Source organism: Erwinia sp. SLM-02 (assembly GCF_037450285.1).
GTDB lineage: Bacteria > Pseudomonadota > Gammaproteobacteria > Enterobacterales > Enterobacteriaceae > Erwinia.
Genome location: NZ_JAQISN010000002.1, coordinates 230,687 through 288,357 on the forward strand (window position 1 = coordinate 230,687; position 57,671 = coordinate 288,357).

Consider the following 57,671-nt stretch of genomic DNA (forward strand, 5'->3'; position numbering starts at 1 on the left):
CTGCTCGGCACCGATGAGATCGGCCGCGACGTATTTTCCCGTCTGCTGTACGGCGGCAGAGTGTCGCTGTTTGTGGCGCTGGCGGCGGTGATTTTTCAGGGTGCGATCGGTATTACGCTGGGCAGCCTGGCCGGTTATAAAGGCGGTGTGGTGGATACGCTGATTATGCGTCTGACCGACATCATTATGTGCTTCCCGTTTTATGCCATCGCCATCACCCTGGCGGCGATCGTGGGTGCCAGCTCGTGGAACGTGATTTTTATTATCGGCATTCTGCACTGGACCGGGATTGCCCGCCTGGTGCGCGCGGAGTTCCTCTCGCTGCGGGAAAGCGGCTACGTTTTTGCGGCGAAATCGATCGGCGTCAGCGGCGTCACCATTGTGTTCCGCCACCTGCTGCGCAACGCGTATGCGCCGTTGATTATCAACCTCACCCTTGCCGTCGCTAATGCGATCCTGGCTGAGGCCGCGCTGAGCTTTATCGGCCTCGGCGTCAAGCAGCCGCAGCCCTCGTGGGGCAATATGCTGGCGGCGGCGCAGAGCCTCCGGGTTATCGACTACGAATGGTGGCTGTGGGTGCCGCCCGGCCTGACCATCGTGCTGATGGTGCTGGCGATTAACTTCATCGGCGAAGGGCTATCCCGCGTGCTGAATCCACGGCCTGCCGTGCCGGTAAAAGACATCTTGAAACAGACCGATTCCCCTAACAGGAGTAAGTAATGGCGACTGCAAACAATCATCAACTGAGCCAGGACGAACTGGCGCTGACCGGGAAACTTGAACGCTGGTTTGAACAGCATCGCGAAGAGTTCGTGCAGGATCTGCTGGAGCTGGTCGCCTTTCCCAGCATCGGGGATGAGAAGCTTGCCGAACCGGGTAAGCCCTTTGGCCAGCCGGTAGAGGATGTTTTCCAGCACGTTATCCGCAAGGCGCAGAGCTACGGCTTCACCACCGAACAGCACGACGGCTACGCGATTTCGGTGCTGGGCGATACCCGCGATGGCGTGCCGGAGCTGGGGCTGATTTCCCATCTGGACGTGGTGCCGCCGGGGGATAACTGGACCTTCGAGCCGTTTAAGCCGTTTGAGAAAGACGGCTTTGTCATTGGCCGCGGGTCATCAGATAACAAAGGCCCGGCGCTGCTGGACCTCTATCTGCTGCGCGCCTTCCGCGATCTCGGCGTGCCACTGCATCACAAGCTGCGCATTGTGTACGGCGGGGCGGAAGAGATCGGCATGGCGGACATGAAATATTTCGCCGAACACGGTCCGGTGCCGCGCTTTTCCATCATCACCGACGGTGCCTTCCCGGTGAACCACGCGCAGAAAGGTGGGCTGAATCTGGTGCTGCATATCCCGGTGGGATCGACGCTTGGCGGCGTCAACGCGGGCGTGGCGGAAAATGCCGTTCCCGCCACGGCCACGCTGACGCTGCCCGCCGGCGAGGCGGCACGGCTGGAACAGGCCATCGCCGCCCTGCCGGAGGCACAGCGCCAGGCGCTGTCGATTGCTGCCGTCGATCGTGGCGTACAGCTGACGGCACGCGGGCAGTCCGGCCACGCGGCGTTCCCCGAAAATACCCGCAACGCCATTCCGCTACTGCTGGATGCGCTGATTGCCGCCAGGCTGCTGGAGGGGGACGATCTGACCGCCGCGCGGATCATCAGTCGGCTGCTCGCCGATCCCTGGGGCATCAGCGCCGGTTTCGCCGCCGAAGATGCGCCAACCGGCAGGCTGACCCTTAACGGCGGCCTGTTGATCCCCCATAACGACGGCCTGAATCTGCATCTGGATATCCGCTATCCGCTGGCGACCGATAAAGAGGCGCTGCTGGCAACCCTGCGCGAGGCGATAGCACCGCTGAACGGCACCCTGAGCATTACCAGCGATGCGTCGCCGATCCACGTCGATAAAGAGAGCGAGCTGGTAAAGCGCCTGCAGCACACCTACGACACCATCGCCGAGGTCATTACCGAGCCTTACTCGATGGGCGGCGGCACCCACGCCCGCTACCTGCCGAACTCGATCACCTTTGGGCCGGGCTTCCGCCGCATTGAAGGCGAGCTGTTCCAGGGCGAATCGGTACGCACCCGGCCGGACTTTATCCCGGCGGGCCACGGTTCACCGCACGGCCCGGATGAATTTGTGGTGATTGAAAACCTCCGGCGCGCATTTAAGGTCTACGCGGTGGCGATACCACGCCTGGACGGCTGGCTGGAACAGGGACTGATTGATGACGTCCGCTAACGCCGTGCCGCTGCTCGCCGCTAATCACCTGTCGGTTATCTATCCGGGCCATCAGGGCGAGGTGAAAGCGGTGGACGGTGTGTCGTTTACCCTGGCCGCCGGTGAGATGCTGGCGGTGATCGGTGAGTCCGGCGCGGGTAAATCCGCCATTGCGCAGGCCATTCCCGGCCTGCTGCCGGGAAATGCGCGACTGACCGGCCAGATCCTGTATCAGGGTCGCGATCTGCTGACGCTGGATCGCCGATCGCTGGCGGCGCTGCGCGGGCGGGATATCGCCATGATATTCCAGGATCCGTCCGCGTCGCTGGATCCGGTGTTTACCATCGGCAGGCAGATGGATGAAGTGATTGCGCTGTATGAGCCGGCGCTTTCCGTCCGACAGCGCCGCGCCAGGGCCATTGAGCTGCTGACGCTGACCGGCATTCCGCAGGCGGAAAAACGCCTGCGCGGCTATCCGCACCAGTTCTCCGGCGGCCAGATACAGCGCATCATGATTGCCATTGCGCTGGCCGGAAGGCCAAAGCTGCTGATTGCCGATGAGCCGACCACCGCGCTGGATGTCACCACCCAGCAGGAAATTCTCGATCTGCTGTTTCGCCTTAACCAGCAGTACCGCATGGCGGTGCTGCTGATCACTCACGATATGGGCGTAGTGGCGGATATCGCCCACCGCGTGGTGGTCATGCGCCACGGCAGGATCGTTGAGCAAAACGCGGTTGAACCGCTGTTCTCCGCGCCCGCGCATGACTACACCCGACAGCTGCTGGCCGCGATCCCCTCTGCGGGCGGTGAACGCCCTGCCGCTTCGCCGCAACCGGAACCGCTGCTGCAGGTTGAGCATTTACACGTCAGCTACGGGTCGGCGCTGGGCCGGCGGCATCCGGTGGTTAACGATGTCTCATTTGCCATCGGCAGGGGGGAATTTCTCGGCCTGCTTGGGGAGTCCGGATCGGGGAAAACCACCATCGGCCGCAGCCTGCTGGGGATTATCAAACCGGACGGCGGCGCGATCCGCCTGGCGGGCGAGCCGCTTTACGACGCGAAGCACCGCATCTCAAAGGCCAGTCGGGCAAAGACTGGCGCCATTTTCCAGAACCCAATGAGCTCGCTGAACCCCAAAATGAGCATCGCCCAGTCGATTGCCGAGCCGCTAATCACCCACACCTCGCTTGACCGCGCCGAGATTGGCAGGCGGGTTAGCGCACTGATCGATCTGGTGGGCTTACCCGCGGCCTGGCAGGAAAAATATCCGTATGAGCTTTCCGGCGGCCAGTGCCAGCGCATCGCCATTGCGCGGGCGATTGCCCTACGCCCACGGCTGCTGATCGCTGACGAACCGACCTCGGCGCTGGATGTCTCCATCCAGCAGGCGATTCTGACGCTGCTGCGTAACCTGCAGCAGGAATATCAGTTTGCCTGCCTGTTTATCAGCCACGACCTGGCGGTGGTGCGCAGCCTGTGCCGCTCGATCGTGGTGCTGAAAAACGGCCAGGTGGCCGAACGGGGCAGCGTGGAAAACATCTTCACGCGCCCGGAAAGCGACTATACGCGTGCGCTGATCGACAGTATTCCGCTGGCCGATCCGCGCCACCAGCAGGAGAAACGACGACAGCGCGCGGCGAGCGCTATTTGAAGGTGACATCGATGTTCGCCGTCGCGCCGAAGATGCCGGGCGTTGGCTTATCCGTTAACCACTTCAGGTGAGCGATAAAGGTCTCCGTTACTTCCGTCTGTTTTTCCTGCAGCGCCTCGCCGAAATCAACCCGGCTGCGTAACGGGATTGGCGTTCGGGATAAATCACGCTGCTGGGTGAGGAAAATCGCCACCCCCGGCCGGGTTGGCGGTAAAATATAGGTATCATTCGTCGGGTCGGTATCGGGACTGCTAAAGCTGGCCTGGAGCGACTGCCCGGCGCATTCCCCACCGACCAGCGTGGCTTTGACACTGAACGGAACCTGCTTGATGACCACCCCCGGCCTGGCTCCTGAAGAGTTCAGCATGCCAAAGTCAACGGTGGCACCGCTGTTCGCCATCACGTTAATCTGCGGATTGCACTGCACCGCGCGGATCTTATCCAGCCCCTTGATGTAAGTATTGAAAGCCTTACCCGGTACTGGGTTAAGCCCCCTGGCACCGTCGATCTGGAACAGGGCCGCCTGCACCAGTGGAGCAAAGTTACCCGCAGGCGGTTTTAACCCGGTGGCCTTCAGGTACACCGAATAAGTGAGGGCGATCGCCTGAGGTTTAGCCGTACCCGTACCGTTACCAATTGTGCCCGGCCCGAGGTCCGGGCCGTTAGGGGTTTCAGTGCTTTGCTGTCGGTTAATGCCATCATAATCAATGCCGTTAAGCGTGACGCCAACGGAAAGTGACGGGTCGAGCGCGCCAAAGGCATTTTTGGGATTCCAGTAAATATAGGCATGCTCTCCGCGGGGCTCGCCGTGGGTATCCCAGCAGGTAAACGTGGAGGAGAAGTTTTGCGAACGCCAGAGTACGGTGTCGGCCACAAAATCGCTGGCGGCCAGCACCACGGGCCGTCCGATATCGATCTCCTGGCTGACGCCGCCGGTTGGCTGACTGCTGCCCGTTGCGTTACCGTACCGGCACTGCATTGCGGAAGCCTGCTGCATCGTTAACAACCCTGCCAGTCCCAGCAGAGTCAGTAAGGCATTACGTCTGAACATGGTCATTTTTTCACCTTATAATCCCTGGCATGGCAGAGTGACATCCTGATACCCCATCGTCGGCTGATTCCCGATGCTCTCCGGCACCGCCAAAATACACTGCCGATCGGCTCCCGCCCCCCATTTAACCCGGAGTTTTTCGCCCGGCTTCACGCCGGAAACGTAGACGTCACCGTTCAGGCCAACGGTGCCGCTGTTACGCCCTTTGTCATTAAATACGCTGGCACCGATCGCCGGATACTCGCCGTTGGCCAGCCGCGTATGAATAAGCAGGCTCACCCCTTTAAAGGTGTCAAAGGCCACTTTAACAATCGCTTTTTCCATCGGGACCACCTGCTTACTGGCAACCGGCACGTCCAGTTCAGGCCCGAAATCTCGGGTTCGCAGGGCAACATAGTTAACGCGATAGGGGTTCGCCGAGGGCACCACGGCATAGCCAAAGCGATCGATCGCGACGCCCGGCTGATTTTCCAGCCGCACGCCTTTTGCATCTTTCGCTTCGATCAGCATAAAGGTGTTTTGCAGCGGCTGCGTCAGCGTTGCGCCGCCGGAATGCAGCAGCAGGCCGCCGGAGGCACCCGCGCCCATTTGCTGATATCTCCGGCTCAGGGCATAGCTGCCGTCAAAGTTAGCGATACTGCTGCTGTAGCCCAGATTCAGGTTGCTGTTTTGCCCCGAAGACTGAGTGTGGCCGGTGGACACGGCGTAGTTCATACGACGATCGTCCAGCAGAGTGCCGCTCACGCCGGTGGTATAGCTGTCGCCGCTCTGTTTGCTGTGCGCCATGCTGAGGTTAGCCGTGGTCGAATTGCTGGTGCTGCCCCAGTCCAGCGGAATGGACAGGATAAAATTAACGCTGTGGTCTGAATAGCCGTACTGGCTCTGCGTATCCTGCCAGTAGGCGCCGTAGGAGATACCCCTGTAATTGTCGTTGTAGCCGACCTGGATCGTGCGGTCGTTGCCGGAATCGCCCCAGTAGTTTTGATGGCTCACGTTTGCATACAGGCTCGCCCCAAGCCACAGCTGCTGGTTTAAGGACAGCTCCAGCCGCTGGCGCTTGTTACCGTAGCGGGAGGAATACCGCGTACGTTTTTTATCCTCGGGATTTGAGAGTTCCCCCGGTTTCAGATCGTTCGGATCCCAGTAATCGCTGGCATAAAGGCCATTTTTCCAGTTGCTGCGCTCTCTTACCGCATCGGTCAGGTCGTAATAACCCGAGGTGGCGTAGCGATAGCCGGCCAGCTGGAAGTTGGTTCCCACCTGGTTCAGGGATTTGGAGTAGAGGAAACGCACGCTTTGCCCCTGCTTGCTGTCGCCGTTCGCCAGATCGGTATCGGAAATCGACCCGTCAAGCGATATGGCCCCCCAGGTACCCAGATTTTTTCCTACGCCGATAGCGGCAGAGCGGTAATGTTCGGCAAGAATAATCCCGCCATAAGGGGTCAGGTTATACTTCGTGCCCCAGGCGACGGTGCCCTGAACGAGCTCGGGCTGATAGCCCCCGTTCCCGCTGTGATACTTACCCGCGGTGAACTGGAAGTTCCAGATCCCTTCGCGCAGCATATTCGCCACCGAGGAGTAGGCGACGGTAAAGTTTTTATGCGTGCCGTCGGCTTCATTGACCGTTACGCTGAGATCGCCGTTATTGGCGTAGGGGAAGATATCGTGAAACTCGAACGGCCCCGGTGCCACGTTGGCGCTGTAGATGATGTAGCCGTTTTGACGAATTTCAACGCGGGCGTTAGTCGCCGCCACGCCGCGCACCACGGGCGCATAGCCGCGCAGGCTATCCGGCAGCATCTCATCCACGCTGGAGAGCTGAACGCCGCGAAACTGGAAGCTGTTAAACACTCTGCTGTTGGTGCTCGCCTGCCCCATCGCTAACCGACTGCGCCACGGAACGATATCGGTTTCGGCCCAGGTGGCGATAGTGTTCCAGTTCCCGCCGCTGCCGCTTTGCTTATCAAACGTCGAGTTATTACGCACGCGCAGGCCGCCAATATTCAGGCCGCTGTTCAGCCCAAGGAAGGTATATTCGCTGTCGTCCGTATCCGTGTGGCGGTAGCTGTTTTTACTGTAGTTCGCCGTATAGTTGGCAAAAAGCGCGTTGATGCCTGCGTCATACAGACCCACCGGCACAGCGCCGCGGGCGTGCTGGACCATCATGCTTTGCGGTACCGAAATATTCACCTGCTGAACGCCAGCGTCATACGTCACCGTCGCGCCCGGAATGATGGCCGGTAAATCTACGCAGCTATCCGCCGGAATAGCTTTTGGCAATTTGATGGCATAGCTCAGCAAATCTGACGCCTTCAGGCAGGCCAGGGATGCCGTTTTTCCACCGGCCTGGCGGAAGGTGATGAGCTTGCGATCGACCTGATTCTGATTAACATAAATATCAAAAGGATACGTACCCGGCGGCATAGCCTCGCCCTGCGCCACGACCTGAGCACTGTGGCGGTTTTCAGTACCGTGAACAAATGACATATTGAAGTTATCCGCCAGAGCACATTTGCTCCCTAACAGCGGTAAACCGGCAACGGCGATCGCAATGCGGATCGACCTGGCCACGTTGTTCATTCCATACGTTACGCTTCGTTGAGATGCCATTCCCTGTCTCTCTTATTGTACTGGAGCGTCCTTGACTTCCGTTTTTCCGCCAAAGTCATTGATATAACTGAATGAAATGGTTTTACCCACGCTGACATCTGCCGGTAATCTGAACGACAGCCGATCGCCGGGGTTAACCATATTTGCCTCAACGCTGACGCTCCTTCCTTCGCGATTTTTCATTCGCAGTGCGCCAAAGGTAATATGTAACGGGCCTTCGTTTACCACCTCTAAACCGGATCCGTTCCGCTGCCAGCGTAATTTTTTCACCTGGTCTTCAAGCGAGGTTTGCAATAACTCGGGGCGGTAAAAAAGTTTGATTCGGGTACGTACCGCAATCTGCAGCACATTTTCCACTTTGGGGCTGGGGGGGATTTCCTGGACGTTAATCCACAGCAGCGTTTCTTTATTCTGGGGCAAGCCCGTCCCCGAATAAATAAAGCGCAAAATGGCCGTTTTACCGGCATCCATTTTTAAAATTGGCGGCACAACGACAATTGGCAGAGTCTTCGGCACCTGATTTTTATCGCCCGTATCCAGCCAGGTCTGAACCATATAGGCCTCAGCAGCATCGTTTCGGATAGGTAATGATGCGGATTTATCCGTGCCTTTGTAGATAACGCGAGTCGCATCCACCTGAACACCCGCGTAGCTGCTGCAGGCACCCAGCATCAGCAGAGCAACAAAGAGCTGTTTCATCGCTTTCCTTAGCGGGCCATCCCTGGCCCTCATTGTCCTGAACCCGAATTATTTATATTCGATGGTGAATGAACTGGTGGCGTTGGCCAGGCCCGGCGTCACAACACCGAATGAACGGTAGCGCGCCTGAAAATTAAATATGGCCGTTGTCTGGCCGACGGGAACGTTTACCTTTGCCACGCTGTCACTGATGTTAGTGCCGTCTGCGATAGGTAATACATTGCCGTTGTTATCGGTGATCTCAATACCGAGACCCGTTGCGGCAGAGCTGCCTTCATTACCTTCTGCGCTAACGGACAGCAGTTCAAAGTGCCCGGGAACGGTATTGCCGTCGAAGCGCATGGTGTAATCGCCCGGGTCGCAATCTTTCAAAGAAACCTGGAAACCTTTAGAGGCGGATTTATCACCGATATTCTTAAATGCTGACGTTGGATAAGTCCCTAAATAGACTTCTTTGTTTTGAGTATCTGCCGTTACGTCGCAGGCCGAACGCTTAATTTCCCCGGTGAACTTAACGGTGCCGTTCGATGCCACGGCATTGTAGGTGGCTCCGGACAATGCCAGGACCACCAAAGGTAGTAATACTTTTTTCATGTACAGCTCCATAGAACAATAAAATATCGATTCAGTGGCGGAAAACTTTCCAGCACTGAGCATACACTCAGCGATAGCACTCCTTGCCTTAAAGGGGTATTGCTTCGATGAACTTATTGCCGGGCGCAATATAGATCAAAAGACCAATAAAAGTTAAATCGTTTAAATCAACGATATGGTTAATCATGATAGAGGAAAACAATGAAGAAAGAACAACGCCCGTTGGTTTTCAAACAAAACCTGGAATAATTCACCCATTACAAAACAATAAGATAACAATATAAAACATAAACAGAGCGGAAAAAGAACGGGAAAATATCGTTCAAAAATACCGGATTTAATTACTGGCACCCTCATGTAAAAAACCAGCCATAAAAAACCAAAAGACCCACTTACTAAAGAAATAATGATAATTCATCAGCAGGGGTAAAAATGAATAAGCCTTTAAATCACCGGGCCTCGCCAGAGCATGATTAAAATAACGCCAGGCGGAACGGCGTAAAAGTTACGCCAACAGTTAACCATTCCAGATAATTACCCGCGAGTTTTATTAATCAATAAAATCATGATAACCGACCAATAAAATCCAGTAGAACTTAATCCAATTTCGGGCGCGCGGATTTAAGCGAAAAAAAATCCGCCTTCCCGTGGAATATCTTCAGACGGCTATTTTTCGTCATTATTACCCTGAGGTTCAGCGCACCGGGCGCAGCATAAACACCACCGCTCCCCGATACCAGCGCGAGCCGGAAAGTTCACGCTCGTAGCGCGGATCCCACTCACCGTGCTGCACCAGCCCGATACGGAACGGGATCTGCAATTTTTTCAGCGCGGGCAGATAGCGGGCATAGTTCGGCACGCTGTGCCGCCCCTGATAGGTCTGTACCACCAGCTCATCCACCGGCAGCTTATTGAGCGTGGCGATATCCCCGGTGCTGGCCCAGTCCAGCAGCCCGGTGACGCCAAGCGCGAACTGAGCGGGTAATTTTTCACGCAGCGTAGTCAGGAACTGCGCGTAGTCACCCAGCCGGCGCGTTGCCGCATCAAAGTCGATTTGCAGGCCAACGACGTGATTGCCGCTCTGGCTCCAGCGCGCCAGCAGGCCGACGATCCGCGTCACGATCTCATCCGGCAGATCCAGGGTTGATAATCGGACGGTTAACCAGATACGCGGGAAGGAGAGCCTGCTGACCGGCAGGCCAACCCGCTCGAATACCGGGCGACCGCGATACAGATTCACCTCGCCCTGATGCAGATACACCACCTCGGCTCCACCCATCTCCGCCGAGCTGCCGACCCCGGACCACAGCCAGAATGCACGGCGATCGGCGGCGCGAACGCGATAGCGATCCCCCGAAATCGCAGCGGTGCAAGCCTGACCCGCGACGGTGTTTGGGTTATTGCCGGTATCGGCATGTTCACTCGCTTTAATGCAATCTTTCGCTTCAATACCCGAACAAGCATGATTGCAGCCGTGGGGAGCGACACCGTCACTGGCACTGGCATCAGCCCCCGTCCCGAAGGCCGTCAGGCCGCACAGCACGATTACCAGTAGTATTTGAGCCGCTGCGCCCATGGCCCGCCCCGGTAATCCGCTTTCAGTCGGTTAAACCAGCCCTTACGCACCGCCGGTTCAACCTCTTTACCGCCGCAGTCGTTATAGCCCGACGGCGCATAGCACATCACCGCACGGTACAGCGCAAAGCTTTTATCTTCCGGCTCTGCACGCGGATCCTGAATCACCTGCGTGTAGTACGCCTGACGATTGGGCGCACCGTCGCTGCCGTCACCCACCACGGCACCCAGCGCCAGATTGCCGTCATCTTCCGGCCAGCTGTCCACCTTCACCCGCGTGGTGCGGAAAAATTCGCCGAGGCAGTTCAGCGCGTGGGCATCATCAGCGCGGGCGTTAAGCGTATTCACCGTTTGTTCCAGCGAAGCACAGCGGTAGCCCGGCTCGGCCTTATCCCCGGCCCAGTCAAATACCGTCAGGTCGACATCCGCAAAGGCGCTGTCCACCACCGGCTGGGCGATATGGTTCGCCAGCGTTTTATCCTGTAGCCAGTGGCCGTAGCGACCGGCAATCAGGTCCTTCACCAGCAGCGTATGCAGGGCAATCGTCTTCTCTTCGTTGCCTGAGCCCTCTTTTACCTGCTGGCGCAGCAGATCGGGCGTCGCCAGTTTTTTCAGCACCAGCGAGCGATAGCGCAGGTTGGTGACCTGGCTGTCCGATGCAAATATCTTCCCGGTCTGGCCGCTGCTGACCAGCGTTGCCGCCAGCATGGCCTGCAGCATCTGCTGCTGCTCCTTATCTTTAGTCAGCGTGAGCAGATGCAGCCAGTGCTGGCGTGCAGCATCCCAGTTCTTCTGATCCATCAGCACATCGCCGTACAGCACCTGATTGCTGAAGGTCAGAATGTCATGTTCCGGCAGCGATGCCGCCGGTTTAATTGCGCCAAGCACCGTGGCGTAATCCTGCTTCTGCTCCGCCAGCAGCAGGGTCAGATACTGCCAGAGCGGGAGCTGCTGCCCCTTTTCAAAAATCGGTTTGATCTGCTCAAGATACGGCGAGTCAACGCAGGGGGTTTTGCCATCGCATTCCGTACTGCGCATCAGGCGCAGCGTCTGGATAAAGGTCAGCAGCGGCGCATCCGGCGCGCTGAGGAACCAGGCCTCGTTGCGGGTCAGATCCTTACTCAGCAGCTTGTCATCCGTTTCCGCGATCAGCGACGTCAGCTCGCCGACGCTGCCCGCCTGTTTCAGCGCCTGCTCGGCCTGCTGGGCCAGCGGGTCCCAGTCTTCCAGATACCAGTTGATGCGCCTCAACATGCCGCGCGCTGAACTGGCGTACAGCCCCTCCGGCCATTTTTGCAGGTAGGCCTGGGCCTGTTGACGTGCTTCCGTCGCGGCGGCTTTATCAATGTTTTTCACATCAAAATCACCGTACATGCCGCTGGCGTTGGCGCTGCTGCGGTTAAGATCGGTACGCATCAGCATATACGCAGCGGTTTCCGCCAGCCACGGCTGCTGGCTGCCCCCGAGCGCGGCAAAAGCGGCGGCCGCCGCCGGATAGTCCCCGGCGTAGAACTGGTTTGCCGCCAGCAGGTAGTGCTGAAACTGCGCGGCCGCGGAATTTTCCGGGAAGGCCAGCGCGGCGATCTCCGCCTGGGCCTCCGCGCTACCGTTGACCTTCAGGCGGGTTGTGGCCAGCGATCGGCGCTGTTCCGCGGTGAGCGCGGTTTCCGCCAGCAGCGCGCGATAGAACTGCTCGACTGACGCTAAGGAGTTCGACACGTGGCGATCTTCCAGGCCGCGGCTCTGCTGGCGGAAGGTATCCAGCAGCGCGTCGTCAACGCCGATTTGCCCGGCCTGCATCGTCAGCGGCAGATCGGCCACCGAGGCGGTCTCTGGCGTTTCATCCTGCAGATGCGCATACCATTCCGATATATGCGGCGCAAAATAGTAGTCGCGACTGTGAACGGCATCAACAGAGTCCGGCAGCACCGGCAGCGCAAAGGCCTTCTTCTCACCCAGCAGCCGGATCAGGTTATCCCGGGTATCATTGCCAATATCCAGCACCGGCGGGCTGCTAATCAGGCACCCCGCTGCGCTCCAGGGACAGTTCCCCATATCCGAAGAGGCGATCGCCGACTGGCTGAACAACGCCGCACCGCCTGCTGCCAGCATCAGTCCCATGACTCTGTTTTTTTGCTTCATTTTCGGCTCCTTTCCTGCGAAATCGCGCACGATCGTCCTGAAGAGTAGTACGAAATTAGCCAGGAAACTCGCCGGCTTTGATGGTCCAGGCGCTGTGATGCTGTTCCAGGCCAATTTTCGGGTAATAGCCTTCAGCCAGCGGCGCGGCCAGCAGGATCAGGCGACAGGTATCCTCAAGCTGGCGGCAGGTTTCCGCAATCAGCGCTTTGCCAATGCCGCCCTTCTGCACCGTTTCGGACACGGCGAGATCGGACAAATAGCAGCAGAAGGTGAAATCCGTCAGCGAACGGGCAACGCCCACCAGCTTCTCACCCTGCCAGGCGGTAACCGTCAGATTGGCATGTTTTAACATCTTCTCCAGGCGTTCGGCGTCGTCCAGCGGCCTTCTCTCCCCCAGCGACGTTTCGCTCAGCAGCTCAATAAACTGCCGTGTGGTGATCGGGTGGTTCACCCGATAAACAATATCCGTTCCGTTTTCCATCGCGCTGCCGTCTCCTGTGCGGTTGAACATATCTTTGATAAACATCAGATTATGCCAGTTAATTTCGCTTAGCAATGTCGGCCAGATTAACGCCTGCCGATGACGCCCGCATGAAGCTCCACCGCCCACGCCTCCAGCGAGATCTGTATCACAAAATTCAGTGACTTAGCGGCCCCGCGAAACCGCTTATCCCCTCCGGCTACCGCTCAGCGCTGCATATGACCGCTTAACCACTCTTTCCCCCGTTCAGGGGAAAAATTCGCCACCATATTCCCAGCCTTTTTTTGTGTCCTTTACTCACACATTCGTACCTCAGCCCGGACGCTGGGATCTCTTTCTTTCATTCTAAAAACCAGGTTTCCTATGAATAAAAATACGTTATTCAAGCACCTACCCTGGATGATTCTTGGAATCATCGGCGCCTGCTGTCTGGCCGTCGTCGCTCTGCGGCGGGGTGAGCATATCAGCGCACTGTGGATCGTCGTCGCTTCCGTGTCGGTCTATCTGGTCGCTTACCGCTACTACAGTCTGTATATCGCCCAAAAGGTGATGAAGCTCGACCCGACGCGTTCGACTCCCGCGGTGATCAATAACGACGGTCTGAACTACGTGCCAACAAACCGTAACGTCCTGTTCGGTCACCACTTTGCCGCCATCGCCGGTGCCGGTCCGCTGGTCGGCCCGGTGCTGGCCGCGCAGATGGGCTATCTGCCCGGCGTGCTGTGGCTGCTGGCGGGCGTGGTGCTGGCCGGTGCGGTGCAGGACTTTATGGTGCTGTTTATCTCTTCCCGCCGCAACGGCGCCTCGCTCGGCGAGATGATCAAAGAAGAGATGGGTCCGGTTCCCGGCACCATTGCGCTGTTCGGCTGCTTCCTGATTATGATTATTATCCTCGCCGTGCTGGCGCTGATCGTCGTTAAGGCGCTGGCGGAAAGCCCGTGGGGCGTGTTCACCGTCTGCTCGACGGTGCCGATCGCGCTGTTTATGGGGATCTACATGCGCTTCCTGCGGCCCGGCCGCGTTGGCGAAGTGTCGGTGATCGGTATCGTGCTGCTGGTGGCCTCCATTTACTACGGCGGCGTGATTGCGCACGACCCGTACTGGGGCCCGGCGCTGACCTTTAAAGACACCACCATCACCTTCACACTGATCGGCTACGCGTTTGTCTCCGCCCTGCTGCCGGTGTGGCTGATTCTGGCCCCGCGTGACTACCTGGCCACCTTCCTGAAAATCGGGGTGATCGTCGGCCTGGCCATCGGCATCGTGATCCTCAATCCTGAACTGAAAATGCCGGCCATTACCCAGTATATCGACGGTACCGGGCCGCTGTGGAAAGGGGCGCTGTTCCCGTTCCTGTTTATTACCATCGCCTGCGGTGCCGTCTCCGGCTTCCACGCGCTGATTGCCTCCGGCACCACGCCGAAGCTGCTGGCCTGTGAAACCGACGCGCGCTTTATTGGCTACGGCGCCATGCTGATGGAGTCCTTTGTGGCGGTGATGGCGCTGGTGGCGGCGTCGATTATCGAACCCGGCCTCTACTTCGCCATGAACACTCCGCCGGCCGGCCTGGGCATTACCATGCCGAATCTGCACGAGCTGGGCGGCGAAAACGCGCCGATGATTATGGCGCAGCTGAGAGACGTTACCGCACACGCGGCGGCCACCGTCAGCTCCTGGGGCTTCGTGATTACCCCGGATCAGATCCTGCAAACGGCGAAAGATATCGGTGAGCCTTCGGTGCTGAACCGCGCCGGCGGTGCGCCAACGCTGGCGGTGGGTATCGCCCACGTCTTCCACAAGATTGTGCCGGTGGCCGATATGGGCTTCTGGTATCACTTCGGTATTCTGTTTGAGGCGTTGTTTATTCTGACCGCGCTGGATGCCGGAACCCGTTCAGGCCGCTTTATGCTGCAGGATCTGCTGGGTAACTTCGTGCCGTTCCTGAAGAAAACCGACTCGCTGGTGGCGGGAATTATCGGTACCGCGGGCTGCGTGGGGCTGTGGGGCTATCTGCTGTATCAGGGCGTGGTTGACCCGCTGGGCGGCGTGAAGAGCCTGTGGCCGCTGTTCGGTATCTCTAACCAGATGCTGGCCGCCGTGGCGCTGGTGCTGGCGACCGTGGTGCTGGTGAAAATGAAGCGCACCCAATACATCTGGGTAACCGTACTGCCAGCCGTCTGGCTGCTGATCTGCACCACCTGGGCGCTGGGCCTGAAACTGTTCAGCACTAATCCGCAGATGGAAGGCTTCTTCTATATGGCCGGTCAGTACAAGGAACGCATTCAGGCCGGCGGTGCCGAGCTGACCCAGCAGCAGATCGACAATATGCATCATATTGTGATCAACAACTACACTAACGCCGGACTGAGTATCCTGTTCCTGATTGTGGTGTACAGTATTATCTTCTACGGCATTAAAGCGTGGATGAAGGCGCGCCGGACGGACCAGCGCACCGACAAAGAAACGCCTTATGTCCCGGTGCCGAAAGAAGGGGTGAAAGTCTCTTCCGGCCACTGATCGTCTCAGAATCTCAGCCCCGCCATGCGGGGCTGTCTCCTGCCCGACGGCGGGGGATCGCTTAAGGAGCGGCGTATGTTCGACAACCTCGGCGCGGCAAAAAAATACCTCGGTCAGGCGGCAAGAATGCTGGTAGGCATCCCCGATTACGATACCTACGTCCTGCATATGCAGACCAATCACCCGGACAAACCGGTGATGACCTATAAGGAATTTTTCCGCGAACGCCAGCAGGCCCGCTACGGCGGCGACGGCAAAGGCGGAATGCGCTGCTGTTAACAGGAACGATTATGACCCCGATTGCAGTCACCGTTTTAACCGGTTTCCTCGGCGCAGGCAAAACCACCCTGCTGCGCCATATCCTGCACGAACAGCAGGATTACAAAATCGCCGTAATTGAAAATGAGTTCGGCGAAGTCTCGGTAGATACCCAACTGATTGGCGATCGCGCCAGCCAGATTACCACCCTGACCAACGGCTGCATCTGCTGCACCCGCGCCAACGAGCTGGAGGACGCGCTGCTGGATCTGCTCGACGGGCTGGACAACGGCGATCTGAGCTTTGACCGGCTGGTGATTGAGTGCACCGGCATGGCGGACCCCGGCCCGATCCTGCAAACCTTCTTCTCCCACGAAATTATCTGCGAACGCTATCTGCTGGACGGGGTGATTACCCTGGTGGATGCGGTGCATGCCGACCAGCAGTTAAACCAGTTCAGCCTGGCGCAGTCGCAGATCGGCTACGCGGATCGCATTCTGCTGAGCAAAACCGACGTCTCCGGCGACAACGCGGCGCTGACCGAACGGCTCCAGCGCATCAACGCCCGCGCGCCGATCTATCCGGTGGTCCACGGCCAGATCGATCTCGCCCTGCTGTTCGATACCCGCGGCTTTATGCTGGAGGAGCAGGTGGTGGTCGCCAAACCGCGCTTCCAGCGCATTCACGAGGCGCAGAACGCCATCTCCTCAATCGTGGTGGAGTTTGACTACCCGGTGGTGCTGGGGGACGTGTCGGCGGTCATGGAGAACCTGCTGGGCAGCTTTGCCGAAAGCCTGCTGCGCTACAAGGGGATGCTGTGGATCGCCGACCAGCCGTGCCGCCTGCTGTTCCAGGGCGTGCAGCGGCTCTACAGCGCCGACTGGGATCGTCCTTGGGAAGCGGACGAGCAGCCGCACAGCACGCTGGTGTTTATCGGCGTGAACCTGCCGGAAGCGGAGATCCGAAGCGCCTTTGACGGGCTGAAGGTGAACCCGCCTGCCGCACAGTAGCCATTTCATCCTGTTCAGATAGCGACGGCGAACCGGCATGGTTTAGCCGTCGCGCAACGGCAGCGCATCCCCTCCACGGCCTTTCCCTTACCGGCCACCTGACACTGCCTGCCTGCCTGCCTGCCTGCCTGCCTGCCTGCCTGCCTGCCTGCCTGCCTGCCTGACAGGCATCTTATTTTGCCTGGCCGGCCCACACCACCATCACTTTGTCATCGCCCTTTTCGCGCACAAAACCGTAGCCCTGCAGCAGAGCCAGCGTGGTCTGTTTCCCCGCGCCCAGCGCCGGATGGCGGGCGCGAAACTGCCCGAGCCGCTGCCAGTGACGCAGGCTGGCGGCCGCGCTGCCGTTCAGATCCTGCCAGTTCATGTCCGATCGCGTGCCCTGCAGCGGATCCGATCCGGTCGGGCCAAACGGCCGCGCCGATTCATCGCCGTAAAAGATCTGTACGGCTCCGGGTGCCAACAGCAGCAGCTCCGCCGACCGCGTACCGCCCTCGCGGAACAGCCGGGTATCGTGCGACGACAGATAGCTCAGGACGTTAAATTCCTGCAGTTTTTCCGCCATCTGCTGCCAGACGCCGTCCATATTCGCCAGGCAATCCGCCGCACCGGTTGCCTGATCCTGATAATCGAAATTGATCATCGCGTCGAAACCGTGCTGGTAGAAGGCACTCTGCATCACCCCGTGGCCCCACGACTCGCCGGTCATCCAGAACGGCGAGTCATCGATTTTTTTCTGTGGGTTAGCCTGCTTCCACGCCGCCAGCGCCTCCGTGGCCTGCGTTTTCAGCTGCTGCCAGGCCTCCAGCTCCACGTGCTTCGCCGTATCGACGCGGAAGCCGTCGATGCCGTAGTCGCGCACCCACTGGCTCAGCCAGTGGGTCAGGTAATCGCGCGGGGTGTATCCGGCGATCTCCCGCGCGGCGGAGTCGGGTTTATGGCGATAAAACAGCGGCAGCCCGGAAGGTTCGGTGGATTCGGTTTTCAGATCCGGCAAAAAGGCCAGCGACATGGTCAGGTCGTCAAACCCGGGGTTGTCGTAGTCGCCAATGTCGGTGCGGATCCACTTTTTGCCCCACCAGTTTTGCCAGGCGGTTTTGTCACCGAAGTTGATGTAGTCATTAAAGCTGTGCCAGTTCTGCCCGGCGGCGGGCTTCCAGTCGGTCCAGCGTTCACCGAGGATCTTCCTGCGTTCCTCATCGTTCAGATAGAGCGCGCCGAACTCATAGCTTTGCATATCCGCCAGCGTCGCGTAGCCCGCGTGATTCATCACCACATCAAACAGCACGCGGATGCCGCGCCGGTGCGCTTCATCAATCAGCGTGCGCAGATCGTTTTCATCGCCCATGTTGGCATCCAGCCGCGTCCAGTCCTGAGTGTAATAGCCGTGATAGGCGTAATGTGGGAAATCGCCTTTGGTACCGCCGCCCACCCAGCCGTGAATTTGCTCCAGCGGCGAGCTGATCCACAGCGCGTTAACCCCCAGCTGCTGCAAATAATCAAGCCTGCCGGTCAGGCCCTTCAGATCGCCGCCGTGAAAGGTGCCGATCTCCTGCAGGCCGTCTTTATGCCGCCCGTAGCTGTGGTCATTTGACGGGTCGCCGTTAACAAAACGGTCGGTGAGGACGAAATAGACCGTGGCGTTGTGCCACTGAAACGCCGCTGCATCGTGGGCTTTCTCCGCTTCCAGCAGCAGGAGTCCATTGCTCTCCGCCGCCGGCTGCAGGGTGATTTTTCCGTCGTGGACCGTGGCAGTTTGCTGGCTGTAAAAGTCCCGCACCACGCTGCCTTCGGCAAAGGTTTGCCCGACGGGTATGGTCAGGGGTTTGCCGCTGCTGACCGGGCACTGCCGCGCAACGGCGGCGGGCGCATCGCTTGCGCCTTTCACGCTCAGCAGCAGCGTGGGCGTGCCGGAACGGGTATCCAGCTGCACCTGATAATCGCCATCGCGGAAAATTCGCCACTGGGGCGCGCTGCCGCTGCAGGGCTTCAGCGAGAGCATCTGATTAAGCCTGATGTCGCTCGCCGGCTGCCAGCACTGCTCCCCCTGCTGCAGGGTTATCGGCTGCGCGCCTTTTTTCAGCGCGGCCTGGCTGCGCCAGACGCCGGTTCCGTCGTCGGTCAACGGAGGAAAGTTCGAAGCGCGCCAGTCGGCGCAGGCAATGCCGGGCAGCAAGAGCAGAAGTAACGCAGTGTGTTTCATGAAAGAGCCCCATGATGGCGATTTTCCCCAGTGTGCCGCGAAGGCAGAACGTGCGGATCATCCCCCTGACGGATCCGCAGGGAGGAGAACGAGGGAGGAGAAAACAGGCCGTTTCCGGGACGGCGAAACGGTGAAAATCGGCACCTGAATTCGACACTGCGCAATTTTTATGCAATTTATGGGTGACATCATTTCGGAATTGGATTATTTCTGTACGTGCCGAATGAGGTTATTTTTGGTACAATTCGCGATTCGACCGACAAATTTGACTTAAAAGAAAGGATTGGAATGATTATTTCCGACCAGGAGAGCTAATGATATCGATACCCAAGCGACGACCTGGGGCAGCGATACTCATGTTTTTCACCCTGATGTTTTCAGGGGGCGTGCTGGCAAAGACGCACACAGAAACAGCGAGTCACAAAGCCCACGTCATCAAGACCAGCGTTAAGAAACAGGCAAGCAGTAAACAAGAGTATTCTCGCAATAGTGTAAAGAGTAGTTCACTTCCTGATTTGCGAAAATACCCTTCCGGAACCCCAAGGAAAAAAGCGTTTCTCCGGACGGTCATGCCTTATATCACCAGCCAAAACGCGGCGATTACCGCCGAGCGTAACTGGCTGCTCAGCAAACAGTACAACGGCCAGTGGTCGCCCGCGGAACGCACGCGCCTGAAGGATATTGCCCAACGCTATAAAGTGAGCTGGTCCGGCAACACGCGTCGTATTCCCTGGAACGCGCTGCTTGACCGCGTAGACATTATCCCAGACAGCATGGTCGCCACCATGGCGGCAGCGGAAAGCGGCTGGGGTACGTCGAAGCTGACGCGTAACAACAACAATCTTTTTGGCATGAAATGCGCAAAAGGGGCGTGTAAAAACGGGCCTGGCAAAGTGAAAGGCTACTCTCGCTATGATTCCGTGCAGGACTCCGTTCAGGCTTACGTGACCAACCTGAATACGCACGCGGCCTACGCATCGTTCCGTAAGTCCCGCGCCCAGCTGCGCAAAGCGGACCAGGAAGTGACGGCAACCGCGATGATCCACAAGCTGAAGGGCTACTCAACCCGGGGCCAGAGCTATAACAACTACCTGTTTGCCATGTATCAGGACAACCAGCAGCTGATTGCCGCGCATATGTAATCCCGCGTTAAACGGGCTGTGGGCCAGCTGGCCTACAGCCCCAGCGCCTCCTTCAGGCTTTTCAGATAGCGGCGGCTGACCGGAACGGTATGCCCGTCGCGCAGCAGCAGCTCCGCCTGGCCGTTATCCTCCAGACGAATTTCCTTCAGTTGGGTCATATTCACCAGATACTGGCGATGGCAGCGCAGCAGCGGCGTGCGGCTTTCCAGCGTGCGCAGGGTCAGCTCGGTAAACCCCTCCTTCCCGTCCTGGCTGGTGACGTAAACCCCGCTCATCCGGCTGCTGACGAACGCCACCTCATCCATCTGCAGCAGCCAGATGCGGCTGTGGCCGCTGCAGGGGATGTATTTCAGCGGCTGCTGGTTCTCCGGCAGCAGCGAGATATCCTGCACCTGCCGCTCCTGGCGCAGCCGTGCCAGCGTCTTGCCCAGCCGCTGCTGCTCGATCGGCTTCAGCAGATAGTCAAACGCGTGCTCTTCAAACGCCTGAATCGCGTACTCATCAAAGGCGGTGAGAAACACGATATAGGGGCGATGGCGGCGGTCGAGCATCCCGGCCATCTCCAACCCGCTGATGCGCGGCATCTGGATATCCAGAAACAGCACGTCCGGGCGCAGGTTATTGACCGCGCCGATCGCCTCAATGGCGTTGCCGCACTCGCCGACGATCTCAATATCGCTCTCGTCCTGCAGCAGAAAGCGCAGGTTTTCGCGTGCAAGCGGTTCATCATCCACAATCAGCACTCTCAACATGCCGTTTCCTCCATTGGCAGGCGCAGCGTCACCCGGGTGAAACAGTCCGGCTCGCAGCTCACCGTCAGCCCGTAAGCGTCGCCAAAACGCGCGCGCAGGCGCTTATCCACCAGGCTCATGCCTAAGCCATTACCGCTGCTTTTCGGCTGGTACAAACCGGCATTATCTTCCACTTCGACGATAACGTGTTGCCCTTCACTGCGGGCGCGGATGGTGATCGCCCCGCTGCCCAACAGCTGCGAGGTGCCGTGCTTAATGGCATTTTCCACAATCGGCTGTAGCGTGAAGGCCGGTAAATGCTGATGCGCCAGCGCCTCCGGCACCTGCATCTCCACCCTCAGCTGCGACTGGAAGCGCGCCAGCTCTATCTGCAGATAGGCGTTGATATGCTCAATCTCATTGTCCAGCGTCACAATCTCGGAGGGTCGCTTGAGGTTTTTGCGAAAGAAGGTCGACAGATACTGCACCAGCTGCCCGGCGCGCTCGCCGTCATGACGGATCACCGCCTTCAGGGTATTCAGCGCGTTGAACAGAAAATGAGGATTGACCTGCGCATGCAGCAGTTTGATCTCCGACTGGGCCAGCAGCGCCTCCTGGCGTTCATATTTCCCCGCCAGGATCTGCGCCGACAGCAGCTGCGCGATCCCCTCGCCCAGCGTGCGGTTGATCGAACTGAACAGGCGGTTACGCGCCTCATACAGTTTAATGGTGCCAATCACCCGCTGATTCTCACCGCGCAGCGGGATCACCAGCGTCGAGGCCAGCTTGCAGTTGGGGTGCAGCGAACAGCGGTACGGCACTTCGTTACCGTCGGCGTACACCACCTCACCGCCTTCAATAGCCCGCCAGGTATAGCTGGAAGAGATCGGCTTGCCGGGCAGATGATGATCGTCGCCGATACCGGTAAACGCCAGCAGCTTCTCCCTGTCGGTTATCGCCACCGCGCTGATATCCAGCTCTTTGTACAGCACCTGCGCCACCTTCATGCTGTTTTCTTCGTTAAAGCCCTGCCGCAGTATCCCCTCCGTCGAGGCCGCCACCTTCAGCGCGGTGGCGGAAAACGCCGAGGTGTATTTTTCAAACATCGCCCGTTTATCGAGCAGGATGCGCATAAACATCGCCGCGCCGAGGGTATTGGTCACCACCATCGGCGCAGAGATGCTGCCCACCAGATGCAGCGCATCCTGAAACGGCCTGGCGATCAGCAGGATAATCAGCATCTGCACCACTTCGGCGACAAAGGTGATAGCCCCGGCGGTCAGCGGATTAAACAGCTTATCGATGCGGCCCCGCTTAATCAGAAAACTGTGCAGCAGGCCGCCGATTAGCCCTTCGGTAATGGTGGAAACCATACAGCTCAGCGCGGTCATACCCCCCAGCGAATAGCGGTGCAGACCGCCGGTCAGCCCGACCAGCCCACCGACCACCGGGCCGCCGAGCAGGCCGCCCATCACCGCGCCGATGGCCCGGGTGTTGGCGATCGAATCTTCGATGTGCAGACCAAAGTAGGTGCCCATAATGCAGAATACGGAGAAGGTGATATAGCACAGCAGCTTGTGCGGCAGGCGCACAGTGACCTGCATCAGCGGGATAAACAGGCGGGTTTTGCTCATCAGCCAGGCAATAACCAGAAAAACGCACATCTGCTGCAACAGCAGTAAAACTAACTTGAACTCGTACATGCCCTGCCATCCACAACCGGTAAGGTGGATAAAATACCGCTATTAGCGAAACGTTTCTTTGCCGCAGGCCAGAAAAACGCGATCGCGTCGGTGATTTTTGTCTTTTAGGGGAAATCGGGCAGCACCGGCGGCGCTGCCCGTGGAGGCGAGAGACTTACGGGCGATGCCCGCTCACGTCATTCTGGTAGCTGAGCAGGAAGCGCTGGGTGCGCTGATGCTGAGGCCGGGTAAAGATTTGCTCCGGCTCCCCATCTTCCACAATCGCGCCGTCGGCCATAAAGATAATGCGGTCGGCAATGTCGCGGGCAAACGACATCTCGTGGGTCACCAGCAGGATGGTCGTCTGATGATCGATAATCGAACGGATCACCTGTAGCACCTCCTGCACCAGTTCCGGGTCCAGCGCGGAAGTCGGCTCATCCAGCAGGATCACCTTCGGTTTCACCGCCAGCGAACGGGCGATCGCCACGCGCTGCTGCTGACCGCCGGAAAGCATCGCCGGATAGCTGTCGGCCTTCTCACGCAGCCCAACCTTCTCCAGCAGATTCAGGCCAATGGCATCCGCTTCCGCCTTCGGCATTTTTTTACCGATGATCAGTCCTTCGGTGATGTTCTGCAGCGCCGTTTTGTTTTTAAACAGGTTGTAGTGCTGAAACACCATGCCGGTTTGCTGGCGCAGGGCGTTTTCCTGTTTGGTACTGATTTTAGCGACATCTACCGTCAGATCGCCGATGGTCAGCGTACCGCTTTCCGGCTTTTCCAGCAGGTTAATGCAGCGCAACAGCGTGGATTTCCCCGAGCCGGAAGGCCCGATAATCGCCACCACTTCCCCCTGCGCCACCGAAAGATCCACATCCTTCAGCACGTGGGTTTTGTCATAAAACTTATTCAGCTTGCTTATCGTCAACATCGGCTGGGTTCCTTAGCGATAAGGCCGGTTAAGGCGCTTTTCCAGACGCTTTTGCAGCATCGTCAGCAGAATGGTCACGGCCCAGTAGATCAGCGCCACCGCGATATAGCTTTCGAGGAAGCGGAAGGAGTTACTCGCCAGGATCTTGGTCTGCGAGAAGATCTCCGTTACGCCGACGGTAAAGGCCAGCGATGACTCTTTAATCAGCATAATCAGGTAGTTGGCCATACCCGGCACGGCCACGCGAATGGTCTGCGGCAGGATCACCCGGCGGAAACCCTGCCAGCGGGTCAACCCGACCGACAGGCAGGCTTCCATCTGGCCCGGCTCAATGGCGTTCATCGCGCCGCGGAACTCCTCGGCGAGGTTGGCGGCGTTCTTAAAGCTGAGCGCAATAATGGTCGCGGAGATGGCGTTCATCATGCTGATGCCGGGGAACAGCTGCGGGATACCAAAGTAAAAAATAAACAGCGTCACCAGCGTCGGCACCGAGCGGAAAAACGATATATACAGCTCGGCCAGCGGGGTCAGGATCATGATGCGGTTGCGGATCAGCAGCGCCAGGCCAACGCCCATCACCGAAGCGATCACCATCGAGGTGACCGCCAGGAACAGTGTCATCGGTAAGAAGCTGAGCAGCGAAGGAAACGCCTCCAGCATAAAACGCAGATCGAAATTCATTGGCTTACTGTTCCTTGCTGACGTCCTGTTTCAGATACTGCTCGGACAGTTTGGTCAGCGTGCCGTCGGCGGCCAGTGCTTTCAGCGCGTCGTCAAATTTCGCACGCAGCTCGTCGCCCTGGGCATTTTTCACAAACGGGAACGCTTCCTGATAGCGATAGACCGGGTTGCCGGACAGCTTCAGCGGCAGGCGGGAGTTATCAATCAGCAGCTGCGCACCGGCGCGGTCCATGATGTAGGCGTCAATACGGCCCAGCGCCACGTCCTGTACGATCGCGCTTGGCTCTTCGTAGGTGTGAATGTTGATGCCGGCATCCGGATAGTTTTTACGCAGGAAGTTCTCTTTGCTGCTGCCCACGTCCACGCCCAGGCGCTTGCCTTTCAGGTCATCGATTGACTGGATAGAGTCGTCATCTTTGCGGGTCACCAGCTGCGCGCCGGAGTAGATGTAGGTCTGGGAGAACTGGTATTTATCGCGGCGCTTTTCGTTGGCTTCAACCTGGTTGGCGATAGTGACGATTTTGCCGGAATCCAGCATGCCGAACAGGCCGGTCATATCGGCAGTGGTTAATTCCACGCGGGAATAACCCAGCTTTTTCGCCACGGCATTCACGACGGCAATATCATAGCCTTCTAAATCCTTACCGTTTTGACGGTAGGAGAAACCAATACTCACGCCGAAAGTACCGACCTGAAGGACTTTTTCTGCATCGACGGCTTTCTCTTTATTATTATCACAGCCGGCAACCAGAACCGATAACCCCAGAACCAGTGCGAGAATTCCTTTATTTGTAGATTTCATTATTTACCCTGATTAAAATTTTGTATAAATAACAATATAATAGAGGCGAAAATATCTGTCGTGGCGCCGGGATGTCGGCAGCCAACAAAAAGGAATAAGATATAACATAAGGTTATATAAAATCCCCAGATGAAACAGGATAGCAGTTGCACCACCGGTATAGTTAATAAAATAATAAGAACCATCTTAATCCGCAAAATAACGGATTTTCTAACCAGAGAGAGAATTATGCGTATTGTAGCCTGTGGTGACCTGCTATTTTCCAGCCGTAACCTGGTCAACCGCCTTGATAAAAGAATTATTAACTTACTAAAGGGCGCTGATGCAGTGTTTGCTAATGCTGAATTCAGCTGTCCGCAGCCGAATATTCCCCCTGCGGCAGGTCGTGGCTACATCACGGCGGTCAAACCGGCCACGCTGGATGAGTTTGTCGATCTGAACATCAAGCTGGTTTCCTTCGCCAACAACCACACCGGCGACTTCGGCTGGGAAGGCGTACTGAGCACCATCGACGCGGCGGAAGCGCGCGGCCTGGTTCCCTGCGGCGTGGGCCGCAACCTCGACGATTCCCGCCTGCCGCGCTTCCTCGACACCGCCGCCGGCCGCGTGGGTGTGGTGGCGCTCGGTTCAACCCGCTCCGAGGTATTCCTGGCCGCCAACGGCGGCGCGGGCACCGTGGCGCGTCCGGGCCTGAACCCGCTGCGCTGGGGCCGTGCCTACGTGCTGCCCGACGAGCAGTTCGAACAGTTGAAAAACATCACCCGCCTGCTGGGCACCGATGAAAGCGTACGCGAAGGTATGCGCGTTGAGGTGATGGCCGACAAAGGGCCTGACGAGTTTAAATTTGGCTCGCTGTTCGAAAGCTCGCTGCAGATTGAGCGCGGCGAGAAAGCCGGCGTGCGTACCTGGTACAACGAGCAGGACTGCCAGGAAAACGAACACAGCGTGCGCGATGCCGCCAACCGCAGCGACTTCACCCTGGTCAGCCTGCACACTCACGAAGGCGATAAGGACAGCTGGTACAGCCCGGATGCACCGGAGTTCGTTGAATCCTTCGCCCATCGCGCAGTAGAGGCCGGTGCCGATGCGGTAGTCTGCCACGGGGCGCACTTTATGCGCGGCGTGGAAATCTACAACGGCAAACCAATCTTCTATAACCTCGGCAGCCTGCTGATGGAATTTGAAGCCGGTGAATCAATTATCGGCCCGGAAATGTACCAGGCCTACGGCCATAAAGTGGATGCACGCCCGTCGGATCTGCACCGCGCCCGCGCCAAAAACACCGCAGGCGAGTTCACCGGCTTCAATGCCGAAGCGCGCTTCTCGCAGAACGCACTGGCGGTGTTTGACGTGGAAGGCAGCAACATCCGCGTGCAGCTGCTGCCGCTGGACCTGGGCATGGACAGCCCGCGCGTGCTGGATCGCGGCCTGCCGCAGATCGTCAGCCACCAGCAGGGCCACGAGATCGCCGCACTGCTGACGCGCATGAGCGAACGCTACGGCACCGAGTTCAGCTACCAGGAACAGGACGGCATGATCGCCTTTAACGCCCGTTAAGCGTCATTAAATACATCCGGTCGCCGACCGGATGTATACTTTGACTATTGATTCATAAAGGAACCGGGCCGAAATGGACGTAATACATTCCCTCTTACAGCGTAAAACGCAGCTTGCAGGCTTACTCTTCGCCGCCACCTCACTGTTCTCTGCCGCCGCCGACGCGTGGCAGCCGATTGATATTGATGACGACAGCGTGCTGCGATCCCCGCCCTCGATTGCGGTGCGTAACGGCACGCTGTACTTCGACGGCAAAATCATTGAAGGCTCCGCCGAGAAACTGCACCGCCAGCTGGAGATGCGACGGGTGGAAAAAGTCTCGTTCAACAGCATCGGCGGCGATGCCAAAGAAGCGATGGAGATGGGCCGTGAAATTCACAAGCGTAAAATGGACGTTGAAGTCAGAAACGTCTGCGCCTCCGCCTGCGCCAACTATATCTTCCCCGCAGGAAATAATAAGTTCGTGACCCAAAACGCCTACCTGCTGTGGCACGGCAGCCTGCACAGCCCGACCGATGAAATCGCGCTGGAGTCAAACGACCAGGGTCAGACGCACGAGAAGCTGGTGACTTCAACGGTGTTCACCACGTTAAAGCAGCAGGAAGCGGATTTTTATCAGCTGATCGGCGTCAATGGCGATCTCGCCTGGTGCCCGCAGCAGCAGGCCGATTATCATCAAAAATTCCCGGAAAAATGGTTCTCCTGGTCGCACGCTAACCTGGCAAAATTCGGCGTGAACAACGTTCGCTTTGCCACCAGTGCCGCCCGCTGGCAGAGCACCATGAGCGGCAAAGGCGTGATATTTGCTGACTACTGCCAATAATTTCCTCGCCAGGCTGCGGAAAATCCACTAGCTTATGTACTCTTGTACTAGCAATGGAGATCAATTAATGGATTTTACTTCTCTCGCTCAGGTGAGATCACGCATTGATGAGCTGGATAATCAGCTGGTCGCGCTGATTGCCGAACGTGGAAAGTGCGTAAAAGCGGCTGCGGCGTTTAAAACCGACGACGCTGAGGTTCGCGCTCCCGATCGGGTTCAGCAGGTGGTTGATCTGGCCCGCCGCCGTGCGTCAGAGCATGGGCTGCCGGAAGAGATTATCGAAAGCGTGTACCGCGCGATGATCGGTGCATTTATTGACTACGAGCTGCGCCAGCATCAGCAGCTAACGCAGCAAAAATCTCGCACAGATGCACCAGCATAAAATCCAGCCGATCGCCTGCCGCCTGCCGGGCATTGAGGCAGTGGCTGCGGACAGCAGCTTTTCCTTTGGCCGCCACAGCCATGACTGCTTCGGTATCGGGCTGATGGATCGCGGTGCGCAAAAATCCCATAGCGGCCGCGGTCAGGTTGAGTCCGCTGCCGGAAATATCATTACAGTGAATCCTGGCGAGGTCCATGACGGTGCGCCGCTAGGAGAATCGCGGGCGTGGCGCATGCTCTATTTCCAGCCCCCGCTGATGGCAGAATACTTCGGCCATCTTTCCGATACGGCCAACTCGCTCACCGAATTTATTCGTCCGGTTTTTCACGATCCCCACCTGGCAGGCCACTTCAACCGCCTATTTTATACCCTCACCGCCTGCGTAGATCGTCATTTCAAGCTGGCAGTCGATGAAGCCTTGCTGGCCCTAAGCGGGGCAGTGACGCAGCCCACCCGGCGAGAACCCGGCTTGGCTAATGATGTTATCCACCTCACGCGGGAACGGATGGATGACGATCCCGCAAGCCCGATCACGCTGGCCGAAATGGCCACGGCTGCGGGGTTAAGCCCATTTCAACTGCTGCGAGGATTTTCGCGCCGTATGGGCATCACGCCGCATGGCTATCTGATGCAGCGCCGCCTGGGGCTGGCCCGCCAGCGGATCGTACAGGGCTGCTCACTGGCGGAAGCCGCTGCCGATGCCGGTTTTGCCGATCAAAGCCATATGACCCGATTATTTGTGCGCAGCTTCGGCTACACGCCAGGGCTGTTTGCACGCAGTCTAAACTGATCGACTCCCTGCAATTTCGTTCAAGATCTCCGCGTATGCCCCCTGCACACTGCCTCCTCGTTTAATTTGCGTAAAGGGGCATAGCATGCTGATTTCCATGGGTTCTACCGTTAGTGCTGATTATCTGATGACATCATTGTTGATCGTTATGTCTCCCGGAACCGGGGCGCTGATTACGCTGTCCGCCGGCCTGAAACAAGGGTCACTCAGCGCGCTGCTTGCCGCTGGGGGATGCACGCTTGGCGTCGTGCCGCATATGCTGGCGGCGATCACCGGGCTGGCGGCACTCCTGCACGCCAGCCCGACGGCTTTCGCGGTGGTCAGGTATGCTGGAGTCTGTTACTTACTGGTGATGGCCTGGCAGACAATGCGTGAATCTGGCCCACTGTCAGTTACAGCAGAAAGTCCCCAACCGAGCGCCAGGCGTTTGGTCTTGCAGTCGATAGCCGCAAACATACTCAATCCTAAACTGTCGCTATTCTTTCTGGCCTTTCTGCCACAGTTTGTCAGGCCTGATGCAACGTCGCCGCTGCAGAGCATGCTAATGCTTTCTGCCATTTTTGCCGCAATGACTTTTGCCGTCTTTGCGCTCTATGGCCTGTTCGCCGCCGCACTCAGCCAGCGCATTCTTGCCAGCCAGCGCATTATGTTGCTAATACGCTGGTCGGTGGCCCTGGCCTTTATCGCCATCGCCCTGCGCCTGGCAACCGCCAGCCAGTAAAACCCAGTGAATAACGCCAGTTAAATACGGACAAAAGGTCCAATTAACTGGCTTAAATCAATAAAGCAGCGTAAAGAATTGCAAATGACGAGCTAAATAACAGGCCGCGTGGTAGAAATATCCGGTGTTTAACTCCCGAGGACAATTTTCTTTCCGCATCGACGAGAAGCAACAGCGCGGATAAGTTGTAAAAATTATGGACAATCAGTTCAGAAACGAACGCTCTACACCCCCTGTCGTACTCGCTTTCCCCTGCTCCCTTTCCGGTGAACAACACTGGCGCAACGCGCTTTAGTCCCGATCTTCCGTTTTGGCATCGCGCACCCCGTGCGTTCTTATGCCCTGTTTAATTTCAGCCTGCGTCGGTTAATCCGCGCTTTCAGGCTCGCTTTTCACATCTTACGGAAGATGCATCATGATTTACTGGCTGTTACTGGCGCTGGCCATCGCCTTTGAAATTACCGGCACCCTGCTGATGAAGTGGTCAGGGGTCAGCGGCAATCCGCTCGGCTATTTTTTAATGCTGCTGATGATCGCCCTCTCCTACATCACCCTGTCGTTTTCGATTAAGAAAATCGCCCTCGGCGTGGCCTATGCGATGTGGGAAGGGATCGGCATTCTGTTTATTACCCTGTTCAGCGTGCTGCTGTTTGAAGAGTCGCTGTCGCTGACCAAACTGCTCGGCCTGACCACGCTGGTGGTGGGTATCGCACTGATTAAGTCCGGTACCCGCGCGGCGAAGAAAAGCGGGGAGGTGCAGCATGCAGGCGTTTGAGTGGGTACATGCGGCGTGGCTGACGGGTGCCATCGTGCTGGAAATCGTCGCCAATATTTTCCTGAAACTGTCCGACGGCTTCCGGCGTAAGATTTACGGCGTGCTGTCGCTGGGTGCGGTGCTGGCGGCGTTCAGCGCGCTGTCTCAGGCGGTGAAGGGGATCGATCTGTCGGTGGCCTATGCGCTGTGGGGCGGCTTCGGTATCGTGGCTACCGTCGCCGCGGGCTGGGTGCTGTTCGGCCAGCGCCTGAACCGCAAGGGCTGGGCCGGACTGCTGCTGCTGCTGATCGGCATGGTGCTGATTAAGCTGGCCTGATGGCTGAACGGCGCCAGCGCATTCAGCGGTAGTACACCGCGATGCGCTGGCCGTTCAGCTCCTCGATGGTGACCGGCAGATCGAAGATATCCTCAATCACCTGCGGCACCATCACCTCCTGCGGCGTGCCGCGAAACACCAGCCTGCCGCTCTTCATCGCCAGAATGTAGTCCGACCAGGCCGAAGCAAAGTTGATATCGTGGATCACCAGCACAATTGACTTCTCCAGCTCATCCGCCGCGCGGCGCAGCTGGCGCATCATCGCCACGCTGTGCTTCATATCCAGGTTGTTCAGCGGCTCATCCAGCAGCACGTACTTGGTGTCCTGGCATAACACCATCGCCACAAAGGCGCGCTGGCGCTGCCCGCCGGAAAGCTCGTCCAGATAGCGGTTTTGCAGCGGGATCAGGTCCAGAAAGCCCAGCGCCTGGTCAACGTGGCGGCGATCGTCGGCGTTCAGCCGCCCTTTGCTGTAGGGATAACGGCCGAAGCTGACCAGATCGTACACCGTCAGGCGGCTGGTGAAATGGTTCTCCTGGCGCAGCACCGACAGCACCTGCGCCAGCTTTTCACTGTTGGCGTCGCTGACGTCCAGCGCATCCACGCTGACGCTGCCGCTGTCCGCCACCAACAGGCGGCTAATCACCGACAGCAGCGTGGATTTCCCCGCGCCGTTGGGTCCGATAATCGAGGTCACGCCCGATGACGGCAGAGTGGCACAGATATCCTGCAGGACCGGCTGCTGGTCATAGTGTTTACTGACATTTTTTACTTCAATCACTTTTTGGCCTTCTTCAGCAACAGGTAGATAAACAGCGCGCCGCCGGTAAATTCAATCACTACCGACAGGGTTCCGGCCATATCCAGCAGGCGCTCCAGCACCAGCTGGCCGCCGATCAGCGTGACCATGCCGATCAGTACGCTGCCGGGCAGCAGATAGTGATGCCGCCAGGAACCGATCAGCGGATAGGTCAGGTTGACGATCAGCAGGCCGAGGAACATCATCGGCCCAACCAGCGCGGTCGACGTCGCCACCAGCAGCGCGACCAGCAGCAGAATGCCGGTCACGTTACGGCGATACGGCACGCCCAGGGCGGTGGCGGAATTCGCCCCCAGCGCAATCACGTCCAGCCGGTGGCGCATCCGCCAGACCAGCAGCGACACCAGCGCGACAATCAGCGCGCAGACCATCAGCACGCCGCTGTCGGCGCGGGTAAAGGTGGCGAATATCCGGCTTTGCAGCACGGCAAACTCGCCGGGCGACATCAGCCGCTGCATCAGTCCGGAGGCGCTGCGGAACAGCGTGCCGCACACCAGGCCTATCAGCAGCACGCGGTGCAGATCCATCCCGGAACCGCTCAGCAGCCAGCGATACAGCAGCGTAGCGAACGTCACCAGCAGCGCCCCTTCCGCCAGGAAGCGGCCCACGCTGCCGAGCATGCTCAGCCCGCCGATATCCAGCGCGAAGATCAGCACGGTTTGCAGCAGGACAAACAGCGACTCCAGCCCCATCACCGACGGCGTCAGAATGCGGTTCTGCGTCACCGTCTGGAACAGTAGCGTACCGATGCCGGAGGCAAACGCCACCAGCACCATCGTCGCCAGGATCTGACCGCGATGCTTAAGGATGTAGGCGATATTGCCGTGGAGCTGAACGGTCATAAAGATCGCCATCAGCACCAGCACCAGCGCGCTCAGCAGCAGCAGGCGACGGCCCGGCGTGAACCGGCTGGACGTTGAATTCTCAGTGTACACGGCGTTTTGACCTCACAATCAGCACGAGGAAAATAACCGCACCCAGCACGCCAAGCAGCGCGCTTACGGGGATTTCAAACGGATGGATAATCAGCCGACCGATAATATCGCAGGCCAGCACCAGCATCGCCCCCAGCAGTGCGACCCAGGGCACGGTGCGCCGCAGGTTATCCCCCAGCGCCAGGCTGACGATATTCGGCACGATCAGGCCGAGGAACGGCAGCACGCCCACCACCACGATCACCACGCCGCTGATCAGGGCGATCATCGCCATGCCAATCAGCATGGTCTGCTGGTAGCGCAGGCCAATATTCACCGAGAAGTCGCGCCCCATTCCGGCGACGGTAAAGCGGTCGGCGATCAGCGCCGCCAGCAGGGTAATAATCCCCACGCCCCACAGCAGCTCGTAGCGGCCCTGCATCACGCTGGAGAAGTCGCCGGACTCCCAGGCACCCAGCGCCTGCAGCAGATCGAATTTCATCGCCAGGAAGGTGGTGACCGCGCTGAACACCGCACCGAGCATAATGCCCGCCAGCGGCACCATCAGCGACGACTTCATCCTGATGCGGTTAATCAGCAGCATAAACAGCGCGGTGCCAAACAGCGCGAACAGCGAAGCCACGCCCATCTTTAGCATAATCGGCGCGGCGGGGCTGACGATCATCACCAGCAGCAGGCCAAGGCTGGCGGACTGGGTGGTGCCGACGACGGAGGGTTCAACAAAGCGGTTCTGCGTCAGCATCTGCATAATCAGGCCGGCAACGCTCATGGCGCTACCCGCCAGCAGCAGTGCGGCAGTCCGGGGGAAACGACTGATAAGCAGGATCTCGCGCATCTCGGGATCGGTCCACAGACTGACCAGGGTAACGCGGCTGACGCCCACAAACAGGCTAAAAACAGTAAGGCCCAGCAATAATGCCAGGCCTGCGGTAAAGGCGAAAGATTTCATTTACGGCTGGGTTTTCGACTTATCCAGTACCTGCTTCACCTGGGTCATCAGCAGGCTGTAGCTTTGCAGACCACCGGCGATATACAGCGAGCCGGAATCCAGGTAAACCACCTGCTGTTTTTTCCAGGCGTTGGTTTTACGCACCAGCGGGTTATCCAGCACCTGCTGTGCCGAGCTGCCCTCTTTACGGCCAATCGCGCTGTCGCGATCCAGCACGAACAGCCAGTCCGGGTTAGCTTCCATCACGAATTCTGGTGATACCGAGTTGCCGTGGTTGCCGGTTTCCGCAAAGGTGGTGGCCGGTTTGAAGCCCAGCACATCATAGATAAAGCCGAAACGTGAACCCGGCGAGTAGGCGCTGAGCTTGCCGCCGTTAACCATCAGCATCATCGCGCTGCCCGCTTTGGCCGATTCGTTACGAACGTCGGCGATCTGGGCGTTAAATGCGGCCAGAACTTCTTTGGCTTTCTCCTGCTTGCCGAAGATTTCACCCAGCTGCTCGGTGCGTTCGGTCATGCTGGCGAGGAATTTGTGCGGGTCAAGATCGGGAGAGATAGTCGGTGCGATTTCACTCAGTTTGCCGTAGGCATCACGCGCGCGGGCACCGGCAATAATCAGGTCAGGTTTGGCGTTGCTCAGGGCTTCAAAGTTCGGCTCGAACAGCGTACCAGCATCGAAATAGTCCTTACCGGCATATTTTGCCAGGTGCGCCGGGTAGTGGGCGCTGGTTTGCGGTACGCCAATCACCTTCACGCCGAGCGCATCGGTAATATCCAGTGCGGCCGGGCTGAGCACCACAACACGCTGTGGGTTTTTCGGTACAGCCGTGGTGCCCTGGGCATGAACGATACTGACCGTTGCCCCTTCAGTGGCGGCGAACGCAGCGGGTGAACAGACAAGCGACAGCGCAAACAGAGACGACGTAATGGCCTGAGGAAAACGCATTTTTCTCTCTCCTGAGAATCAGAAAACTGACATAAATGAGAACTATTCGTATTAAATTTTGTTGCGGGATAATAACGGCAAAAGACTGAAATGTGTAGTGTTTGAGATCAACACATCGTGCTAAAGCCAGGGTTCCACACAAAATCTACACAATTTCGCGGAATGTAAAGGCGGAAATGACACTTAACGAACTGAAAACCCCGCATTTCTCAGCATTACGCTGATAAAAACTGACAAAAGTCGCCAATTGTGGAGATATTGTGAATTCGTGCCCGAAGGTCTTTAAGTGATAACAATTCTCGTTATCATACACATCATCTTACAATCCTCCACAATTTGAGATTATTTGATGAACAAATATGGACGTTTTCGGATCCACCCTCTGGCTCTGCTTCTTACCGGTTTAATGGCCACAGCCGCCAGTGCAGCGGAAGACGCAGAAAATAACGACACCGACGCCGTGATGACGGTGCAGAAAACCGCTGAACAGGAACTGAAACAGCAGCCCGGCGTCTCCATCATCACCGCCGACGATATTGCCAAAAACCCACCGGTCAACGACATCTCTGACATCATCCGCAAAATGCCCGGCGTGAACCTGACCGGCAACAGCGCCAACGGCAGCCGCGGCAACAACCGACAGATCGACATTCGCGGCATGGGGCCGGAAAACACCCTGATCCTGATCGACGGCGTGCCGGTAAACTCGCGCAGCTCGGTGCGCTACAGCTGGAAAGGCGAGCGCGATACGCGCGGCGACACCAACTGGGTTCCTGCCGAGCTGGTTGACCGCATCGAAGTGCTGCGCGGCCCGGCTGCGGCGCGCTACGGCTCCGGCGCGGCGGGCGGGGTGATCAATATCTACACCAAACGCCCGACCAAAGACTGGCACGGCTCGCTTTCCCTGTTCACCAACCAGCCGGAAGACAGCAAAGAGGGCGACACCAAGCGCGCCAACTTTAATCTCAGCGGCCCGCTGGCCGGTGATGCGCTGACCACGCGTCTGTATGGCAACATCAACAAGACCGACGCGGACGCCGCCGATATCAACAACGCGCAGAACGGCTCCTACGCCGCCGGGCGTGAAGGGGTGCGTAACAAAGACATTAACGCCCTGCTCTCCTGGAAACTGACGCCGTCACAGATCGTTGATTTCGATTACAGCTACAGCCGCCAGGGCAATATCTACGCCGGAGACACCCAGTACAGCAACGGCAACCTCAGCCCGAATGGTCTGATCGACTCGCTGTACGGCTCTGAAACCAACCGCATGTATCGCCAGTCTTACGGTCTGACCCACAACGGTTTCTGGGAATGGGGAACCTCAAAATTCACCGCCGCCTATGAGAAAACCAACAACACACGCCTGAACGAAGGCTCCACCGGGCGCGTGGAGGGGATGATTAACAGCGACGAGTACAGCACCAGCCGCCTGGAAAACTACCGCACCAGCGGCGAAGTGAATATCCCGTTCGATCAATGGTTAGAGCAAACCGTCACCCTCGGCGCGGAGTGGAACCGTGAAGAGCTGAACGACCCGGCGTCAATCAGCGCCACCGACGCCAGCGGCGTGACCGTGGGCGGCGTATCGGGCAATCCGGCGGAGCGCAACGCGAAAAACAGCGCCACTACGGCAGCCGTGTACTTCGAAGACAATATCCAGCCGTGGGTCGGTACTTTCCTGATCCCGGGCCTGCGCTTCGATCACCACAATCAGTTCGGTAACAACTGGAGCCCGAGCCTCAACCTCTCCCAGGCCCTCGGTGAGTTCTTCAAGGTGAAGGCCGGTATCGCCAGAGTGTTTAAAGCGCCGAACCTCTATCAGTCCAGCGAAGGCTACCTGTTGGGTACGCGCGGCAACGGCTGCCCGAAAACCATCGCCAGCGGCAGCTGCTATCTGCTGGGTAACACCGACCTGGATGCCGAAGTCAGCGTGAACAAAGAGCTGGGGCTGGAGTTCGCCGCCGATGGCTATGCGGCCGGCATCACCTGGTTCCGCAACGACTATAAAAATAAAATCGTTGCCGGCACCGATATTATTGCCACCACCACTTCCGGCTATAACGTGCTGCAGTGGGAGAACGGCGGCAAGGCGCTGGTGGAAGGGCTGGAAGCCAACCTGACCATTCCGCTGGTGCGTGAGGTGCTCGACTGGCGTACTAACGCCACCTATATGATGGAGTCGAAGAGCAAGGAAACCGGCAACCCGCTGTCGATCATTCCTAAGTACACCATCAATACCATGCTGGATTACCAGGTGACCGAGAAGCTCTCCACCTCGGTGAACTGGACGATGTATGGCCGCCAGAAGCCGCGTGAGTACAGTGAAACCCGTCTGGAAGTGGATGCCATGTCCAACACCGAAGTCGGTGCTTACTCCGTGGTGGGCGTTAACCTCAACTACCAGCTGACCAAAGATCTGCGTCTTAACGGCGGGGTCAGCAACCTGCTGGATAAGCAGCTGTACCGCGCGAACGATGGCGCATCGACCTATAACGAACCGGGCCGTGCGTACTACGCCGGCGTCACCATGTCGTTCTAAGTGTCGTTCTGAGTCCGTACCTGTAACGGGCAGACTGGCTGCCCGTTATGACTGCGGAGGATGCCCCCGCCGCCCCCCCTGTTATCGCGCCTCCCCTCTCCCCGCCCATTGGCCTTGTATCCCACCACGCCCCTAATGTGGCCCGACCAATTTAGAAAAAATGTGAATACCACGCACAGAAAGACAAAATAACCTTCACATCTGTTGTTTTATACTAACAAAATATTAACCATCAGCGTCAGCACACACGAAATCGCCATTTTGGTCCGACCAATCTGGTTATAAAAAAGAATGTTCTGGAGACGCCGCCATGCAACCCTGGCAACAAGTTTACGATCCGCTCGGCAATATCTGGCTGTCCAGCCTGATCGCCGCTATTCCGATCATCTTCTTCTTCTTCGCCCTGATTAAGCTCAAGCTGAAAGGATACGTTGCCGCAACGATCACCGTTGCGCTGGCGCTGCTGGTAGCGCTGTTCCTCTACCGTATGCCGGTCGATCGCGCACTGGCCTCGGTGGTTTATGGCTTCTTCTACGGACTCTGGCCGATCGCCTGGATCATCGTCGCCGCCGTGTTCGTCTACAAAATCTCGGTGAAAACCGGGCAGTTTAATATTATCCGCGCCTCGATCCTGTCGATCACGCCGGACCAGCGCCTGCAGATGCTGATCGTCGGCTTCTCCTTCGGGGCCTTCCTGGAAGGGGCTGCCGGATTCGGCGCGCCGGTGGCGATCACCGCCGCGCTGCTGGTGGGGCTGGGCTTTAACCCGCTCTACGCCGCGGGCCTGTGCCTGATCGTCAACACCGCGCCGGTGGCGTTTGGAGCAATGGGCATCCCGATTATCGTTGCCGGACAGGTCACCGGGCTGGACAGCTTTGAAATCGGCCAGATGGTCGGCCGTCAGCTGCCGTTCCTCACCATCATCGTGCTGTTCTGGATCATGGCGATCATGGACGGCTGGCGCGGAATTAAAGAAACCTGGCCTGCGGTGGTTGTGGCGGGCGGCTCGTTTGCGCTGGCACAGTACCTCAGCTCTAACTTCCTTGGCCCGGAACTGCCGGACATCATTTCCTCCCTGGTCTCGCTGGTGTGCCTGACGCTGTTCCTGCGCGTGTGGAAGCCGGTGCGTATTTTCCGCTTTGCCCCCACGGATAACGCCACCGTGCAGCCGCTGGTGGTGGAGAAGTATCGCCCGGGGCAGATTATCCGCGCCTGGATGCCGTTCCTGTTCCTGACCGCCACCGTCACCCTGTGGAGCATCCCGCCGTTCAAGGCGCTGTTTGCCCCGGGCGGCGAGCTGTACAACCTGGTGGTCAATATCCCGGTTCCGTTCCTCGACAAGCTGGTGGCGAAAATGCCGCCGGTGGTGGCGGCGATTACGCCGTATGCGGCGGTGTACAAGTTCGACTGGCTATCAGCGACCGGCACGGCAATTATCGTTGCCGCGCTGATCTCTATCGTCTATCTGAAGATGAAACCGGCCGACGCGCTGAGCACCTTTACCAGCACACTGAAAGAGCTGATGCTGCCGATTTACTCCATCGGGATGGTGCTGGCCTTCGCCTTTATCGCCAACTACTCCGGGCTATCCGCCACGCTGGCGCTGGCGCTGGCCCACACCGGACACGCGTTCACCTTCTTCTCGCCGTTCCTCGGCTGGCTGGGCGTATTCCTGACCGGTTCGGATACCTCCTCTAACGCGCTGTTCGCCGCGCTGCAGGCCACCACCGCGCAGCAGATTGGCGTGTCGGACCTGCTGCTGGTTGCCGCCAACACCACCGGCGGCGTAACCGGCAAGATGATCTCGCCGCAGTCGATCGCCATCGCCTGCGCCGCCGTGGGCCTGGTGGGCAGAGAATCTGACCTGTTCCGCTTTACGGTGAAGCACAGTCTGATTTTCACCTGTATGGTAGGGATCATTACCACCTTACAAGCCTACGTGCTCACCTGGATGATCCCATGACCCTTGCGCCATCGCCTTCCGGCACCCTGTTCCTTGCCGGACGTATTAAAACCCTGATCCATCAGCGCCAGCTGGAGCCGGGGGCACGCCTGCCCGCCGAGCGCCAGCTGGCGCAGGAGCTGGGCGTCTCACGCTCTTCACTGCGCGAGGCTATCCGCTCGCTGATTGGTGAAGGCGTGCTGTACAGCAAACGCGGCGGTGGCACCTGGCTCTGTGATGAAAACACCCGCTGGTCGGAAGAACGCATCGTGCAGCCCCTGAAGGTACTGGTTGCCGATGACCCGGACTATCACAACGATATCCTGGAGGCGCGCCACGCCATCGAGGCCAGCACCGCCTGGTATGCCGCGCTGCGTGCGACGCCCGCCGACAAAGAGCGGCTGCAAAGCTGCTTTGATGCCATTCAGCAGCAGGAAAGCATCTCGGCCGATATGGCCAACCAGGCCGACGTGCGCTTTCACCTGGCGATTGCGGAAGCCTCGCACAACGTGGTGCTGCTGCAGACCATGCGCGGCTTCTTTGACCTGCTGCAAAGCTCGGTAGCGCACAGCCGCGAACGGATGTACACCGTCCCGACGATCTTTGCCCGCCTGACTGAACAACACGAAGAGCTGCTGCTGGCGATCCTCGCCAACGACCCGGAACGGGCGCGTAAAGCGGCTCAGCACCATCTGGGGTTTGTCCTCACCACGATGAAAACCCTGCATGAAGATGAAGCCCGGCAGCAGCGCATTACCCGGCTGCCGGATGACAGAGAATGATGTAACAAAGGATAGATCTGATGATTATTTCGGCAGGAACTGACTATCGCGCGGCGGCAAAACGCATGCTGCCGCCCTTCCTTTTTCACTATATCGACGGCGGTGCCTACGCCGAGCATACGCTGCGGCGCAACGTGGAAGACCTGGCGCAGATCGCGCTCAGGCAGCGCGTGCTCAACGATATGTCCGAGCTGAACCTGCAAACGAAGCTGTTTAACGAAACGCTTTCAATGCCAGTGGCGCTGGCCCCCGTCGGCCTGACCGGTATGTATGCCCGCCGTGGCGAAGTGCAGGCGGCGCGGGCGGCAGCGGCAAAGGGCATTCCCTTTACACTCTCGACCGTTTCCGTCTGCCCGATTGAAGAAGTGGCCCCGGCAATAAATCGCCCGATGTGGTTCCAGCTTTACGTGCTGAAGGATCGCGGCTTTATGCGCAATGCGCTGGAGCGCGCCAAAGCCGCAGGCTGCACCACGCTGGTGTTTACCGTCGATATGCCGACGCCCGGGGCGCGCTACCGCGATGCCCACTCCGGCATGAGCGGCCCGAACGCGGCGATGCGCCGCTATATGCAGGCCGTGCTGCATCCGCAGTGGGCGTGGGACGTAGGGCTGAACGGCCGCCCTCACGACCTCGGCAATATCTCCACCTACCTCGGCAAACCAACCGGGCTGGAGGATTATATCGGCTGGCTGGCAAACAACTTTGACCCGTCAATCAGCTGGAAAGATCTGGAGTGGATCCGCGAGTTCTGGGACGGCCCGATGGTCATTAAAGGGATCCTGGATGCCGACGATGCCCGCGACGCGGTACGATTCGGTGCCGACGGGATCGTAGTGTCTAACCACGGTGGCCGCCAGCTGGATGGCGTGCTCTCTACCGCACGGGCGCTGCCGCAGATCGCCGATGCGGTGAAAGGCGACATCACCATTCTGGCCGACAGCGGCATCCGCAACGGTCTTGACGTGGTGAGGATGATTGCGCTCGGTGCCGACAGCGTGCTGCTGGGCCGCGCCTTTATCTACGCGCTGGCCACCGCCGGGCAGGCGGGCGTGGAAAATCTGCTGACGCTGATAGAGAAAGAGATGCGCGTAGCGATGACGCTGACCGGCGCGAAAACTATCGCCGATATCACCCGCAGCTCGCTGGTGAACAACGGTCTTGCGTAAGCCAGAGCGGGGAGCGTGACGTGTACCGACGCGCGGTGTCAGTTAACTTCCCCGCTAATGACGGCCTGCCACTCGGTGTTCGCACCGCAAGCGTGCAGAATGGCGGGGCCTGCCATCACTTATACAGCGGCAAATTGCCCGTGAGCCGGCTGATTTTCTTTTTCGGCCCGATGAGGCCAATCGCTACCAGCTCAATCTGCTGGCTGTTCACCGGAGAAATGCGCTCGCCGTACTCCTCGTAGGTTCGGCACGACTGCGCCAGCGCGCTGAACGGCATGGCGTAGATTTCATCATCCTCGCTGGCAATTTTCAGCAGCTGCTGCACGTAATCATCTGCGGCCAGCAGTACCGGCAGCGGAGCATAAATCACCCCCGGGTAGTTGACGCCGTCTGCGCTTTGCAAATCCGGCCCCACCAGGTTTTCTACAGTACGACCAAAGCTGATGCCGATCACGCTGGCGGCATTCATCGCCAGCCCCGGGCTGAGCTGGTCATTGATTACGAGGGTACAACGGTGCTGGCTGGCATCAAATTTCATCATATTTCCATACGGTTAGTCGGTTGAACGGGTCAAAATTCAGGCTCTTATTATGCGCCGACGCGGCAGGAAATATTTGTCTTAATCAGTTGAAAATCACGTTGCAAAAGGCATGATTGACCTTTAACCGCCCATGAAAAGACAGAGCCTGCCCTTATGAGCCTTAGCCCCACCGAGATTAAAATTCTTTCGCTGCTGCAGCAGGACGCGCGCATCACCAATCAGACGCTGGCCGATGAAATTGGCCTCTCGGCCTCTCCCTGCTGGCGTAAGGTGCGCAGGCTGGAAGAGGATGAGGTCATTCAGGGCTATCGCGCCGTGCTCAACCGGAAAAAAATCGGTCTGGGGGTGATGGTGTTTGTCCGCGTGTCCATCGACAGCCACAGCGAAAGTGAAGCACGCCGGTTCGAACAGGAGGTGGCGGCGCTGGAACACGTGGTGGCCTGCTACAGCATCGGCGGCGATGCGGATTTTCTGCTGCAGGTGGTGGCCCGCGATCTGGATGCCTACGCGGATTTCGCCATGGCGGTGATCCGTCGCCTGCCCGGAATCAAAGAGATGCAAAGTATGTTTGTGCTAAAGGAGATCAAGCCGCTGGTCAGCTACCCTATCGTTAAACAGGGGTAACCGGAAGGTGAAGGGGGTGGCCTCATCCAGAGGCCGTGCGGCTGTCCCCATGGCCTTTGCCGATTGGGGATAGCGCAGCGAGCAGTCGGGCGTTTAATCAGCCACAGGCGTTGCTCTCTTCCGCCGGGTAGAACGAATAGCTGTTATTAAAACCCTGACGCCAGGCTTTAGGAGACATGCCGAAACGCAGCTTGAAAAGCTTACTAAAAATACTGGGGCTACTGAATCCACACAGGTAGGCGATGGTATCAATTCGCTCCTCAGCAAAATTTTCTAAACGGTATCTGGCTGATTTAAGCCGGACTTCCTGCAAAACGCGCATCACCGACGTATGCTGTTCAAGAAAGGCGCGATCCAGCCCCGATCGCGAACAGCGTAATGCGACCGCGATGGCATCCGGCGACAGGTTAACCTGAGCGTAGTTTTGCTCAATGTAGCGTTTGGCGGCCGAAAAAATAAAATTTTTACTGCCCTCAATGCGGTTACCGCGCTCTTTGCCGATATCCGCCAGCATCAGCAGCGAGACGTTATATAACCCGTCCAGAATGCTGGAGATAGCCTTGGTGCTCAGATGAGCGGCGTGGGCATCCAGCAGCATCATCTGCGAACGAATAAACGGCGCGAGCGGCTGCTCGTCAAGAGACAGGGCCAGCTCGTCCAGACCGCCGCCCAGCGCCGCTCGCGCATCGGCATAAGGCAGGATCAAGAACAGCTGCTTTACGTGGCCGCTGTTGTAGTGCAGGGGCTTATCCCGCTCGTACAGCGCCAGCGATCCGGCCGTCATCACTTTGGTTTCCAGCAGCGTCCGCCCGGTGAGCTCCACCGTACCCTGCAGAAGTAGCGAAATAAACAGGCTGTCGGAGTCCGGCTTGTAGGGGTTAAAAATCGCGTTGCTGGTTCCCCCCAGCACCGAGCTGAAGCTGCCCTGCACGTTATCCGTTGCCCGCTGGCCGCCCCTTCGGTCGCCGGCGCGGCGGTTGTGAGCAATATCCGTTGTGTAAGGCTTGCAATTAGTTGTTAAAAATTCGTAACGTAGTTCAGTCTCTATTTCAGCAGTATCTACCGTGTGGAACTGATACAGTCCCTCCGGTCTTGGTAGCACTATCGAAATGGGTCGCTTAATCAGTTGCTGATTCATTTGGTTTCACCTGCTGTATTAAATACGCAGAATCCTTTCCCACGCACGAAATCTAAACAAAAAATGCAATTAAAAAAAGACTCTGATCTTTCTTTTTTGACCTGTGAGGGAGAAAAACAAAAAATGACGGGCAAAGATATTTGATAGAATAGTTATTTTACTTAGTATTGTCCTAACCAGTAGCATACCTTAACAGTTCAGAAAGACCCAATTTTACACTTTCTTTACGGTCCTATGTCACTCTCCGGGCATAGGCAGTTACGCTAATGGTAAAACGCACACACAGCAAAGCATTAGATTGTTTTATCTATGATAATTTTTTTCAAAAACCTATGAGTTGAAAGTATAAAGACACTTTATATTTTCTTTTTTGCTCTGAAAAAATTAATAAAAGTTATTTTGAGGAAAGGATAATGAGCGACCTGATATTAATGACAGTAGCGATACTATTAATTGTCGTTTCTGCATATAGTCTTTTTTCTTATATTAAAGACAGAAAGACCTCGTCTTTCCCTAAGAAAAAACGCTAGTTTGTTTAAGTATTTTTTTGATTTTTTGTTAACTTTTCAAGCCCGGTTCTGCCGGGCTTATTGGTCAGCTTTTTGCTGAAACCAGCGTAAGCCAGTACGCAACTGACATAATCTGCCGCCTGCTATCCCTCTGATTCGCCCCGCTATGTCACCTGATGCCCGGGTTAAATCATCCCTGATTCAATGCTGGATGAGGTGCAAACTCCGTAGCAGACTGGCAGTATTCTGCTTCGGACAGCCCCCTGAGTCTTCATCATCGACAGCCTGCTGCGCTTCTCCCGCCGCTTTTCGCCCAATATCTCGCCATGTCAGAGTAATATGTCACCAACCGCATGGCTGATTAATGCTGACGGATGCCGTAGAGGCCGCACTATCGACGTGAGGTAAATCTGTGGAGATTCGCACTTAATGACAAAAATATCTGATTTACATATGTTGCGTCACTTCCCTCCACTTTAACCGTTCATTCCCTCCGGCCGCAGCGCACAGGAGTAACCTCTATTCTTAACGGAGTCTTCAGTATGTTCCTGCCAAAAGTGGACAGCCCATGGCGATGTTAACGATATTCTTAACTGTTCGGTCTGTAGGCTTAAACAGCGCAGGCCGATTTGAAAATGTGCAGGTCTGTGAATATGACTAGAACCGGGTGCCGAATGTGGCCGGTATCGGACACGAGCGGATCGGTGCTGCGGCCCGTCGCTCACCTCGGCTTGCTGCGCTGCTGCTTCACCTGTCGTTCGTTTGCTTCTTAAAGTGATGGTGAGCGCCTGCCACCGGAGGGGGTGACGGGCAGAGATCGATGAAATCGCATGCAAAAAAAGCCAGGTCTGCCTCATGATTTTCGCCCTGCGTTACATCTGGCTTATTTGAAAGCGCTTCCTTACAATAAGAGATCTGTTCACAGCAAATGCAAGGAATGACGGTGCCGAAAGCTATTCCAAATTCCACCATCGTGGATATTGCCCGACGAGCTGGCGTCACTAATATCACGGTATCCCGCGCGTTTAATAAACCTGAACTGGTTAAGCCCGCCACCCGTGAAAAAATCCATGCGATCGCAAAAGAACTTAACTACGTCCCCAATGCTTTTGCCCAGGGATTAAAAAGCAGCAGCAGTCAGATTATTGGTGTCGTCACCAGCAGCCTGTATAACCCGTTTTATTCCTCACTGATTCAGAGGGTGTCACGGATTGCCAGAAAGCAGGGTTATCAGATCATGCTATTTGATACCGACGGCAGTGAAGAAGCGGAAAATCAGGCCATTCAGGCGCTGTTCAGCTACAAGGCGCGGGGTATTTTACTTTCCGCAGTTCGTGATGATAAGCAGTACCAGCCCGCGTATCTGGAGCAGGCCGAAGCCTATCATATCCCATTGATTCTTATAGACAGGGACATCTTTAACCGCCAGCTCAGCGGCGTTTTCCTGAATAACAATGAGATTGGTCTGCTGGCCGGGAAATACCTTGCGGCCCAGCCAGAGTCTAACATGCTGATTCTCGGCGGCCCGGCAAATTCTGAAATTACGCTCAGCCGAACGGCAGGAATACTGGACGCGCTATACGGTAAGAAGAATCATATTACCATTATCAACGGTGATTATGATTTTATATCTCAGGAGCAGGAAGTCAGAAACTGGCTGATGCAGCCTGAGAATCAGCCGGAATATATTATTGGGCTTAACGGTATTATTACTCTCGGCGCAATGTCCATATGTCATCAGTTAAATATCTATCCCCGCGTGAAGTTTTTTTCGGTCGATGAACCTCCAGGCGCCGCGAGTTTTGGAATGCGCATTGCCGGGGTTTATCATGATACGGAAATGCTGGGAGAGATTGCGGCGGAATTATTGTTTAACGCCATAAAAACGGCGGAGAGCGATCGGGTGGTACGGCGCGAATTTTTCACCGGGAGTCTGCTGGTTCCGTGAATGCGGGTTTGTGATGCTACACTTTCGGTGCTCCGGCGACCGTTTCGGGGCGCGAATGCTGAGGCTTCTGTTTCGCTGCACTTTCGGTGCTCTGGCGACCGTTACGGGGAATAACGCCGGGTCGCCGTAAACACGTCCGTGTGGGCTTGGCTGCCGCGTCCCTGCGGCAGACACCCGGCTTATATTCCCCGTAACGTTCGCCCTGTGTATCAATGAGTTGCTTTGAAATGCCCCAAAACGTCCACCTTTCATATCAATACGTTGCTTTAAATACCCAAAAGTTCGCGTTACAGACGCCGTATTGTCGCAAAACTCAATAGATCCACGAGTTCAGGCAACGCACCGTTCCAGATAACTCAACCCTTAACCCTCCGCGAAACCCTAGCCTTCAGCAACCCAATCCGGTACCCAAACCGTGCTCGGTATTACTCACAGCGAAACCAGAGCCTGCGGGCAATCGGTGACGGACGGGTTCGCGGACCGTTGAGCGCAGGGATACGCAGAATCGAGGCCACACGGACGTGTTCACGCCGAGTCCGCGAACCTGACCGACACCGATACGCCATTCCCGATATCCATCGCGACTAAACCCAGCGATAAGCACCAGCAGCCCAAGCGAATCACCGCATTCCGTTTACTCGCAGCAAAACCGCTGCCGGTGGGCAATCGGTGACGGGCGGGTTCGCGGACCGTTGAGCGCAGGGATGCGCGAATCGAGGCCACACGGACGTGTTCACGCCGAGTCCGCGAACCTGACCGATACCGATACGCCATGCCCGATATCCATCGCGACTAAACCCAGCGATAAGCACCAGCAGCCCAAGCGAATCACCGCATTCCGTTTACTCACAGCGAAACCAGAGCCTGCGGGCAATCGGTGACGGACGGGTTCGCGGACCGTTGAGCGCAGGGATGCGCGAATCGAGGCCACACGGACGTGTTCACGCCGAGTCCGCGAACCTGACCGATACCGATACGCCATGCCCGATATCCATCGCGACTAAACCCAGCGATAAGCACCAGCAGCCCAAGCGAATCACCGCATTCCGTTTACTCACAGCGAAACCAGAGCCTGCGGGCAATCGGTGACGGACGGGTTCGCGGACCGTTGAGCGCAGGGATGCGCGAATCGAGGCCACACGGACATGTTCACGCCGAGTCCGCGAACCTGACCGACACCGATAAGCCAGACTCAAACTATGCAGCAACCCAATCCGGTACCCAAACCGTGCTCGGTATTACTCACAGCGAAACCTTAGTCTGCGGGCAATCGGTGACGGACGGGTTCGCGGACCGTTGAGCGCAGGGACGCGCGAATCGAGGCCACACGGACGTGTTCACGCCGAGTCCGCGAACCCGCCCGACACCGATACGCCAGACGACAATCTTCCCGCGACACGAACCCAGCACCGATAAGCCAGGCAACGATCTTCCCGCAACACAATCCCGCCAGCCATTCCTCAACCGACAGGCGATCGAAAAAAATGGGCTGCCCCATACGGAACAGCCCTCCCCGCCCCCGGGGGCATGGCCAGATGCACCCGGCCAATCGCTACTACTTACGCCTTACCGAACTCAAATAAATCGCCGCCAGAATAATCCCGCCCTTCACCACGTTCTGAATATACGGCGACACGCTCATCAGATTCAGCCCGTTGTTCAGCACGCCGAGCATCATCGCCCCCACCAGCGTACCGATAATCGCTCCGCGCCCGCCGGAAATCGCCGCGCCGCCCAGCACCACCGCCGCAATCGCATCCAGCTCAAAACCCTCACCGGCATTCGGCTGCCCGCTCATCAGGCGTGACGTCAGCACCAAACCGGCCAGCGCCGCCGTCACTCCGCTGATTACATACACCAGCATCTTGTAGCGCTGCACGCGGATCCCGCTCAGCCGTGCGGCTTCTTCATTCCCGCCGATGGCGTAAACGTAACGACCAAAAGACAGATGGTGCAGCATGATCCACGCCACCACGTAAACCGCTGCCATCACCAGAATCGGCACCTGAATACCGAATACCGTGCCGCGCCCCAGGAAGGAGAACACATCCGGCAGGCCGGAGATCGGATACCCGCCGGTGTACAGCAGCGCCAGCCCACGGGCGATGCCCATTGATGCCAGGGTGACGATAATCGGCGGCATCCGCAGCCAGGCAATACAGGTCCCGTTAGCCAGGCCGAACAGCACACCGACCAGCAGCGCGGCCAGCACCGCCAGCGGCACCGGTACGGCGGCCATCATCAGCCCGGCGGCGACGGAGCCTGCCAGCGCCATCACCGGACCGACGGACAGATCGATGCCGCCGGTGAGGATCGCGCAGGTCATGCCGACGGCGATAATGGCGTTAATAGATACCTGACGAGCAACGTTGGTCAGGTTGTTCACCGTCAGAAAACTGTCGTTCAGCAGGCTCATCAGTACAAACAGCACCACAAAGCCAATAAACGGCAGCACGGCAGGATGATGAAGCAGTTTTTCCCAGCGCTTAGCCAGCCCTGGTCCCGCAGCGCGGGGAGTTGAGGTAGATGACATCTGTTCGATTCCGCTCATTGTGCGCTCCCGGTGGCATGTAGCATGATGTTGCCAGATTCGATTTCATTTCCCGCCAGTTCGGCGACGATGTGCCCGCCCCGGAATACCAGCACCCGGTCGCAAACGCCGATAATTTCCGGCAGCTCGGAAGAAATCATGATGATAGAAATGCCTTTGGCAGTCAGTTGCTGCATCAGCTGATAAATTTCCGATTTCGCGCCCACGTCGATACCGCGCGTCGGCTCATCAAAGATCAAAATATTGCAGTCGTTGTTCAGCCAGCGGGCGATCACCACCTTCTGCTGGTTGCCGCCGCTCAGGGTCGATACCGCGGTGTCGGCGTCGGGCGTTTTCACCCCCACCGCGCGGATCAGCTTTTGTACAATGTCGCGCTCTTTACCGGCATGAACAAAAATCCTGCCGCGCTTTTCGTGGCGGTTAAGGGTGATGTTCTGCGCCACGGAAAACGGCAGCACCAGCCCTTCGGTTTTGCGGTTCTCCGGCAGCAGGCCAATACCCTGCTGTAAGGCATGCGCCGGGCTGTTCAGCCTGCCGTCCTGGCCGTTAAGTCTGACGCTTTTGCGGTAGCAGGAGCTGGCACCGATCAGCGCCGAGATGGTTTCGGTACGCCCGGAACCCACCAGCCCGGCGAAGCCGAGAATTTCCCCGGCGTGCAGATGGAAAGTATCCGTCTGGCTCTGCTTCGTGCGCTGAACGCTGGCTTCCAGCAGCCGCCGGGTGCGATCCGGCACGTGCGACTTCACCGGGAAGGTATTTTCAATTTTGCGGCCCACCATCAGCTTCACCAGCTCATCGACGTCGGTATCGCTGGTCGGCAGCGTTTCGATATAGCAGCCATCGCGCAGCACGGTGATGCGATCGCACACCGCAAAGATTTCATCCAGATGGTGCGAGATAAACACCATGCCCACGCCCAGCAGGCGCAGATCGTTCATCACGCTGAACAGGTGCTCGGCCTCGCCCGGGGTCAGCGTGGCGGTCGGTTCATCCAGCACCAGCACGCGGGCGTCCAGCGACAGCGCCTTGGCAATTTCAACGAACTGCTGCTGCGCCACGCTCAGCTGCTCCACCGGGCAGTCCATGTCGATATCCACCGCCAGGCGTTTGAAGACGCTGCGTGCCCTGCGGCGCATCTCCCGACGATCCAGCAGCCCCCAGCGGTTTTTTATTTCCCGGTTGAGGAAAATATTATCGACCGCGCTCATATACGGGATCAGCGAGAACTCCTGAAATATAATTCCGATGCCCGCTTCAATCGCGTGGCGATAATTGGGAAAACGGCAGTGCTTCCCCTGTAATATAATTTCCCCTTCGTCCGGCTGGTGAATGCCGCACATAATTTTCACCAGCGTGGATTTACCCGCGCCGTTCTCGCCGAGCAGCGCATGTATTTCACCGGGCTGCACCGTCAGGTTAATACCGTCCAGCGCCTTCACTCCGGGAAAGGATTTTTTAATCTGTTTTAATTCCAGTAAAGGTGTCATCAGCATCGCTTCCGGGTTATCGCTCTGCCTGCGCAGAGCGAATATTTCACGCTATTACCAGCTAAAGCCTTTTGCATTGCTGTGGTCGATCAGCTTCACTTTTACCGGTACGGTTTTCGGAATATTGGCACCCCAGTGGCGGGCCAGCGCAATCCCCAGCGCGATGCGCAGCTGGTCACGCGGGAACTGTGCGGAGGTGGCGATAAACGGTGAATCCGCCTTTTCGATCTCTTTAATCGCTTCCGGCTGGCCGTCAACGCTGACCAGTTTCACCTTGGCGCCGCTGCTCTGAATCGCCGCCAGCGCACCCAGCGCGCCGGTATCGTTAACGCTGAAAATACCGTTCAGATCCGGGGCCGACTGCAGCATATTTTCCGTCACGGTCAGCGCGGTATCACGCTCCTGCTTGCCGTTTTGCTTGGTAACGATCTTGATATCCGGGTATTTTTTCATCGCGTCCTCAAAGCCGCGAACGCGCTCAAGGATGGGCACCACCGGGATGCCATCGAGGATGGCGACCTTGCCCTTCCCGCCGATGGATTTCGCCAGATACTCCCCGGCCTGCAGTCCTGCGTCATAGTTCTCGGAGCCAACGAACGAGTCCACCGGACCTTCGGCCTGGGCATCAATCGCCACCACCACCGCCCCCGCCTTATGGGCTGACATCACGGCGGACTGCACGCCCACCGTATCCGTCGGGTTAATCAGCAGAATATCGATTTTCTTTTGCAGCATGTCTTCAACGTCATTAATCTGCTTGGAAACATCATGGTGGGCGTCGGCAACATACACCTTCGCACCTATTTCAGCGGCGGCCTGTTCCAGCGACTGTTTCATGGTGACGAAATAATCGTTATTTAACTCCTGGAAAGAGACGCCAATGGTTAATTGCTTAGCCATTGCAGTGTTTGCAGCCAACAACATTCCGCCCGCGATAATAATCGGCAGCGTTTTTTTGACGAATGAAAACATGGATATTCTCCTGTAGGGGGAAGGTTTTTTTATAGATTTAATATCGGTACAAATAACATCGGAAAAAAACTACGGAACCAGAACAACCTTGATTGAATCGGTGGAATCGGCCAGAGCAAAGGCCTCATCCCACTGTTCGAGCGAATAACTGTGGGTGACCACGCCTTTCGATGTCACCAGCCCGCGTTCAAACAGGTCGATGGCAATTTCATAGCTGTAAGGGGCCAGGTGCGCACCGCGAATATCCAGCTCTTTGCGGTCGCCGATAATCGACCAGTCAACGGTGGTTTCTTTGCCGAACACGCTGAACTCCACGAAGCGCCCCAGCTTGCGGATCATCTGCAGGCCCTGGGTTACGCCCACCGGGGAGCCGGTTGCCTCGATATACACATCGCAGCCGTAGCCACCGGTCAGCGATTTCACAATTTTGTCGGCGTCTTCTTTCAGCGGGTTGATCACCACGTCGGCACCGTACTCTTTCGCCAGCGCCAGGCGATCGTCCATCGCGTCGATAACAATCAGTTTTTTCGGCGTTTTCAGCCGCGCCACCTGCACCATACACAGGCCCAGCGGCCCGGCTCCGGCCAGCACCACCACGTCATCCAGCTGAATGTCACCGCGCGCCACGGTATGGATCGCGCAGGCCATTGGCTCAATCAGCACCGCATCTTCATGACTCAGGCTTTCCGGGATTTTGTGAACGATAGCGTTGGCCGAGAAGCGCATATATTCCGCCATCCCGCCTTCGGCCACGTCTTTCTGGAAGCCGTAAATATTGTGCGTTTCACACATCCAGTAGCTGCCGGATTTGCAGTAGCGGCAGTCCCAGCAGGGAACGATCTGCTCGGCAATCACCCGCTCGCCGACGCGGAACTTCTTCTCGCTGCCCTCGCCCAGTGCGGCAACGCGGCCGTAAAACTCGTGCCCCGGGATCACCGGCGGCTTCACCCACGGGTTTTCTCCCCAGAACATCTGCGCGCCGTTTTTACACTTACAGTCACCGGCACAGATGCCGCAGCCTTCGACTTTGATCACCAGTTCGTTGGCCTTTGGCAGCGGCACCGGCACCTGTTCAAAGCGATAATCCTGTGGGCCGTGGCAGACTACGGCGCTCATCTTCTCGGGCAGCTGACTCATTTCTCTCTCCAGTAGCAAAATTGATCGTCACATTCGTAATGTTGACGTTGTCATTATTTGGTAAATAAAAAATACGCGTTTTCTTTTCAATCCTAACTTAATGAATTATTCACGATTTATTCCATAAAGATAAAATGACAACGTAAACATTGGTTATCATATAATCAAAAGCCCAAAACAAAATCCTTGAGCGATATCACATATCATTAACAAGCCAGTTTCAGGGTTAACAACTTCGATCTCAGTCTCATTCACAACGCGCCGGAATGACCGTTTATGCCCGACCTGGCCCGTTCAGGATCGCAGGCGTTGACCAGGCGGATAACTGAACGATTTTTGGTCATTGAAATGATAACTATTATCAATTATCATCCCGGCGTCATTTTTTTTGCCAGGATGTGTCACTCGTTATGTCAACGCAAGCCGCGTCTGCCGACCCGTTCGCCAGCCTCTATCAGACACATCACCGGTGGCTGCGATGCTGGCTACAGCGCAAGCTGGGATCGGCCAGCGATGCCGAGGATCTGGCGCAGGATACCTTCGTGCGGGTGCTGCTCGGCAACGACGCGGCGGAGATCCGCGAGCCTAAGTCCTTCCTTTGCACCATTGCCAAACGGGTGATGGTGGATTTTTTCCGCCGCAACGCGCTGGAGCGGGCCTGGCTGGAGATGCTGGAACAGCTGCCGGAAGAACATGTCCCCTCGCCGGAACAGCAGCACGCCATGCTGGAAACGCTACAGCAGATCGATGCCATGCTCGACGGCCTGGGTGCCAACGTTCGCCAGGCGTTTTTGCTGTCGCAGCTGGAAGGGCTGACCTACCCGCAGATCGCCGAACGGCTGGCGGTATCGGTCAGCTCGGTGAAGAAATACATGGCCAAAGCCACCGAACACTGCCTGCTGTTTCGCCTGATGCAGGATCTGGCGTAATGGCAGAACGCGTCAGTGAACAGCAGCGCCAGGCGCTGAAAATGGCCGCCGGCTGGTATGCGACCTTCTGCGCCGGAGACGCCTCCGCGCAGCAGCACGCCCGCTGGCAGCAGTGGCTGCAGCAGCATGAAGATCACCGCTGGGCGTGGCAGCGCGTTGAATCGCTACAAAACCAGCTGCAAACCCTGCCGGGGCATCTCAGCTATCAGACCCTGAATCAGGCAAACCTGACCCGTCGCCGCGTGCTGAAAAGCCTGCTGGTACTGCTGGGCGTCGGCAGCGGCTGGCAGCTCTGGCAGTCACCGCTGGGCCTCAGCCTGCGGGCCGACTACAGCACCGCTACCGGCGAAATGCGCAGCGTGCGGCTGAGCGACGGGTCGCAGATGATGCTCAATACCGCCAGCGCGGTGCAGGTGGAATTTACCGGCAGCCAGCGCACGATCCATCTGCAGCGCGGCGAAATCGCCATTACCACCGCCGCCGATGCGCAGCAAAGGCCGTTCCGGGTGGCTACCGCCGACGGCGTGCTGCGCGCGCTCGGCACCGAATTCAGCGTGCGGCTGTGGCCGGACGCCACGGAGCTGTCGGTACAGCAGCACGCGGTCGAGGTCACGCTGGCTGACGATCCGCTGCAAAAGCAGGTGGTGCAGCAGGGGCAGACGCTGCGCTTCAGCCGCAGCGGCTACGGCGAGATCGCCGCGCTGGCCGCCGACAGCAGCAGCTGGACCCGGGGCCTGCTCAGCGTCAGCAACCGTCCGCTGGGTGAGGTGATAGCCCAGGTGGCGCGCTACCGCCACGGCATGCTGATCTGCGACGACAGCGCCGCCGATCTGCGCGTCAGCGGCACCTTCCCGCTGCAGGATACCGATCGCCTGCTGGCCGTACTGGCGCAGACGCTGCCGATAAAAATTCAGACCGTCAGCCGCTACTGGGTGAAGGTCAGCGCGGCGTAGCGGAAAAAAATAAAAAAAATTTCAAAATGCATTGTCCCTTTTGCTCATCTCATCCGACTCCTGAGTACACAACATAAAAAATTCTCACTCTGGAGACGGTCATGTCTGATTCCTGCGCCCGCATCAAGCGCGCTTTTAGCAAAACAACACCTCTGGCTTTCGCGATCCACTGCGCGCTGGCACCGCTGGCGCTGGCCACTCCCGCGCTGGTCAGCGCGGCAACCGCCCCGGCAACGGCTGACTATCAGATTGCCGCCGCCGATCTCGACCAGGCGCTGAACCAGTTCGCCGCCCGTTCCGGCATTACGCTGTCGGTCAACTCGGCGCTGACCCAGGGCAAAAAGAGCGCGGGCCTCAGCGGCAGCTACTCGCTGGACCAGGCGCTGCAAACGCTACTGAGCGGCAGCGGCCTGCAGGCAAAATCGCTGGGCAACAACGCCTATACCCTGGAGCCGGTGCCGGTCGTGGAAGGGACCGCCACGCTGACCGTGGTCGGTGACTGGCTGGGCACCGCGCGTGAAGACGATGTGTTTGAACACGCCGGGGCGCGCGACGTGCTGCGCCGCGAGGATTTTGCCCGCACCGGTGCCACTACCATGCGTGAAGCGCTGAACCGTATTCCCGGCGTCAACGCCCCGGAAAATAACGGCACCGGCAGCCACGATATGGCGATGAACTTCGGCATTCGCGGGCTGAATCCACGCCTCGCCAGCCGCACCACCGTGCTGATGGACGGCATTCCGGTGCCGTTCGCGCCCTACGGCCAGCCGCAGCTGTCGCTGGCCCCGGTGTCGCTGGGCAATATGGACGCGGTGGATGTAGTACGCGGCGGCGGTGCCGTGCGCTACGGGCCGCAGAGCGTCGGCGGCGTGGTCAACTTTGTCACCCGCGCCATCCCGCAGGATTTCGGCATTGAAGCGGGAATGGAAGGGTTGCTGACGCCTACCTCAAGCCAGAACGACCCCAAAGGCAGCGGCAACTTTATGATTGGCGGCACCGCCGATAACGGCCTGGGCGCGGCGCTGCTTTATTCCGGGACGCGCGGCAGCGACTGGCGCGAGCACAGCTCGACCAAAATCGACGACGTGATGCTGAAAACCCGCTATGCACCAAACGAGGTCCACACCTTTACCAGCCTGCTGCAGTATTACGAAGGCCGGGCGCAGATGCCGGGCGGGCTTTCCCGCGCGGACTACAACGCCGACCGCTTCCAGTCGACCCGTCCCTACGATGAGTTCTGGGGACGCCGTCAGCTGGCCAGCCTCGGCTATCAGTATCAGCCGGACACCCAGCACAAATTCAATATCCTGACCTTCTACACCAACACCCTGCGCAGCGGCTATCTGGACCAGGGGAAGAACATCACCCTGTCGCCGCGCGAATACTGGGTGCGCGGCGTGGAGCCGCGCTACAGCCAGAGCTTCACCCTCGCCAACACCGCGCATGAAGTGGGCGTCGGCTATCGCTACGTCAGCGAATCCACTCACGAGCTGCGCTATACCAGCCCGGCCAGCAGCGGAAGATTGCCAACCGGCAGCAGCCCGTACGATCGCGATACCCAGTCGGGCACCGAGGCGCACGCCTGGTATATTGATGACCGCGTCGATATCGGCGACTGGACCATCACCCCGGGTATGCGCTACGAGCATATCCAGTCTTATCAGAACAACTTTATCAAGGGTGAAAAGCAGGAAATCGGCTACAACGCGCCGCTGCCCGCGCTTAACGTGCTCTATCACCTGAACGATGCCTGGAACCTGTATGCCAACACCGAAGGGTCGTTCGGCACCGTGCAGTACAGCCAGATCGGTAAAGCGGTCAGCAGCGGCAGCGTCGAGCCGGAAAAAGCCCGCACCTGGGAGCTGGGCACGCGCTATGACAATCAGGTGCTGCAGGCCGAAGCGGGTCTGTTCCTGATTAACTTCAGCAACCAGTACGACTCAAACCAGGTAACCGACAGCGTCACCGCCCGCGGTAAAACCCGCCATACCGGGCTGGAAAGCAAAGTGCGCTACGATCTCGGCGATCTCTCCCCGGCGCTGGAAAATCTGTCGGTTTCCGCCAGCTATGCGTACGTCAATGCGGTGATCCGCGAGCAGGGCGACTACCACGGCAATCAGGTACCGTTCTCGCCGAAGCACAAAGGCACGCTGGGGCTGGACTACCTGACCGGAAGCTGGACTTTTAACCTCAACAGCGAGTACCAGTCTTCACAGTTCGCCGATAACGCCAACACCCGCGAGGAAAGCGCCGACGGCAGCACCGGCCGCATCCCCGGCTTTATGCTGTGGGGCGCGCGCGCCAACTACGACTTCGGACCGCAGTACGCCAACCTCAACCTGGCCGTCGGCGTGAAGAATATTTTTGACCACGAATACTTCACCCGCGCCTTTGATGACAACAACAAAGGCATCTACGCCGGTCAGCCGCGCACCGTCTATCTGCAGGGCTCCGTGAAGTTCTGATGTTTCCGACGGCCGGGGTAACAGCCGGCCGTTGTGGAGGGTATGGCGGGTGCCGGCTGGCGGCCCGCTTTGTCGTTTCTGGCAGCTGGAGAATCTATGTTTACGCTTATCACTCGTTTTCTGTCCTGCGCCCTGCTGTTGGCCACCCCGGCCGCACTGGCGGTCACCGTGCAGGACAGCAACGGCACCTTTACCCTCGATCGCGCCCCGCAGCGGGTAGTGGTGCTGGAACTGTCCTTTGTTGATGCGCTGGCGGCGGTGGACGTCAGCCCGGTTGGCGTGGCGGACGATAACGATCCGCAGCGCATCCTGCCTGCGGTGCGGCAACACCTGCAGCCGTGGAAATCGGTCGGCACCCGCGCCCAGCCGAGCCTGGAAGTGATTGCCGCGCTGAAGCCCGACCTGATTATCGCCGACAGCGCCCGCCACGGCGGCATCCTTGGCCAGCTGAAGAGCATTGCTCCAACGCTGATGCTGAAATCCCGTAATGAAACCTGGGAAGAAAATCTGCAATCGGCGGCGATTATCGGCAAGGTGCTGGGGAAAGATGCTGAAATGCAGCAGCGACTGGCGCTGCACCATCAGCGGATGAAGGACTTCGCCAGTCAGCTGCCCAAAGGGCTGAAGCTGGTGTTCGGCACCTCGCGCGAGCAGCAGTTTAATCTGCACAGCCGCGACAGCTACACCGGCAGCGTGCTGGCCGCGCTGGGGATGGACGTGCCGGCGTCCGCCGGGGCAAGCCCGATCGCCAGCATCAGCCTGGAACAGCTGCTGGCAATCAACCCCGACTGGCTGCTGGTGGCGCACTATCGTCAGCAGAGCATCGTGCGCGACTGGCAGCAGGATCCGCTGTGGTCGATGTTAACCGCCGCGCAGAAAAACCAGGTGGCCGAGGTGGACAGCAACGGCTGGGCGCGGATGCGCGGGCTGTTTGCCGCCGAGCAGATCGCCCGCGATCTGGTGGCGATCCTGCATCATCAGCCGGTGGCCGTGCAGCCATGATGTCAGGCAGACCGCTGCTGGCCTGGGGAGTGCCGCTGCTGCTGCTGGCGCTGGCCTTCTGGCTGTCGCTGTTCAGCACGTCGGCGCTGCCGATCGGGCCGTGGCAGGCGCTCGGCGCGCTGCTGCCCGGTAAAGCCACCGCGCTGCCGCAGGCGCTGGTGTTTAATCTGCGCCTGCCGCGCAGCCTGGTTGCCATGCTGCTGGGGGCCAGCCTGGCGCTGGCGGGCGGCCTGCTGCAAACCCTGACGCGCAACCCGCTGGCCTCCCCTTCCCTGCTGGGCATCAACGCCGGTGCGGCGCTGGCGATGGTGCTGGCCAGCGCCTTCAATCCCGGCTGGATAGCCGGCTACAGCCTCGCGCTGCTGGCGGCGGCGGGCGGCGGTGTCAGCTGGGGGATGGTGATGCTGCTGGGTAAAGGCTGGCGCTCCGCGGGCGATCGCAGCCGCCTGATCCTGGCGGGGGTGGCCGTCTCCGCACTCTGCGCCGCGCTGACCCGCGCCACGCTGCTGCTGGCGGAGGATCACACCTACGGCATTCTGCACTGGCTGGCCGGGGGCGTGTCCCACGTGCGCTGGCGCGAGCTGTGGCAGCTGCTGCCGTTCAGCGCGCTGCTGATGCCGCTGGCCTGGCTGCTGGCGGCGCGCCTGAATCTGCTGCGGCTGGGTGACGACAGCGCCCATACGCTGGGCGCCAGGCCCGGCATGCTGCGCGTGGTGGTCAATCTGCTGGTGGTGGTGCTGGTCGGCAGCTGCGTCAGCGTGGCCGGGCCGGTGGCGTTTCTCGGCCTGCTGGTACCGCATATGGCCAGCGCCTGGATTGGCCACGATCTGCGGCGGCTGTTGCCCGCCTGTATGCTGTTCGGCGCACTGCTGATGCTGCTGGCCGATGTGATTGCGCGCTGGCTGGCGTTCCCCGCCGAGCTGCCCGCTGGCGCGGTGGTGGCGCTGATCGGTGCCCCCTGCTTTATCTGGCTGGTGCGGAG

49 protein-coding genes (2 of these 49 running past the window's edge) are annotated in these 57,671 nt (G+C 58.2%); 26 read left to right on the forward strand and 23 right to left on the reverse strand.

All coding sequences use genetic code 11. The features are described from left to right. The 3 genes in view from PGH32_RS14310 to PGH32_RS14320 are tightly spaced (each overlapping or abutting the next) and all read left to right on the forward strand, a layout consistent with a single transcriptional unit that may run on beyond the window. Window positions 1–720, forward strand: the 3' portion of a protein-coding gene (locus tag PGH32_RS14310) for an ABC transporter permease (RefSeq protein WP_314426169.1). 195 nt of this gene lie to the left of the window's left edge; 720 of the gene's 915 nt are visible here — the last part of the coding sequence; its start codon lies off the left edge, out of view; it ends in the stop codon at window positions 718–720. Next, window positions 720–2,246 carry a Sapep family Mn(2+)-dependent dipeptidase gene (locus tag PGH32_RS14315; RefSeq protein ID WP_314426167.1) on the forward strand — a complete coding sequence of 509 codons (1,527 nt, stop codon included), beginning with the start codon at window positions 720–722 and terminating at the stop codon, window positions 2,244–2,246. Before PGH32_RS14310 ends, PGH32_RS14315 begins: the two co-directional genes overlap by 1 nt. Then, on the forward strand, window positions 2,233–3,879 hold the full coding sequence (locus PGH32_RS14320) for an ABC transporter ATP-binding protein (RefSeq protein ID WP_337894374.1): 1,647 nt from the start codon (window positions 2,233–2,235) through the stop codon (window positions 3,877–3,879). The genes PGH32_RS14315 and PGH32_RS14320 overlap by 14 nt, the downstream gene beginning before the upstream one ends. Here PGH32_RS14320 and PGH32_RS14325 read toward each other — a convergent pair. The 7 genes from PGH32_RS14325 to PGH32_RS14355 form a co-directional block, all read right to left on the reverse strand. Beyond that, window positions 3,872–4,936, reverse strand: a complete 1,065-nt coding sequence (locus PGH32_RS14325; protein ID WP_337894375.1) for a fimbrial protein — start codon at window positions 4,934–4,936, stop codon at window positions 3,872–3,874. The genes PGH32_RS14320 and PGH32_RS14325 overlap by 8 nt on opposite strands. A 9-nt stretch (window positions 4,937–4,945) precedes the next feature. Continuing rightward, entirely contained in the window at window positions 4,946–7,540 is a 2,595-nt protein-coding gene (locus tag PGH32_RS14330; protein ID WP_337894376.1) for a fimbria/pilus outer membrane usher protein, read from the reverse strand. 12 nt (window positions 7,541–7,552) lie between these two features. After that, window positions 7,553–8,239 (reverse strand): fimbrial biogenesis chaperone, encoded by a 687-nt coding sequence (locus PGH32_RS14335; protein ID WP_314426159.1) that lies wholly within the window; start codon window positions 8,237–8,239, stop codon window positions 7,553–7,555. Window positions 8,240–8,287: 48 nt separating this feature from the next. Continuing rightward, on the reverse strand, window positions 8,288–8,833 hold the full coding sequence (locus PGH32_RS14340) for a fimbrial protein (RefSeq protein WP_314426155.1): 546 nt from the start codon (window positions 8,831–8,833) through the stop codon (window positions 8,288–8,290). Between the two features lie 694 nt (window positions 8,834–9,527). After that, a complete protein-coding gene (locus PGH32_RS14345; RefSeq protein WP_337894377.1) occupies window positions 9,528–10,409 on the reverse strand; it encodes a DUF3142 domain-containing protein in 882 nt (293 codons plus the stop codon). Next, window positions 10,379–12,550: a hypothetical protein gene (locus PGH32_RS14350; RefSeq protein ID WP_443112783.1), complete on the reverse strand. Its 2,172-nt coding sequence runs from the start codon at window positions 12,548–12,550 to the stop codon at window positions 10,379–10,381. The genes PGH32_RS14345 and PGH32_RS14350 overlap by 31 nt, the downstream gene beginning before the upstream one ends. A 55-nt stretch (window positions 12,551–12,605) precedes the next feature. Beyond that, window positions 12,606–13,076: a GNAT family N-acetyltransferase gene (locus PGH32_RS14355; RefSeq protein WP_337894378.1), complete on the reverse strand. Its 471-nt coding sequence runs from the start codon at window positions 13,074–13,076 to the stop codon at window positions 12,606–12,608. Window positions 13,077–13,394: 318 nt separating this feature from the next. Here PGH32_RS14355 and PGH32_RS14360 point away from each other — a divergent pair, with 318 nt between their 5' ends. From PGH32_RS14360 to yjiA, 3 genes are all read left to right on the forward strand, one after another. Further along, a complete protein-coding gene (locus PGH32_RS14360; protein WP_337894379.1) occupies window positions 13,395–15,548 on the forward strand; it encodes a carbon starvation CstA family protein in 2,154 nt (717 codons plus the stop codon). Window positions 15,549–15,623: 75 nt separating this feature from the next. Continuing rightward, window positions 15,624–15,827, forward strand: coding sequence for a YbdD/YjiX family protein (locus tag PGH32_RS14365; protein WP_105592421.1), 204 nt, complete (start codon window positions 15,624–15,626; stop codon window positions 15,825–15,827). An 11-nt stretch (window positions 15,828–15,838) separates the two neighbouring features. Then, window positions 15,839–16,816, forward strand: a complete 978-nt coding sequence (yjiA, locus tag PGH32_RS14370; protein ID WP_314426145.1) for a GTPase — start codon at window positions 15,839–15,841, stop codon at window positions 16,814–16,816. Window positions 16,817–16,988: 172 nt separating this feature from the next. Here yjiA and PGH32_RS14375 read toward each other — a convergent pair whose 3' ends face one another. After that, on the reverse strand, window positions 16,989–19,019 hold the full coding sequence (locus tag PGH32_RS14375; RefSeq protein ID WP_337894380.1) for an alpha-amylase: 2,031 nt from the start codon (window positions 19,017–19,019) through the stop codon (window positions 16,989–16,991). 314 nt (window positions 19,020–19,333) lie between these two features. Here PGH32_RS14375 and PGH32_RS14380 point away from each other — a divergent pair, with 314 nt between their 5' ends. After that, the gene (locus PGH32_RS14380) at window positions 19,334–20,161 is read left to right on the forward strand and encodes a protein bax (RefSeq protein WP_314418072.1); all 828 of its coding nucleotides are present in this window, start codon (window positions 19,334–19,336) and stop codon (window positions 20,159–20,161) included. Between the two features lie 32 nt (window positions 20,162–20,193). On the opposite strand, the gene btsR is transcribed toward PGH32_RS14380, so the two are convergent. From btsR to PGH32_RS14405, 5 genes are all read right to left on the reverse strand, one after another. Then, window positions 20,194–20,913: a two-component system response regulator BtsR gene (gene btsR / locus PGH32_RS14385; RefSeq protein WP_314418070.1), complete on the reverse strand. Its 720-nt coding sequence runs from the start codon at window positions 20,911–20,913 to the stop codon at window positions 20,194–20,196. Then, window positions 20,907–22,595, reverse strand: a complete 1,689-nt coding sequence (locus tag PGH32_RS14390; protein WP_337894381.1) for a sensor histidine kinase — start codon at window positions 22,593–22,595, stop codon at window positions 20,907–20,909. The genes btsR and PGH32_RS14390 overlap by 7 nt, the downstream gene beginning before the upstream one ends. Before the next feature lie 154 nt (window positions 22,596–22,749). Continuing rightward, entirely contained in the window at window positions 22,750–23,505 is a 756-nt protein-coding gene (locus PGH32_RS14395; protein WP_200560139.1) for an amino acid ABC transporter ATP-binding protein, read from the reverse strand. 12 nt (window positions 23,506–23,517) lie between these two features. After that, entirely contained in the window at window positions 23,518–24,186 is a 669-nt protein-coding gene (locus tag PGH32_RS14400) for an amino acid ABC transporter permease (RefSeq protein ID WP_123331230.1), read from the reverse strand. Between the two features lie 4 nt (window positions 24,187–24,190). Beyond that, window positions 24,191–24,988 (reverse strand): transporter substrate-binding domain-containing protein, encoded by a 798-nt coding sequence (locus tag PGH32_RS14405; protein WP_337894382.1) that lies wholly within the window; start codon window positions 24,986–24,988, stop codon window positions 24,191–24,193. Window positions 24,989–25,216: 228 nt separating this feature from the next. Between PGH32_RS14405 and PGH32_RS14410 the strand changes: the two genes are divergently transcribed. From PGH32_RS14410 to mdtI, 7 genes are all read left to right on the forward strand, one after another. Continuing rightward, a complete protein-coding gene (locus tag PGH32_RS14410; RefSeq protein WP_314418065.1) occupies window positions 25,217–26,545 on the forward strand; it encodes a CapA family protein in 1,329 nt (442 codons plus the stop codon). Window positions 26,546–26,618: 73 nt separating this feature from the next. Then, window positions 26,619–27,368, forward strand: a complete 750-nt coding sequence (locus tag PGH32_RS14415) for a hypothetical protein (protein WP_337894383.1) — start codon at window positions 26,619–26,621, stop codon at window positions 27,366–27,368. A gap of 67 nt (window positions 27,369–27,435) precedes the next feature. Beyond that, on the forward strand, window positions 27,436–27,750 hold the full coding sequence (locus tag PGH32_RS14420) for a chorismate mutase (protein ID WP_314418062.1): 315 nt from the start codon (window positions 27,436–27,438) through the stop codon (window positions 27,748–27,750). After that, the gene (locus PGH32_RS14425; RefSeq protein WP_337894384.1) at window positions 27,737–28,540 is read left to right on the forward strand and encodes an AraC family transcriptional regulator; all 804 of its coding nucleotides are present in this window, start codon (window positions 27,737–27,739) and stop codon (window positions 28,538–28,540) included. Before PGH32_RS14420 ends, PGH32_RS14425 begins: the two co-directional genes overlap by 14 nt. Before the next feature lie 85 nt (window positions 28,541–28,625). After that, entirely contained in the window at window positions 28,626–29,261 is a 636-nt protein-coding gene (locus PGH32_RS14430) for a LysE family translocator (protein WP_233599149.1), read from the forward strand. Between the two features lie 412 nt (window positions 29,262–29,673). Continuing rightward, window positions 29,674–30,036, forward strand: coding sequence for a multidrug/spermidine efflux SMR transporter subunit MdtJ (gene mdtJ, locus PGH32_RS14435; RefSeq protein ID WP_314418111.1), 363 nt, complete (start codon window positions 29,674–29,676; stop codon window positions 30,034–30,036). Further along, window positions 30,023–30,352, forward strand: a complete 330-nt coding sequence (mdtI, locus tag PGH32_RS14440; RefSeq protein WP_337894385.1) for a multidrug/spermidine efflux SMR transporter subunit MdtI — start codon at window positions 30,023–30,025, stop codon at window positions 30,350–30,352. The genes mdtJ and mdtI overlap by 14 nt, the downstream gene beginning before the upstream one ends. Window positions 30,353–30,374: 22 nt before the next feature. Here mdtI and PGH32_RS14445 read toward each other — a convergent pair whose 3' ends face one another. The 4 genes from PGH32_RS14445 to PGH32_RS14460 all read right to left on the reverse strand — a co-directional run bounded on the left by PGH32_RS14445 (window position 30,375) and on the right by PGH32_RS14460 (window position 34,001). After that, complete coding sequence (locus PGH32_RS14445) at window positions 30,375–31,133, reverse strand: iron ABC transporter ATP-binding protein (protein WP_123331246.1); 759 nt, start codon at window positions 31,131–31,133, stop codon at window positions 30,375–30,377. Continuing rightward, window positions 31,130–32,026: an iron chelate uptake ABC transporter family permease subunit gene (locus tag PGH32_RS14450; protein ID WP_337894632.1), complete on the reverse strand. Its 897-nt coding sequence runs from the start codon at window positions 32,024–32,026 to the stop codon at window positions 31,130–31,132. Before PGH32_RS14450 ends, PGH32_RS14445 begins: the two co-directional genes overlap by 4 nt. A gap of 70 nt (window positions 32,027–32,096) precedes the next feature. Continuing rightward, window positions 32,097–33,056: an ABC transporter permease gene (locus tag PGH32_RS14455; RefSeq protein ID WP_314418057.1), complete on the reverse strand. Its 960-nt coding sequence runs from the start codon at window positions 33,054–33,056 to the stop codon at window positions 32,097–32,099. Continuing rightward, entirely contained in the window at window positions 33,057–34,001 is a 945-nt protein-coding gene (locus tag PGH32_RS14460) for a siderophore ABC transporter substrate-binding protein (RefSeq protein WP_337894386.1), read from the reverse strand. Between the two features lie 349 nt (window positions 34,002–34,350). Here PGH32_RS14460 and PGH32_RS14465 point away from each other — a divergent pair, with 349 nt between their 5' ends. From PGH32_RS14465 to lldD, 4 genes are all read left to right on the forward strand, one after another. Continuing rightward, window positions 34,351–36,543 (forward strand): TonB-dependent siderophore receptor, encoded by a 2,193-nt coding sequence (locus PGH32_RS14465; protein ID WP_443112784.1) that lies wholly within the window; start codon window positions 34,351–34,353, stop codon window positions 36,541–36,543. Window positions 36,544–36,853: 310 nt separating this feature from the next. Then, a complete protein-coding gene (lldP, locus tag PGH32_RS14470) occupies window positions 36,854–38,506 on the forward strand; it encodes an L-lactate permease (protein ID WP_337894388.1) in 1,653 nt (550 codons plus the stop codon). Next, window positions 38,503–39,267 carry a transcriptional regulator LldR gene (gene lldR / locus PGH32_RS14475; protein WP_337894389.1) on the forward strand — a complete coding sequence of 255 codons (765 nt, stop codon included), beginning with the start codon at window positions 38,503–38,505 and terminating at the stop codon, window positions 39,265–39,267. The genes lldP and lldR overlap by 4 nt, the downstream gene beginning before the upstream one ends. Before the next feature lie 20 nt (window positions 39,268–39,287). Next, the gene (gene lldD, locus PGH32_RS14480; RefSeq protein ID WP_314418050.1) at window positions 39,288–40,433 is read left to right on the forward strand and encodes an FMN-dependent L-lactate dehydrogenase LldD; all 1,146 of its coding nucleotides are present in this window, start codon (window positions 39,288–39,290) and stop codon (window positions 40,431–40,433) included. 115 nt (window positions 40,434–40,548) lie between these two features. Here the strand turns inward: lldD and PGH32_RS14485 are convergent, their stop codons facing one another. After that, window positions 40,549–40,971: a DUF2000 domain-containing protein gene (locus PGH32_RS14485; RefSeq protein WP_314418047.1), complete on the reverse strand. Its 423-nt coding sequence runs from the start codon at window positions 40,969–40,971 to the stop codon at window positions 40,549–40,551. A 156-nt stretch (window positions 40,972–41,127) separates the two neighbouring features. On the opposite strand from PGH32_RS14485, the gene PGH32_RS14490 reads away from it, so the two are divergent. Next, window positions 41,128–41,598, forward strand: a complete 471-nt coding sequence (locus tag PGH32_RS14490; RefSeq protein WP_337894390.1) for an Lrp/AsnC family transcriptional regulator — start codon at window positions 41,128–41,130, stop codon at window positions 41,596–41,598. 97 nt (window positions 41,599–41,695) lie between these two features. Here PGH32_RS14490 and PGH32_RS14495 read toward each other — a convergent pair whose 3' ends face one another. Beyond that, complete coding sequence (locus tag PGH32_RS14495) at window positions 41,696–42,736, reverse strand: AraC family transcriptional regulator (RefSeq protein WP_314418045.1); 1,041 nt, start codon at window positions 42,734–42,736, stop codon at window positions 41,696–41,698. A gap of 413 nt (window positions 42,737–43,149) precedes the next feature. Here PGH32_RS14495 and PGH32_RS24720 point away from each other — a divergent pair, with 413 nt between their 5' ends. Both PGH32_RS24720 and PGH32_RS14500 read left to right on the forward strand, forming a co-directional pair. Beyond that, a complete protein-coding gene (locus tag PGH32_RS24720) occupies window positions 43,150–43,266 on the forward strand; it encodes a small membrane protein (RefSeq protein WP_146114129.1) in 117 nt (38 codons plus the stop codon). 922 nt (window positions 43,267–44,188) lie between these two features. Next, on the forward strand, window positions 44,189–45,193 hold the full coding sequence (locus PGH32_RS14500) for a LacI family DNA-binding transcriptional regulator (RefSeq protein WP_314418043.1): 1,005 nt from the start codon (window positions 44,189–44,191) through the stop codon (window positions 45,191–45,193). A gap of 1,555 nt (window positions 45,194–46,748) precedes the next feature. Here the strand turns inward: PGH32_RS14500 and PGH32_RS14505 are convergent. The 4 genes from PGH32_RS14505 to PGH32_RS14520 all read right to left on the reverse strand — a co-directional run bounded on the left by PGH32_RS14505 (window position 46,749) and on the right by PGH32_RS14520 (window position 51,340). Further along, complete coding sequence (locus PGH32_RS14505; RefSeq protein ID WP_105592597.1) at window positions 46,749–47,726, reverse strand: ABC transporter permease; 978 nt, start codon at window positions 47,724–47,726, stop codon at window positions 46,749–46,751. Window positions 47,727–47,740: 14 nt separating this feature from the next. Beyond that, window positions 47,741–49,231, reverse strand: a complete 1,491-nt coding sequence (locus PGH32_RS14510; RefSeq protein ID WP_337894391.1) for a sugar ABC transporter ATP-binding protein — start codon at window positions 49,229–49,231, stop codon at window positions 47,741–47,743. 54 nt (window positions 49,232–49,285) lie between these two features. Further along, a complete protein-coding gene (locus PGH32_RS14515) occupies window positions 49,286–50,203 on the reverse strand; it encodes an ABC transporter substrate-binding protein (protein WP_314418041.1) in 918 nt (305 codons plus the stop codon). Window positions 50,204–50,272: 69 nt separating this feature from the next. Further along, window positions 50,273–51,340, reverse strand: a complete 1,068-nt coding sequence (locus PGH32_RS14520; RefSeq protein ID WP_337894392.1) for an alcohol dehydrogenase catalytic domain-containing protein — start codon at window positions 51,338–51,340, stop codon at window positions 50,273–50,275. Between the two features lie 410 nt (window positions 51,341–51,750). On the opposite strand from PGH32_RS14520, the gene fecI reads away from it, so the two are divergent. The 5 genes from fecI to fecC all read left to right on the forward strand — a co-directional run. Next, window positions 51,751–52,269 carry a ferric citrate uptake sigma factor FecI gene (fecI, locus tag PGH32_RS14525; protein WP_337894393.1) on the forward strand — a complete coding sequence of 173 codons (519 nt, stop codon included), beginning with the start codon at window positions 51,751–51,753 and terminating at the stop codon, window positions 52,267–52,269. Beyond that, the gene (gene fecR, locus PGH32_RS14530; protein WP_337894394.1) at window positions 52,269–53,222 is read left to right on the forward strand and encodes a ferric citrate uptake sigma factor regulator FecR; all 954 of its coding nucleotides are present in this window, start codon (window positions 52,269–52,271) and stop codon (window positions 53,220–53,222) included. The genes fecI and fecR overlap by 1 nt, the downstream gene beginning before the upstream one ends. A gap of 101 nt (window positions 53,223–53,323) precedes the next feature. Then, entirely contained in the window at window positions 53,324–55,687 is a 2,364-nt protein-coding gene (gene fecA, locus PGH32_RS14535; RefSeq protein WP_337894395.1) for a TonB-dependent Fe(3+) dicitrate receptor FecA, read from the forward strand. 96 nt (window positions 55,688–55,783) lie between these two features. After that, complete coding sequence (locus PGH32_RS14540) at window positions 55,784–56,689, forward strand: Fe(3+) dicitrate ABC transporter substrate-binding protein FecB (RefSeq protein ID WP_337894396.1); 906 nt, start codon at window positions 55,784–55,786, stop codon at window positions 56,687–56,689. Further along, window positions 56,689–57,671 carry the 5' portion of an iron-dicitrate ABC transporter permease FecC gene (gene fecC / locus PGH32_RS14545; protein WP_337894633.1) on the forward strand. It continues 10 nt past the right edge of the window, so the window shows 983 of its 993 coding nt (coding positions 1–983); it begins with the start codon at window positions 56,689–56,691; its stop codon lies off the right edge, out of view. Before PGH32_RS14540 ends, fecC begins: the two co-directional genes overlap by 1 nt.

Coding starts and splice junctions, on each gene's coding strand:
- lldP (WP_337894388.1), top strand. CDS start 36,854: ATGCAACCCTGGCAACAAGTTTACGATCCGCTCGGCAATATCTGGCTG.
- PGH32_RS14410 (WP_314418065.1), top strand. CDS start 25,217: ATGCGTATTGTAGCCTGTGGTGACCTGCTATTTTCCAGCCGTAACCTG.
- PGH32_RS14325 (WP_337894375.1), bottom strand. CDS start 4,936: ATGACCATGTTCAGACGTAATGCCTTACTGACTCTGCTGGGACTGGCA.
- yjiA (WP_314426145.1), top strand. CDS start 15,839: ATGACCCCGATTGCAGTCACCGTTTTAACCGGTTTCCTCGGCGCAGGC.
- PGH32_RS14455 (WP_314418057.1), bottom strand. CDS start 33,056: ATGAAATCTTTCGCCTTTACCGCAGGCCTGGCATTATTGCTGGGCCTT.
- mdtI (WP_337894385.1), top strand. CDS start 30,023: ATGCAGGCGTTTGAGTGGGTACATGCGGCGTGGCTGACGGGTGCCATC.
- PGH32_RS14395 (WP_200560139.1), bottom strand. CDS start 23,505: ATGTTGACGATAAGCAAGCTGAATAAGTTTTATGACAAAACCCACGTG.
- PGH32_RS14425 (WP_337894384.1), top strand. CDS start 27,737: ATGCACCAGCATAAAATCCAGCCGATCGCCTGCCGCCTGCCGGGCATT.
- PGH32_RS14390 (WP_337894381.1), bottom strand. CDS start 22,595: ATGTACGAGTTCAAGTTAGTTTTACTGCTGTTGCAGCAGATGTGCGTT.
- fecR (WP_337894394.1), top strand. CDS start 52,269: ATGGCAGAACGCGTCAGTGAACAGCAGCGCCAGGCGCTGAAAATGGCC.
- PGH32_RS14335 (WP_314426159.1), bottom strand. CDS start 8,239: ATGAAACAGCTCTTTGTTGCTCTGCTGATGCTGGGTGCCTGCAGCAGC.
- btsR (WP_314418070.1), bottom strand. CDS start 20,913: ATGTTGAGAGTGCTGATTGTGGATGATGAACCGCTTGCACGCGAAAAC.
- PGH32_RS14345 (WP_337894377.1), bottom strand. CDS start 10,409: ATGGGCGCAGCGGCTCAAATACTACTGGTAATCGTGCTGTGCGGCCTG.
- PGH32_RS14540 (WP_337894396.1), top strand. CDS start 55,784: ATGTTTACGCTTATCACTCGTTTTCTGTCCTGCGCCCTGCTGTTGGCC.
- PGH32_RS14400 (WP_123331230.1), bottom strand. CDS start 24,186: ATGAATTTCGATCTGCGTTTTATGCTGGAGGCGTTTCCTTCGCTGCTC.
- PGH32_RS14510 (WP_337894391.1), bottom strand. CDS start 49,231: ATGACACCTTTACTGGAATTAAAACAGATTAAAAAATCCTTTCCCGGA.
- PGH32_RS14505 (WP_105592597.1), bottom strand. CDS start 47,726: ATGTCATCTACCTCAACTCCCCGCGCTGCGGGACCAGGGCTGGCTAAG.
- PGH32_RS14460 (WP_337894386.1), bottom strand. CDS start 34,001: ATGCGTTTTCCTCAGGCCATTACGTCGTCTCTGTTTGCGCTGTCGCTT.
- PGH32_RS14365 (WP_105592421.1), top strand. CDS start 15,624: ATGTTCGACAACCTCGGCGCGGCAAAAAAATACCTCGGTCAGGCGGCA.
- PGH32_RS14490 (WP_337894390.1), top strand. CDS start 41,128: ATGAGCCTTAGCCCCACCGAGATTAAAATTCTTTCGCTGCTGCAGCAG.
- PGH32_RS24720 (WP_146114129.1), top strand. CDS start 43,150: ATGAGCGACCTGATATTAATGACAGTAGCGATACTATTAATTGTCGTT.
- PGH32_RS14320 (WP_337894374.1), top strand. CDS start 2,233: ATGACGTCCGCTAACGCCGTGCCGCTGCTCGCCGCTAATCACCTGTCG.
- PGH32_RS14420 (WP_314418062.1), top strand. CDS start 27,436: ATGGATTTTACTTCTCTCGCTCAGGTGAGATCACGCATTGATGAGCTG.
- PGH32_RS14340 (WP_314426155.1), bottom strand. CDS start 8,833: ATGAAAAAAGTATTACTACCTTTGGTGGTCCTGGCATTGTCCGGAGCC.
- fecA (WP_337894395.1), top strand. CDS start 53,324: ATGTCTGATTCCTGCGCCCGCATCAAGCGCGCTTTTAGCAAAACAACA.
- PGH32_RS14450 (WP_337894632.1), bottom strand. CDS start 32,026: ATGGCGATCTTTATGACCGTTCAGCTCCACGGCAATATCGCCTACATC.
- PGH32_RS14315 (WP_314426167.1), top strand. CDS start 720: ATGGCGACTGCAAACAATCATCAACTGAGCCAGGACGAACTGGCGCTG.
- PGH32_RS14495 (WP_314418045.1), bottom strand. CDS start 42,736: ATGAATCAGCAACTGATTAAGCGACCCATTTCGATAGTGCTACCAAGA.
- PGH32_RS14375 (WP_337894380.1), bottom strand. CDS start 19,019: ATGAAACACACTGCGTTACTTCTGCTCTTGCTGCCCGGCATTGCCTGC.
- lldR (WP_337894389.1), top strand. CDS start 38,503: ATGACCCTTGCGCCATCGCCTTCCGGCACCCTGTTCCTTGCCGGACGT.
- PGH32_RS14465 (WP_443112784.1), top strand. CDS start 34,351: ATGAACAAATATGGACGTTTTCGGATCCACCCTCTGGCTCTGCTTCTT.
- PGH32_RS14485 (WP_314418047.1), bottom strand. CDS start 40,971: ATGAAATTTGATGCCAGCCAGCACCGTTGTACCCTCGTAATCAATGAC.
- PGH32_RS14520 (WP_337894392.1), bottom strand. CDS start 51,340: ATGAGTCAGCTGCCCGAGAAGATGAGCGCCGTAGTCTGCCACGGCCCA.
- PGH32_RS14430 (WP_233599149.1), top strand. CDS start 28,626: ATGCTGATTTCCATGGGTTCTACCGTTAGTGCTGATTATCTGATGACA.
- PGH32_RS14360 (WP_337894379.1), top strand. CDS start 13,395: ATGAATAAAAATACGTTATTCAAGCACCTACCCTGGATGATTCTTGGA.
- fecI (WP_337894393.1), top strand. CDS start 51,751: ATGTCAACGCAAGCCGCGTCTGCCGACCCGTTCGCCAGCCTCTATCAG.
- PGH32_RS14350 (WP_443112783.1), bottom strand. CDS start 12,550: ATGAAGCAAAAAAACAGAGTCATGGGACTGATGCTGGCAGCAGGCGGT.
- PGH32_RS14415 (WP_337894383.1), top strand. CDS start 26,619: ATGGACGTAATACATTCCCTCTTACAGCGTAAAACGCAGCTTGCAGGC.
- PGH32_RS14355 (WP_337894378.1), bottom strand. CDS start 13,076: ATGTTTATCAAAGATATGTTCAACCGCACAGGAGACGGCAGCGCGATG.
- PGH32_RS14380 (WP_314418072.1), top strand. CDS start 19,334: ATGATATCGATACCCAAGCGACGACCTGGGGCAGCGATACTCATGTTT.
- PGH32_RS14405 (WP_337894382.1), bottom strand. CDS start 24,988: ATGAAATCTACAAATAAAGGAATTCTCGCACTGGTTCTGGGGTTATCG.
- lldD (WP_314418050.1), top strand. CDS start 39,288: ATGATTATTTCGGCAGGAACTGACTATCGCGCGGCGGCAAAACGCATG.
- PGH32_RS14515 (WP_314418041.1), bottom strand. CDS start 50,203: ATGTTTTCATTCGTCAAAAAAACGCTGCCGATTATTATCGCGGGCGGA.
- PGH32_RS14330 (WP_337894376.1), bottom strand. CDS start 7,540: ATGGCATCTCAACGAAGCGTAACGTATGGAATGAACAACGTGGCCAGG.